The sequence below is a fragment of the Hydrogenibacillus schlegelii genome (assembly GCF_001653195.1).
Classification (GTDB): Bacteria; Bacillota; Bacilli; order Thermicanales; family DSM-22653; genus Hydrogenibacillus; species Hydrogenibacillus schlegelii.
Genome location: NZ_JXBB01000012.1, coordinates 55138 through 112590, shown reverse-complemented (window position 1 = coordinate 112590; position 57453 = coordinate 55138). Strand labels below are relative to the sequence as shown.

The window sequence follows — 57453 nt, the reverse complement described above, 5'->3', positions numbered from 1 at the left end:
CCGTCGCCCAGCTCGAGCGGCATCCGGGAGAGCTTTCGACCGACGAAGGCCGCCGCCTGATCGACGCCCTCGTCGACCTCGGCCGGCCGAGGGTCATCCTCACCGGCGGCGATCCGCTGATGCGCCCGGATTTTTTTGACCTGGTCGACTACGCCGTCCGGCAAGGGCTTTCCGTCTCCGTGACGCCGAGCGTCACGCCCAAAGTGACCGAAGACGTCATCCGAAAGGCGAAGGCCGCCGGCATCGCCCGCTGGGCGGTGAGCTTGGACGGCGCCACCGCCGACGTCCACGACGGGTTTCGCGGCGTCCCGGGGACGTTCGACCGGGCCCTTCGCCTCCTCGGGTGGCTCAAGGCCTACGGCCTGCCGGCGCAGGTGAACACGACCGTCACCCGGCGAAACGTCCACCAGCTGGAGGCGATCGCCGAGCGCATCGCCGACTACGACATCGTCCTGTGGAGCGTCTTCTTCCTCGTGCCGACCGGCCGGGCCCGGATGGAGGAGATGCTCGACGCCCGGGAGACGGAGGCGGTTTTTGCCCGCCTGTACGCCCTCGATCAGACGATGCCGTACGCCATCAAGACGACGGAAGCGCACCATTACCGGCGGTACGTCCTGCAGCAAAAGGCTCGGGAGCTCGGCCGGCCGGCGTCGACGCTTTCGTTCCAGGCGTTCGCGCAGAGGAAGCGGGCCGGCCAGGGCGCCGTCGACGACGGGATCGGCCGGGCGCCGGACGGCCTGAGGGACGGCGCCGGCGTCGTCTTCATCTCCCACATCGGTGACGTTTTCCCGAGCGGCTTTCTCCCGGTCAAGGCCGGAAACGTCCGGGAGGCGCCGCTCGGGGAGATCTACCGCCGGTCGCCGGTGTTCCGGGCGCTCCGGAATCCGGACGGCTTCGGCGGCAAATGCGGCGTGTGTGACTTCCGCCACATCTGCGGCGGAAGCCGCGCCCGGGCCTACGCCGTAAGCGGCGACATGCTCGCCGCCGAGCCGACGTGCGCGTACATCCCGCCGGCGTGGACCCGACGGATCGCCGAGCAAAAAGCCGGCGGCGCCCGGTAGGCATCCGAAGGTCCGGTCCACTCGCCGTCGCCTTCGGCGCCCTCCCCGCCCGGGCGACGGATCGGGACGGCAAGCCGGCCCCCGCGCGCTCGCTTCGGATTTCTCGCCGAGCTGGCGTTAAGCGCCTCCCGAGAGGCCGACCGCTTCACCCGCTACGGCGCCTTCGGCCATACGCCGTGCGACTATCCGCTCCGCCTGTCCCTGTACGGGTTCATCTTTCAAACCGTTCGAATTCACCCGGCGCCGCCAAAACACACCCCCGCCCGAATCGGGCGGGGGTGTTACCGTTCGGAGACGACGACGCTCACGCGGTCGACGGGAATAAGCGGCGACGGCGCGCCGACCGCGTAGAGCACCGCCGCATGTTTGGCCCGCATGAGGAGGGTGTAGAGGAGTTTCCGATCTTCCGGCTCGCCGTAGCGCCGGCTTGAGACGTCGAAAAGAAGCACGGCATCGAATTCGATCCCCTTCGCCAGCGCCGCCGGCATGAGGAGCACCTTGCCGCGGAGCTCTCGCGTCCCGGCGTAGACCCGCTGGTACGGCACCCGGCGGTCGAGGTACGCCTCCGCCGTCTCGCACTCCCGCTCCGTGCGGCAGAGGACGGCGATCATGCCGTGGCCGGCCTGAAGGAGCCGGGCGATGTCCTCCGCGAGCGCCCGGGCGAGGGCGGCGTGATCGGGGACGACGACGAGCCGCGGCGGCGGGCCGTGGCGAAGCTCCGCCCCTTCCGGCACCGGCACGCCCAGCACGGCGGCGGCGAGCGCCTGAATTTCCGCCGTCGAGCGGTAACTCGCCGGGAGCGTCTTCATGTCCAGCGGCCCCCGGCCGGCGTAGGCGGCGCCGAGCCAGTCGACCGAGGCCGGATCGAACACCGTCGGCCGGGGAAGGAGCGCCTGCGCCCGATCGCCGAGGAACATCCAGCGGGCCTTCGGAAACAGGGTCAAAAGCCAGAGGACCTCCGGCGGGGCGTAGTCCTGCGCTTCGTCGACGACGACGAACCGGACGGCCGAATCTTCGCCGGCGCCGGTGAGGGCCGTCTTGACGTAGGCGGCGGCCACGGCATCTTCGAAGGCGAGGGGGCGCCGGGTGAGCCGATCGGCGACGTGGGCCTGAAGGCTTTGGAGAAACGCCCCGTCGAGACCGGTTTCCGCCTGAAAGGCCCGCCACAGCTCGGCGTACCGCTCCGGCTCGGCGAACAGCCGGCGGTACGTCGCGACGGCGTCGACGAACCCGAACGCCCGGATCGCCTCCCGATGGGCCTCGGCCCGGCGCCGGACGATCCAGCGCCGGAGCGCCCGCTCGTACGTCTGATCGAAATCCGACGGCAGTTCGTCCGCCCGCCGGAGGAGCCGCTCGTGAATCCGCCGGGCGACGGCCGCCGGAACGGCGTCGAGGGCGAAGTCGACCCACGTCGCCATGAGCATCGCCTCCGCCCGCCGGGCGAGGGCCCGCTCAAGGAGTGCCCCGAGCCGGCGAACCCACGCCGGGTCGCCTGAGCCGTACACCCGCCGGGCCAAGCGGCGGATCATCTCCCCCGAAAACCAGGTCGCCTCCTCATCGCCGATCGGCCGGAAGACGAGATCGTCCGGCCCGAGCGACCGGACGAAGGCGGAAAGCAGGCGGGCATAGGCCGGCGACGAGAGTTCGGCGTCGATCCGGCGCCGGAGCGCCCGGCGGGGGTCGTCCGTCCCCCCCTCGAGGAGGTACTCCAGCTTCTCAAACGGCGCCTCGATCGCCTCGCCGCCGAGCACCGCCTCGATCCGCTCAAAAAGCGTCGTCCGGCGGACGTTCGTCTCGCCGAGCTCCGGCAGGACGAGGCCGATGTATTCGGTAAACAGGGCGTTCGGCGAGAGGATGAGGATGTGCTCGCTGGAGAGGGTCGACCGGAAATGGTGCAAAAGATAGGCGACGTGCATCAGCGCCACCGACGTCTTGCCGCTCCCGGCCGCCCCTTCCACGAGGAGGACGCCGTAGTCGTCCCGGCGAATGACGGCGCTCTGCTCCTTCTGGATCGTCTCCACGACCGCCCGGAGGTGCGGCGCTGCCGGCCGGGCGAGGATGTCGGCCAAAAGCTCGTCGCCGGCGGCGACGCCGGTGAGGTCGACCATCGCCTTCAGGGCCCGCTGGCGGATGATGAACTGCCGTTTGAGCCCGAGGTGCCCCCGCACCGGCCCGTCCGGGGCCCGGTAGGCGGCCGGGCCGACGGCCGCCTCATAATAGAGGCTCGCGATCGGCGCCCGCCAGTCGACGACGAGGTCCGCCTCGAGCTCCTCATCGTAAAACGCCCGCAGGCCGAGGTAGACGGTCACCGGTTCGCCGCCGTCCGGCGCGAAGTCGATGCGGGCGAAGTATGGCTTTTGCATCATTTGGACGAGGCGCTCAAGATCTGCCGCCGAGGCGCCGAGGCGGGCCCGAAGCTCTTCGACGATGGCCGCCTGCTGGGCGATGTCGGCGTAGCTTTCCAGGAGGTCGTCCGGCGTCGAGACGTCGAGGGAGATGTCCTCCCAGAAGTCTTCCGCCACCCGCTCGTGAGCGCTCTTGATGCCGCCGGAGGCGGCCGACAGGCGCTCGATGTGCCGCTGAATCCGCCCGACGACGAAGGCGAGGTGCTTCGTCTCTTCTTCCCAGGCCGGATGGCCGGTGCCGGCCGCCCCGCCGTCGCCCGCCGTCGCCGCGAAGGCCGCCGGAAACCGGTCCTTCGGGGCGTCTTCCTGCCGGCTCATGCCGCTCCCTCCGGAGGCGAAAGCAGCGCCCGCACGTACGCCTCGGCCTCAAACGGCTGCAGGTCGTCGATCCCCTCGCCGAGACCGACGAGCTTGACCGGCAGGCCGAGCTGTTCCCGGACGGCGACGGCGACGCCGCCTTTGGCCGTCCCGTCCAGCTTGGTCAGCACGATGCCGCTCGCCCCGGCGACCTCCCGGAACGCCTTGGCCTGAAGGAGGGCGTTCTGTCCCGTCGTCGCATCGAGGACGAGGAGCACCTCGTGCGGCGCTCCCGGCACTTCCCGGCCGGCGACCCGGACGATCTTGTTCAGCTCGTTCATCAGGTTCACCTTGTTCTGCAGGCGGCCGGCGGTGTCGCACAGGACGAACTCGAACCCTTCCGCCTTCGCCTTCTGGATCGCTTCGTAGACGACGGCGGCCGGATCCGACCCGGGCGCCTTGGCGACGACCGGCACGCCGGAGCGCTCGCCCCAGATCTGAAGCTGCTCGATCGCCCCCGCCCGAAACGTGTCACCGGCGGCCAGAAGCACCCGGTGCCCGGCCTGCGCGAGCCGGTGGGCGAGCTTGCCGATCGTCGTCGTCTTGCCGACGCCGTTGACGCCGACGAAGACGTACACCGTCGGCGGCGCCTCGGCCGTGGCGAGGTCGACCGCGCCGCCGGCGAAGCGCTTTAAAAGGAGCGCCTCCAAAAGCGGCCACGCCGCCGGCGGATCGGCGATCTTCTCCCGCCGCACCGCCTCCCGAAGCTCGTCGACGAGCGCCATCGCCGTCTCGACGCCGACGTCGGCGGCGATGAGGGCTTCTTCCAGCTCTTCGTAAAACGCGTCGTCCAGTTTGCCGCCCCGGCGAAACAGCCCCGCCAGGCGCCCGCCGAGCGCCTGACGGGTCTTGGCCAGGCCGTCGTGAAACGATCGGCCGATCGTCTCGAGCGACGCCTTGAGACGACGAAACAGGCCCATCGTCTCCCTCCTTTCCGTTTCTTCCCGCCGTTTCTTCCCGCGGACCGAGGCGCGGCCTGCGTTTCCATGCGCGTCCGCGGTCAACCCGAACGCCGGCCGGCGCCGGCGGCCCGCTCCGCATCCTCCAGCGCCACGGCGATGAGCCGGCTCGCACCGCTTTTATCCATCGTGACGCCAAAGAGGGCGTCGGCGACGGCCATCGTCCCCTTGCGGTGGGTGACGACGATCCACTGGGTCGTGTCCTTTAGCGTTTGCAAATACCGGGCAAAGCGCTCCACGTTGGCCTCGTCGAGGGCGGCGTCCACCTCATCGAGGAGGCAAAACGGCACCGGCCGGACCGAAAGGGCGGCAAACAGAAGGGCGATCGCCGTCAGCGCCCGCTCGCCGCCGGAAAGGAGGCTCAGGCGCTTGGTCCGCTTTCCCGGCGGCCGGGCTTCGATCTCGATCCCGGCGACGAGGGGATCGCCGTCCTCCAGCCGGAGGTCCGCTTCCCCGCCGCCGAAAAGCGCCCGGAACGTCGCCCGAAACGCCGTCCGGATCGCCTCCACCGCCTCAAGAAAGCGCGCTCGCATCGCCGCGTCGATCTCGGCGATGAGGGTTTTGAGCTTCGCCTCGCCCGCCCGCAGATCCTCGATCTGGGCCCGGTAGAACGACAGGCGTTCCTCCAGCTTTCGCGCCTCTTCGATCGCGGCGACGTTGACCGGCCCGAACGCCTCCAGCGCCGCCGTCCGCTCCGCGAGCGCCGCCCGGGCGGCGGCGGCTTCTTCCGGATCGAGCGGCGGATGAAGCGCCCGGGCCGCCTCGAACGTCAGCCGGTGCCGCTCGCCGAGGAGACGGAGGTTCCGGTCGAGGGCCTCGCCCGCCCGCGCGAGGCGGGCCTCGGCGTCCGCCCGGGCCGTCCGGGCCTCGAGCACCGCCGCCTGCGCCGCCGACCGGGCGAACGACGCCGCCTCGAGCCGGGCGCGGAGCGCCTCCTTTTCAGCGTACCGCGCCGCCTTCGCTTCCGCAAGGGCAGCCTCCCGGGCCCGGGCCGCCTCCAGCGCCGCCGCGAGCGCCCGGGCGCGCCCGTCCATCTCCGCCGCCTCCCGCCCGAGCGCATCCAGCGACGCCCGGGTCCGGCGGACGTCGGCGTCGAGGGCCGCCGCCCGGGCCTCGGCCGCCGAGCGGGCCTCGGCGAGGGTCTGAAGGCGCGCTTCGGCCCGGGCGATCGCCACCTCGAGCGCCTGGCGGCGGTCCCGCCGCGCTTCCGCTTCGGCCCGGAGCGCCTCCGCCGCCGCCTCTTGGTCCCGGAGCATCTTCAGCGCTTCCTCCGCCGCCGACCGAAGCGCCGCCGCCCGCCGGGCGGTCTCCTCGGCGGCCGCGCGCAGCTCCGCCGCCTCCGCCCGAGCCACCTCGACCTCGGCCGCCGCCCGGGCGACCGCCTCCCGGCCGGCGGCAAGGCGCCGGGCCGCCCGGTCCCGGTCGGCCTCCGCTTCCCGGAGCGTCGCCTCGGCCGTCTCCAGGGCCGCCGCCGCTTCTTCCGCCGCCGCCCGAGCCGCGTCGAGAGCCCCCCGCCGGTCCGCGAGGGCGGCGTCGGCCGCCGTCAGCGCCCGTTCCGCCTCGGCGCGCTCGGCCTGAAGCCGCCGGAACGCCTCCCCGCGGACGGAAAACGGCCCGCCGCGCCGCCGCCGGTCGACGCCGCCGGTGACCGAGCCGCCCGGCGCGATGAGCTCCCCGCCGACGGTGACGATCCGGTAGCGGTAGTCCAGGGTTCGGGCCGCCGCCTGGGCGACGTCGAGGGTGCGGACGACGAGGACGTTCCAGAGAAGATAGCGCCGGACGACGTCGTAGCGGCCGTCGGCCTCGAGGAGCTCCGCCGCCGGGCCGATGACGCCGTCCAGCGCGCCGGCGAGCGCGCGGAGCGCCTCCGGCACCGGCCGCGCCCGGAGGACGGAAAGGGGCAGAAACGTCGCCCGCCCGAGGCGCCCTTCCTTCAGGTAGCGGATCGCCGCGTGGGCCGCCGCCTCATCGTCGACGACGATGTCAAAGGCGCCGGCGCCGAGCGCCACGTCAAAGGCCGTCTCGAGGCCGTCCGGGACGCGAAACAGGAGCGCCACCGGACCGTGGATGCCCGAAAGGCGCCCGCTCCGGGCGGCGGCCATCACCGCCCGGGCCCCTTCGGCCAGGCCGAAATCCGCCTGCGCCGCCTCAAACGCCCTAAGGGCCGCTTCCCGCTCGGCGAGGCGCGCCGCCGCCGCCGCCCGGGCCTCTTCCGCCTGCCGGGCCGCCCGCCGGGCTTCGGCGAGGGCCGCCCGGGAAGACGTCGCCGCCCGCTTTTTTGCTTCCACCGCCGCCGCCGCTTCCCGGACCGCCGCCTCCGCCGCCTCGAAGGCCTGAAGCGCTTCCGCTTCCTCTGCCCGGGCGCGGGCCGCCTCCTGTTCGATCCGCCCGAGGGCCGCCGCCGCCCGGGAGGCGGCCGCCCGAAGGCGCCGCGCTTCCGCCTCCGCCTCCGTCGCCGCCGCCAGCCGATCGAAGTACGCCGAGCGGAGCGCCTCCAGCGCTTCGGCCGGATCGTCCGGGGCGGCCGCCGAAAGCTCGGCCGCCGCCGCCCTCAAGCGATCAAGCTCGGCTTCGGCGGCCGCTGCCTCCCGGGCGGCGGCGGCGGCCGACGCGGTCGCCGCCGCCTGCTCCTCCCGGAGCGCCGCAAGGCGCCGCTCGAGCGACGCCCGCTCCCGCCCGAGGGCCTCCGCCCGCGCCGTCGCGACGGCCTGATCCCGCGCCAGCGCCTCGGCGGAGCGGACCGCCTCGAGGTGATCGGCGTCCAGGGCGGAAAGCTCCGCCTCCAGCGCCTCGAACGCCGCCGCCAGGCGCCCGGCCTCCGCCTCCGCCTCCGCGAGGCGCTCTTCCGCGGCCCGTTCCGCCGCTCGCGCCCGCTCGGCGGCTTCCCGGGCGCCGTCCCGCGCCGCGAGGTCCGCCTCGATCGCGGTGACGAGAAGCGCCCGCTCGAGGGCTTCCGCCTCCGCCTTGAGGGCGAGGTACGCCTCCGCCCGTTTGGCCTCCGCCTGAAGCGGCGGAAGGCCTTCCGCCAGCGCCTCGTAGACGTCCTCGACCCGCGCGAGGTTGTGGGCCGTCTCCTCGAGCTTTCGCTCCGCCTCCTTGCGGCGGGCCTTGTACTTCGCGATGCCGGCCACCGTCTCGAACAGGGCCCGGCGCTCTTCCGGCCGCTGGGACAAGACGGCGTCGATCTCCCCCTGGCCGATGATGAACGCCGCCTCCCGGCCGAGGCCGACGTCGACGAGGAGCGCCTCGATGTCCTTGAGCCGGACCGGCGTCCCGTTCAGCAGGTACTCGCTTTCTCCGGTGCGAAAAAGACGCCGGGTGACGGCCACCTCGGCGTAATCGACGGCGAGCTCGCCGCCGGCGTTGTCGAGGACGAGGCTCACCTCGGCGACGTTCACCGGCCGGCGGCCCTCGCTTCCGGAGAAGATGACATCGTCCATCTTGCCGCCCCGAAGGCGCTGGGCACTCTGCTCGCCGAGCACCCAGCGGACGGCGTCGACGAGGTTCGACTTGCCGCTTCCGTTCGGCCCGACGACGGCGACGATCCCCGGCCGAAACTCGATCGTCGTCCGCTCGGCAAACGATTTGAAACCGTAGAGCTCGACCCGTTTTAAATGCACCGCATCCCCTCCCCGCCTCCGGTCCCGGGCGCCGAGGCGAAAGGCGGCGCCGGCGCGCCGAAGGTTGAGCGGCGCCTTGGGCCGGCGGTTCAGGCGGCGCGGCCCAGGGCGCCCCGGTCGGGGCGGTGCCGAAGCTTTGATGCCGGCGCTACACCAGCACGCCGAGCCGCCGGAGGGCCTCCAGGGCGGCCTTCTGCTCCGCTTCTTTCTTCGACCGTCCGACGCCCTCGCCGAACGCCTCGCCCTCGATGACGACCCGGGAGACGAACTCCCGGTCGTGGGCGGGCCCCCGTTCGGCGACGACCTCGTACTGGATGTGCACCGCCCCTTTTTGCTGCAACCACTCCTGGAGCGTGCTCTTGTAGTCGAGGTGGGCTTCGATCGCGCCGTTTTCGATGCGCGGCACGAGGTGATGCTCGAAAAAGCGGACGACGCCGTCCAGCCCCTGATCGAGGTAGAGGGCGCCGACGAACGCCTCGAACACGTCGGCGAGGAGGCTCGGCCGGTCCCGGCCGCCGGAGAGGTCCTCCCCCCGCCCGAGACGGATGAGGGGCGGAAAGCCGAGGGCCCGGGCAAACGTCGCGAGGGACGCCTCGCAGACGATCATCGCCCGGCGCTTCGTCATCTCCCCCTCCGTAAGCGGCGGCACCTTCCGGTACAGGTAATCCGACACGACGAGTTCCAGCACCGCGTCGCCCAGAAACTCGAGCCGCTCGTTGTCCTCCTCGGCTTTGGCTCCGGCGTCGTGGACGTACGAGGCGTGGGTAAAGGCGACCACAAAAAGCTCCGGCCGGCGCACCGAAAGACCCAGCGCGGCGAGATGCCGCGCCAGGGCCTCCGGTCCCTCCCACCGCCGCTCGCTCACGGCGCCACCCCTTCTTTCGCCGTTTCGACCGTCGGGCCCGGGTCGTAGCGCTTCAGGACGAGGACGGCGTTGTGGCCGCCGAAGCCGAAGGAGTTCGACAGCGCCACCCGGACGTCGGCCCTGACGGCGACGTTCGGCACGTAGTCGAGGTCGAGCTCCGGATCGGGGTCCGTCAGGTTGATCGTCGGCGGGATGATCCCCCGGGCGATGGTGAGGGCGGTCGCCACCGCCTCGACGCCGCCGGCGGCGCCGAGGAGGTGCCCGATCATCGACTTGTTGGAGCTCACCTTGAGCCGGTAAGCGTGCTCGCCGAAGACCGCCTTGATCGCCTGCGTCTCGGCGAGGTCGTTGTATTCCGTCGACGTGCCGTGGGCGTTGATGTAATCGACGTCTTCCGGCCGGAGGCCGGCGTCCTGAAGCGCCAGCCGCATCGCCCGGGCGGCGCCCTCCCCTTCCGGCGCCGGCGCCGTCAGGTGGTAGGCGTCGGCCGAAAGGCCGTAGCCGGCCACCTCGGCGATGATCCGGGCGCCGCGGCGCTCGGCAAACTCCAGCGCCTCGAGGACGACGACGCCGGCGCCCTCGCCCATGACGAAGCCGTCCCGACCGCGGTCGAACGGCCGGCTCGCCGCCTCCGGCGCGTCGTTCCGCGTCGAAAGCGCCTTCATGCTGGTAAAACCGGCCAGCCCGAGCGGCCGGATCGCCGCCTCGCTCCCGCCGGCGATCATCACGTCGGCGATCCCGCGGCGGATCATCTCCGTCGCCTCGCCGATGGCGTGGGTCCCGGAGGCGCAGGCGGTGACGACCGTCGTGTTCGGCCCTTTGGCGCCGAAGAGGATCGAGACGTAGCCGGAGCCCATGTTGGCGATCATCATCGGCACGAGAAACGGGCTCACCCGGCGGGGCCCCCGCTCCAGGAGCGCCCGGGTGTTTTCCTCCAGCGTCGCCAGCCCTCCGATGCCGGAACCGATGATCACCCCGACCCGCTCGGCGATGTCCGGCGTGATCTTAAGGCCCGCGCCTTCGAGGGCCATTCGGGTCGCCGCCACGGCAAACTGGATGAAGCGGTCGACCCGACGGGCCTCTTTTTTGTCCATATAGGCTTCCGGATCGAACCCCTTGACCTCCGCGGCAATGCGGGTGGGGAAGTCCGACGCATCAAACGCGGTGATCGGGCCGACGCCGGAGCGGCCGGCGACGAGGTTGTTCCAGAACGTCTCGACGTCGTTCCCGATCGGGGTGACGACGCCGAGCCCGGTGATGACCACGCGGCGCCGCACACAATCCCTCCTTCGCGCGGGCCCAAAAAGAAAGGCCCGGTTGGCCGGCTTGCGGGAGCGGGACGCCGGCCAGCGAGCGCTCTGTCCCCAAAAGGCGAGCGCCTTTGCCGTCAAACGGCGGACGATCTCGCCCGGCAACGGGCGTGCATCTCGCCCGGCAACGGGCGTACATCTCGCCCGGCGACGGGCGCGCCACCCGCCGAAAAAAAGGGCGAGGCCGCCGGCGTCGATCGCCGCCCTCGCCCTCCGATGCCGGCCCCCGCGGACCGCGCCGGGCGGCGGTTACGCTTGGCGGGCCCGGATGTAGTCCAGAACGTCCTGAACCGTGTTGATCTTCTCGGCGTCCTCGTCGGAGATCTCCATGTCGAACTCCTCTTCGAAGCGCATGACGAGCTCGACGAGATCGAGGGAGTCGGCGCCGAGGTCGTCCTTAAAGGACGCCTCCGGCGTCACCTGGGCTTCGTCGACGCCGAGCTGTTCGGCGATGACGGTCCGAATCTTTTGCATGAGTTCGTCGCTCACCGGCGACACCTCCCGAATCGCATTATAGCACGAACCGACGGCCGGCATGAACGCCGCCGGCCCAGCCCCGGCCGGCGTGCACGCAAGCGGCCCAAGCGCCTTCCGGCGGCAAGCGGCCCTACGACGGCATGTTCATCCCGCCGTCGACGCCGAGGACCTGCCCGGTGATGTACCGGGCCCCTTCGGAGACGAGGAAGCGGACGGCGTGGGCGACGTCTTCCGGCGCCCCGAAGACGCCGAGGGGAATGCGCCGGATGAGCTCCGCCTTGACCGCCTCCGGCAGCGCCTCGGTCATGTCCGTCGTGATGAAGCCCGGCGCCACCGCGTTCACCGTGATCCCCCGGGAAGCGAGCTCCAGCGCCGCCGCCTTCGTGAGCCCGATGAGGCCGGCCTTGGCGGCGACGTAGTTCGCCTGGCCGACGTTGCCGAGCCGGGCGACGACCGAGGCGATGTTGACGATCCGGCCGTAGCGGGCCCGCATCATCGGTCGGGCGGCGGCCTTCGTGAGGTAAAAAGCGCCGGTGAGGTTCGTCCGGAGCACCTCGTCCCAGTCGTCCGCCTTCATTCGGACGAGGAGCTGGTCTCGGGTGATGCCGGCATTGTTGACGAGGACGTCGAGCCGGCCGAACGCCTCGAGGGCCGCCTCGACCGCCGCCTCCGCCGCCTTAGGATCCCGGACGTCCAGGGCGATCGGCACGGCCCGGACGCCCCGGGCCTCCGCCTCCCGGGCGACGGCTTCGGCAAGGTCGGCGTTTTTGGCATAGCCGAGGACAAGATCGAAGCCGTCCTCGGCCAGACCGAGCGCGACGGCCCGCCCGATGCCCCGGGAGGCGCCGCTCACCAGGGCGACCCGCCGGCCGCCGGCCTCCCGCGGCCCATCCGCGCGGTTCACCGCATCACCCCCTTTCCGGCGCCCGTTCGGCCAAAAGCCGCTCCAGCCCCTTGAGGTCTCCGGCGGAATCGACCCGAACCTCCGGCGCGATGCGGCGGATGAGCCCGGCAAGGACGCCGCCGGGACCGAATTCGACGAACCGCCGGACGCCCCGGGCCACCATGAAGCGGACCGAATCCGTCCAGCGGACCGGCCGCATGATCTGTTCCGCGAGCCGCTCGGCGATCGCCGCCGCATCGAGGACGTCCGCCGTGACGTTGTCGACGACCGGCACGGCCGGCGCCCGAAAGGCGACGGTCGCGAGGACCGACCGATACGCCGCCGCCGCCTCCGCCATGAGCGACGAGTGGAACGGCCCGCTCACCTTGAGGCGGACAAACCGCCGGACGCCCCGCTCCCGGAGGGCCGCCTCCGCCCAGCGCAGGCCCGCCTCGGTGCCGGAGAGGACGAGCTGCCCCGGGGCGTTGTCGTTGGCGAGCTCGACCCGCTCGCCGGCCGCTTGAAGCGCGGGGGGGAACTCGGCGAGCACCGCCTCGATGAGCGCCGCGTCGGCGCCGAGGACGGCCGCCATGCCGCCCGTCCCGCCGGATGCCGCCATCAGCTCCCCCCGGCGCCGGACGAGGCGGACGCCTTCCTCATAGGCGAGGGCGCCGGCGGCATAGAGGGCGGCGTACTGGCCGAGGCTGTGGCCGGCGACAAACATCGGCGCCTCTTCGATCCCCCGGGCGGCGAGGGCCTCCCGGTAGAGCGTCCAGAGGACCGCCCCGGCGACGAAGAGGGCCGGCTGGGCGTTTTCCGTCGCCCGAAGGACCTCCTCCGGCCCGTCGAACATGAGCCGGGAGAGGGAAAATCCGAGGGCGCGGTCGGCGGCGTCAAGCATCTCCCGGGCGCGCTCAGAGGCGGCGTAGACGTCTTTGAGCATCCCGACCGTCTGGGACCCTTGCCCGGGAAAGACGTACGCCACGGTCATCGGATCCCGGCCTCCGCCGGCGCCTCCCGTCCCGCCGCCCCTTCCCGCCCGGGCTTCACCGCCGCCGTCCATTCGACGATCGCCGCTCCCCACGTGAGGCCGGCCCCGAAGCCGACCATGAGCACCTTGTCGCCGGGCCGGATTCGCCCGCTCCGGACGGCTTCGTCGAGGGCGACCGGAATCGACGCCGTCGACATGTTGCCGTACCGGTCGAGGTTGACGATCACCTTCTCCGGGGGAAGCCCGAGCCGCTCCCGAGCCGATTCGATGATGCGGAGGTTCGCCTGGTGGGGAACGAGAAAGTCGAGCGCCTCCTTCCGGAGCCCCGCCTTGACGAGAACCGCCTCCGACGCTTCGTCCATGATCCGGACGGCAAACTTGAACACTTCCCGGCCGTTCATCTTGAGAAAGTGGAGCCTCTGGTCGACCGTCTCGTGGCTCGCCGGCCGCCGGGAGCCGCCGGCCGGAAGCTCGAGGAGGCAGCCGCCGCTCCCGTCGGAGCCGAGGGTGAAGGCCTGAAGGCCGCCGGAGACCACCGGGCCCATGACGACGGCGCCGGCGCCGTCGCCAAAGAGGACGGCCGTCGAGCGGTCCTCCCAGTCGACGATGCGGGACAGCGTCTCGGCGCCGACGACGAGGACGAACCGGTAGGCGCCGCTTTCGATGAACTGGGCCGCCGTCGCCACGGCATAGATGAAGCCGGAGCACGCCGCCGCGAGGTCGAAGGCCGCCGCCCGCCGGGCGCCCAGGCGATCCTGCAGGAGGTTGGCCGTCGAGGGAAACGCGGTATCGGGCGTGATCGTCGCGACGATGATGAGGTCCAGCTCCTCCGGCGCCACGCCGGCCGCCTCCAGCGCCCGAAGGGCGGCCGGATAGGCAAGATCCGACGTCGCCTGTTCCGGCGCGGCGATCCGCCGCTCCCGGATGCCGGTCCGGACGCGGATCCACTCGTCGCTCGTGTCGACCATTTTTTCCAGATCCAAATTCGTCAGCACCTTTTCCGGCACGTAGCTGCCGGTGCCGAGGATGCCGGCTTTCGGCATCGTCATCGCTCCCTTCGTCCCCATCCGGCGCCCTGCCCGTAGGGGCGCCCCCGGCCGGACCCCACTTCCCTCCTAAGGTCCACTCCCGTCCCCGGGCTCCCCTTCGGCGTCGCCCGCCCCCGTTTCTTCCTCCGCCGCCCGACCTTCTCCGGCGTCCGCCCCGTCCTCTTCCCGCCCGAGGGCCGCCGCGAAGGCGATGCCGGCGGCGCTTTTGGCGACGGCGATCGCCTGGGCGATCGCCTCGGGGCCGCTCGCGCCGTGGGCCTTGATGAGGGGCCGTCGGAGGCCGAGAAGCGGCGTCCCGCCGTAGGCGGCGTAATCGAGCCGGTCCTTTAAGGCCCGAAGCTCCGGGAGGAGAAACATCGCCCCGAGCTTCGCCCGAAGACCGGAGCGAAAGGCGTCTTTCAAAAGCGCCAGGACGAACGCCGCGGCGCCTTCCGTCGCCTTGAGGAAGACGTTCCCCGTAAAGCCGTCGGTGACGACGATGTCCGCCGCCCCGAACAGGACGTCCCGCGCCTCGACGTTGCCGACGAAGCGGATCGGCGCCGCCTCGAGGAGCGCGTAGGCCGCCTTGGCGAGAGCGTTTCCCTTCGTCTTTTCCGCCCCGACGTTCAAAAGCCCGACCGACGGACGCTCCCAACCGAGCACCGCCTCGGCGTACCGGACGGCCAACAGGGCGTGCTGCCTGAGGTGTTCCGGCCGGGCATCGGCGGAGGCGCCGACGTCGACGACCATCACCCCCCGTCCGCCCGCGGTCGGAAGCACCGGGGCGAGGGCCGGCCGAAGCACTCCCGGAAGGCGACCGAGGGCAAACAGGCCGGCCGCGAGGAGCGCCCCCGTGCTCCCGGCGGAGACGGCGGCATCGGCGGCGCCGTCCCGGACGAGGCGGACCGCCTGAACCAGGGTGCTCTCCGGCTTCGCCCGGACCGCCTTGACCGGCTCCTCCTCCGGATCGATCCGCTCCCGGGCCGGGTGTAGGACGAGCCGGCCGGCCGCCTCCAGGGCCGGGGCGCTTTCCCCGAGGTGCGGCCGGATCGCCGCCGGCGGTCCGACGAGGACGACCGAAAGGGCTTCGTCCTCTGCAAGCGCCCGAAGCGCTCCGGCGACGACCGCCCCCGGCGCCCGGTCACCGCCGAGGGCGTCAACGGCGATGCGCACGACCCATCCCCTCCGCTTCTCCGGTGAACTCCTCCGCCCGGAGGAGCGCCACCCGAAAGACGCCGGTAAAGACGGGTTTTCCGCCCACCGCCCCTTCCACCCGGACGACGCGACGGTTCGGCTTCGGCCGCTCGACGACGGTGGCGACCGCTTCGACCGTGTCGCCGAGGGTGACCGGCGCGAGGTAGTCGATCTCCGCCCGGCGGGTCAGCGCCGCCGGCGCCGGGGCGACGGCGATCGCCAGGGCGTTCGCCTGAGCGAAAAGGACGTGGCCCCGGGCGATGCGAGAGCGGCGAAACGTGTGCACCGGCGTGATGGTGAGCGTCGACGCCGCCCGCCGGTCGAGCTCGAGGGCGACGAGGGTGCCGATGAATTCCTCCTCGGCCAGCGACGTGACGTTTTGAAACAGCCGCTCCGCCACCGCCCGCACCCGATCCCGCATCTCCGGGATGCCGAGGGCCGCCCGGTCGAGGCGGATCGTCTGGACGCTCACGCCGAAATGCTCCGCCAGCGCTTCGTCGGTGACAAACGGGTTTTCCCGGAGGTAGGCCTGAAGGGCCGCCCGTCGGGCCTCTTTCGACAGGCGCATGGGGCCCCCTTTCCGCGGCCGCCGGCCCGGAGCCGGCGGCGCCGCTTATGACCTGGTGCTAAATTCGCCGCTGAAAAAAGGCGCCGCCGCGCCTTCGGCCCGTTCGGCCCGCCCGAAAGGCGGACGAGGCCGGCGGGCTTACTTGTCGAGGACCTGGCGCCCCTTGTAGTACCCGCAGTGCGGGCAGACGCGGTGGGAAAGCTTCCATTCGCCGCACTGCTCGCAGCGGACCATGTTCGGAAGTTCGAGTTTGTAGTGCGTCCGGCGCAGACGCTTCCTCCGCTTCGACGTCCGCCTGAACGGAACCGCCACCGGTGCCGCCTCCTTTCTGTTCGCCCCGCCCGGGCTACTTCCGCCCGTCCCAGAGGGTCCGAAGCGCCAGCCAGCGGGGGTCGATCGCCTCCGGCTCGCAGCCGCACGGACCCTCGTTCAAATCTTTGCCGCACGTCGGGCAGAGGCCGGCGCAGTCGGGCCGGCAGATCGGCGCCCACGGCAGGTGGACAATCGCGAGGTCCCGAAGCACCCGCTCGACGTCGATCTCCGCTTTCGCGACGACCTCCACCCCGGGATCGGCGTCCACCGCCTGCGTCGCTTCGGCCTCGCCGCCGGCCCTGGACCGCTGCTCCTTCCGGGAGCTGCCCCGCCGTCGCCCGATCGTCGGCGGGTCGTAGGCGAGGGCCGCCTCCGCCGGTCGAAAGCGCTCCTCGACGTCGACGTGGAACTCCGCCGTAAAGGGGTTCAAACAGCGGACGCAGGTGAGACGCGCCCGATACGAGAGCGCGCCGGTGAGGCGGACCTCCCCGTCCGCCCAGCGGGCCTCGCCGTCGAAGTGAAGCGGCGAAAGCTCCAAGACTTCCCGGATCGCCACCGGCCGCGGCGCCGGGACCGTCCCGGCGAGGCGGACGGGGCGGCCGGCCGCCTGCCGCGCCTCGGAAAAAGAAAGCCGCATGCGCCTCACCCCGACAATACGCGCTTATTATAGCGCCCCCCGCCCCGGGTGTCAAACGGGCCGATCCCGCGGTCCAGGGCGGCGCCGGCCCCGGCGGCAAGGCCGGTCGCCGGCCTCCGACCCACCCGGCGCGTCGAAGCGACGGCCACGCCGACGGCCTCGTTCCCGGGAGAGCGCGGCGAGATCCGTCGGAGCGCCGAAGCGACGGCCCGGCCGGCGGCCTCGGCCCCGGGCGACCGCGAAAGGGCGCCGGGCGGTCGCCGTCATCGGGCCGGGCCGGCCTGAGCGGGGGCGAACGCCGTCCGGAGGTACTGGAGCGCGTCGTCGACCGTCCGCACCGGCACGATCGTCAGCCCCAGGCGAAAGCGTTCGTTCGTCCGCCGGGCCTCCTCAACGTTGGAAGTCCGTCCCGCCTCCGGCGGATCGTCCGGGACGAAAAAGACGTCGGCCCCGGCCGCCGCGGCGGCGAGAACCTTGAGCGAAACGCCTCCGACCCGGCCGACCCGGCCGTCCAGGTCGATCGTCCCGGTGCCGGCGATCCGGTGGCCGTGGGTGAGATCTCCCGGGACGAGGCGGTTGATCAGGGCGAGGGTGAGCATCAGCCCCGCCGACGGCCCGCCGATCGGCTCGAGGTCGATCGTCACCGCGAGAGACGGCCGAACCTCCCGGGCGGTAAGGGGTTGGATGAGGCCGAGGCCCGGACGGCCGCGGCTCCCGGGAAACGGCGCGAGACGAACCGTTCGCTCCAAGGGCCGGCCCTCCCGCAAAATCCGCAGGCGGACGGGCGTCCCGGCGTCGCGGGAGGCCAGCCGCCCGAGCAGATCCTCGGCCGTCGGCGTCGGCACCCCGTCCACGGCGGTGATGACGTCCCCCGCGTTCAGAACGCCGTCGGCCGGCGAGCCCGGCACGACGCCGGTGACGAGGGCACCCCGGTTCTCGACGGCGATCGGCACGCCGGCCTTGCGAAAGGCGACGATGAGCGCCTCTTTTTCCGCCGCTTCCATGACCGCCTGCTGGCGGCTGAAATAATGGTCCACATCTTCGTGCGGAAAGAGGAGATCGTCCATCCGGACGATCTCCCGCGCCGGGCGGAACGCGGCCGCGGCCAGCCGGATCAGCGTCGCCCGGTCGGCCCGGACGGTCGTGAGATAAAACGTCCCGACCTCATCGTGGTAAGCGTCCTCGACGTGCACCGCCTCGTCGAGGGGGATCGCCGAACCGGGGAGCAGGATGAAGTACGGGAGCGGCCAGAGGGCCGCCGCCCCGCCGACGGCGAGCGCCAAGATCAGCCTGAGGACCGGCCGCACGTCCGGCCGGCGCGCCCGCCCGAGGGAGAGCATCATCCGACCCTCCCGAGGCGCTCGAGGATGGTCCCGATCGCCGCCCGGGCCGCCCGCTCGCCTTCGGCGATGATCGCCGAAACGTTTTGGAAGCTCAAGGGGCTGTGCTGCCCGACGGCCGGCGTGATGAGGATGTCATCCGGGTGAATCCGACCCTGGAAGATCTGGCTTTCCATGATGTCGATCGTCTGGAGGATGACCTCGTAGATCGACCGGATGCGCTCCGGCGGCGCCGGTTTGCGGGAGACGTCGACGCCGATGACGACGTCGGCGCCCATCGCCCGGAGGGCGGCCATCGGCACCCGGTCGACGACGCCGCCGTCGACGAGGAGCCGTCCCTGCCACTCGACCGGCTCGAAAATCCCCGGAATGGCCACGCTCGCGCGAACCGCGTCGGCGATCGGCCCCTCCCGAAGGACGACCGCCTCGCCGGTCAAAAGGTCGGTGGCGACGACGGCGGTCGGGATCGGAAGTTCCTCGAGCCGCCGGTTTTTGGTCAGAAGCGCCACGAGCTCCCGAACCCGCTCCCCTTTCAGGAGGCCCAGCCTCGGCACCGTGTAGTCGACGAGAAGGCTCCGGCGCAGGTGTTCGGCGAGCTTGATCAGGTAACGAAGCTCGATGCCGGAGGCGTACGTCACCGCGACGACGCTCCCCATGCTCGAACCGGCGAGAAAATCGATCGGAATGCCGTACTCTTCCAGAACCTTGAGGACGCCGAGATGGGCAAACCCGCGCACCCCGCCGCTCCCGAGGGCGAGACCGACTTTGGGCGCCATCGCCCGCCTCCTCCGAAAGTCGCTTTTTCCGCCCTTTTGCCTTTCTTGCCTCATTGTAGCACAACCGCCGCCTCCATCCCGGTCTAACCCGAGCGGACGGGCGGTATACATGGGGGTGAAACGGAGGCCAGGGGATGCGCGCACGTTCGATCCGAAACGCCGCCGTCGTCGCCGCCGTCGCCGGCGCCATCGCCGCCTTCCTGGCACACCCCGGCGTCGTCTTTCACGCCGCCCGCCGCGGAGCGGAAATCTGGGGCACGGTCGTCTTCCCGGCGACGCTGCCGTTTTTGATCCTCGCCGAGCTCAGCCTCGGCCTCGGGATTCCCCACTTTTTCGGCGTGATGCTGCAGCCGATCATGCGCCCCCTCTTCCGCCTGCCGGGATCGGCAAGCTTTGCCCTCACCGTCGGCCTCGCCTCCGGCTATCCGATGACGGCCCGCCTCGCCGTCCGCATGCGGGAGTCCGGCGCGCTCACCCGAACCGAGGGAGAGCGGCTCGTCGCCTTTGCCACGACCGCCGACCCGGTCTTCCTCACCGCCGCCGTCGCCGTCGGCTTTTTCCACGCCCCGGCCTACGCCGCCGTCCTCGCCTCGGTCCACTACGGGACGGCGATCGCCCTCGGGATTTTGTTTCGCTTCTACGGCGATTGGGGGGACGAGCGCGTCCCGTCGGCTGCGCCGCGAACGCCGGGCGAGCTCCTCGCCCGGGCCTTTCAGGCGATGGACGCCGCCCGCCGGGCCGACGGCCGTCCCTTCGGCCGGCTCCTTTCCGACGGCGTCGAAGGGGCGCTGGCGACGACGTTCCTCATCGGCGGGCTCCTCATCTTTTTTTCCGTTTTGATGGCGCTTCTGGAAGCGGCCGGGGGGATGGCCGCCCTCGTCGGCGTCGCCGCCTTCGCCGGAAGCCTTCTCGGCCTGCCGGAAGCCGTCGCCCCGGCCCTCGTTCGAGGGCTTTTTGAGGTCACCCTCGGCGCCGAAGCCGCGGCGGCGGCCCCGGTTCCGCCGGAGGTAAGCCTTCAGGCGGTTTCGGCGATCCTCGCCTGGGCGGGAGGATCGGTGCAGGCGCAGGTCGGCGCCCTCATCGCCCGCTCGGACCTCCGCTTCCGGCCCTTTTTCTTCGCCCGGATCCTGCACGCCGTGCTGGCGGCCGCCGTCTTCCGCCTCGTCTGGCGCTTCTGGGCCCACCTGAACCCGGAACTCGCCGCGCCTGCGCCGGCCGTTTTTGCCGTGGCGCCGCCCCTGCCGCCCCCGGCGGTCGCCCTTGCCGCCGGAGAACGCCTCGCCGTCGCCGGGGCGCTCCTCATCCTCGCGAGCGGCCTCGTCCTCGCCGTCACCGCCCTGACGGCCGCCGCGGGGCGGTGGCGCCGAAGCCGGCCGGAGGCTTGACGGCCGCCGGCGCCTCGCCGCGGTCGGCCGGCGGGGGCGCCGCCTTCCGGCGGTAGGCCGGCACGATCTCCCGCCAGGCCAGCGCCGCGTCGGCCAAAAGCACCGCCCCGGAAAAGACGAACACCGCCCGCATGCCGAAAAGGCCCGAGACGGCGCCGCCGACGATCGGGCCGACCATGTTGCCGAAAAACGTCGCGCTGTTCGCCAGCCCGTACGTCCGGCTCTCCATCCCCGCCGGCGCCTTTTCCCGGATGAGGGCGTTGATCGACGGCATGAGGCCGCCGGCGGCCAGGCCGAAAAGGAAGCGGGCGACCATGAGGCCGCCGACGCTTTCCACCAGGGCGTGCAAAAACATAAAAGCGCTCCCGGCGACGAGGCTGCCGACGAGCACCCGCTCGCCGCCGAACCGGTCCGAAAAGCGTCCGAGCACGGGCGAGGCGAGCATGTTCGCCACGCCGGTCATGCCCATGACGACGCCGGCCCAGAACGCCGCCCCCTCCTCTTTCCCGAGGAGGGTTTCCGTATACAGCGCGAGGACCGGCATCAGGGCGACGAGGGCGAACTGGACGAAGAGGCTTGAAGCAAAGAGCGCCGGAAGCGGCCGGGTCGCGAGGATGCGGGCGGCGTCCCGGCGAAATCCGCCCCCCGCCGGCCTGGCCGCCGGCGACGGGCGGTTCGTCTCCCGGACAAAAAAGAGGACGATCAGCGTCGCGAACAATAGCGCCCCGCCCGTCACCCAAAAGAGCGCCCGAAAGCCGATCCGGTCCGCCAAAAGCCCGCCCAGGGCCGGCCCGAGAATCGTGCCGGCGACGCCGCCGGACTGGAGCACGCCGAGGGCGGTGCCGACCCGCTCCCGGGGGGTGTTCGTCGAAACGAGGGCGATCGACGCCGGGATAAAGCCGGAGATCATGCCGTTCAAAAACCGGAGCAAAAGGAGCTGCTCCGGCGTCTGGACAAACCCCATGAGGCCGTTGGCGATCGCCATGCCGAACCCGGAGCGAAGGATCATGAGTTTCCGCCCGTAGCGGTCGGCGAGGTTTCCCCAAAGCGGCGCCACGAGAAGCGCCGGCAGGAAGTTGACGCCAAAAATAAGGCCGGTCCAAACGTGCACGTCCCGCGCATCGCTCAGACCGAGCTCTCGGGTGAGAAGAAACGGCAAAAAGGGCATGATCTGGTTCATGGCCGCCAAGACGAGAAACTGGGCCAGCCAGAGCACCGCGAGATTCCGCTTCCAGACGTCCATCGGCGTTCATCCCTTTCTGGAAGCATTATATTTCGCTTCGCGAAATTTTTCAAGGGATGGACGCCCGTTTCAGATCGTCCGGTCGGCGGCGCGCTCACGCGCAACGGACCGGCCGCCCCGAAAGCCCGATCGGGGCGGCCGGCGGCGTCACGCCTCATCGGCTGCGGGATCTCTGGCCTCCCCGTTCAGGTTGACGATCGCCTCCACCGCCTCCCGGTACGGCGACGGCTCCACCCGGACGACGAACCGGCTCGCCCGAAGGGCCCGGATCACCGCCGGCGCCCGACGGCGCTCGACGTAGAGGACGGCGTACCGGAACCGTTCCGAGACATAATGAACGAGGCCGTAGCGGCGAAGGTGGCGGGCCGAACGGGGGTGATCCAGCCAGACGGCCAGGGCCACCTGCTCCTCCATCGCGATCGTCCTTTCCATCCCCTCTCGGCTTCAGGCCGCCCCGCGGAACGAACGCGCCCGACGGACCGAACCCGCCGCCGGCGACGCGAGGACGCTAGCGGCACGAGCAGGCGCCTCCCCCGCCGCAGCCGCCGCCCGCTCCGGCGAGGGCCTCGCCGGCGGTGAAGAAAAACCGCTCCCGGCCGGGCGCTTTGACCGCCGGCGAGACGCTTTCGGCGATCAGCCGGGCGATTTCGTGCAAGAGATCGTCCAGCGCCTCCTCGGCGGCGCGAAAACGGGCGACCGTCGGATGAAGCTCCATGCGAACCTTTTTGGCATAGACGTCCCGCCGGAGACGGCCGTAATCGGGATGATAGCGTCCGTAACGGGCCGCCGTTTCGTATTGTTCTTTTGCCGCGACAAAATCCTCGATCAACCGCCGCGCCTCGGCGTCCGCCCTGAGCAGCGCCTTGGCCCGACGGTATTCTTCAGCGAGGACGCTTTCTTCCAGCGCCTTCAGGAGGTCGTCCAGGAGGCCGGTCAGCGCGCCGTAGTCCATGGACCGCCCTCCTTTGCATTTTCTTTTGATTATACGCCGCCTTGGGCGGCGGGATCAAGAAACGAGCCGTACCAAAGTCCGACAGGCAAAGCCCTTCGGAAGGCTCGATCGGTCAAGACCCAGTAAAAACCGGTTCGGGCAATGGCTTTATCGTTTCAATCTGGGTCCCATGCGGCCGCATTTCACCCGAAGACCAGGAAAGAGCGGCTTCCGTTCCGGACCGCATGACCGGGGTCAAAACGGGAAACGTTGTCGCAGGCGCGGCACCATTGAGTAAAATCATACGCCAAGGAGTGGATCCGCGAGTCATGCGCCCCTCATGATGGACAAACGCCGAGACTATGTTGTATCCTTCTGTCAAAGGAGAAAGGCTTGTGAAACGAACAAAATCTGGCTTCCTCAAATTCAAAGCGGCTTCGGAACGGATCAAAGGCGAAAAAACGCTCGTCGAGCGCTCCCGTGAATCCGGCGTTCATCCGTGTCCCCTCTTGAAGGGAAAGCTTCCCCTCCTCGAAAAAGGCGCCGAGCGCTCCCTCCCCCGAACAAAAAGAGGATCCCAGAAGCGCATCGGTGATTGGGTTGAGCGCCTCGGCAAAAAGGAGGTCGAAATCGCGCGCCTCACAAACTTCCTCGGGCAGGGGAGCGAGATCAACTTCCGCTTCAGGAGCGCATCCGTCTGGCGCAAGAGGCGCTGGCCAAGCGGCCGGCTCCCCGGCCGGTTCTCCTCAAGACGCTTCGCATTCCCCGAGCGACGGGGAATGACCGGAAAAAGCGCCGGGAAGCCGAGAAGAAACGAAGGAAGTCCGAACGGGCACCGGCCGCCTTTGAGGGTCTCACCACCAAGTATGAGCGCCCGAAAGCCACCCTCCATCCCGATCCGGGCCGCGCCTTCTTGAGTCACGCGTGGGTCGGTCATCTCCTGCTCGAAGAAGGGCAGCGACGGTCGTACCGCCTTCGGAGACCGAAGGTAAATCCCATCGTCGAATCCTTCTTCTCGCGTTTCAAAGAGGGCATCAAGAGCTTCTCTTGAAGCAAAGCGCGTCGAAGCCCTCGACGCGCTTTTGGCCGAACGGATCCGGACCTACAATGAGCATCGGCTGCATTCAAGCCTGCGGTCCAAAACGCCCCAAGAAACGCTCAAAGAAGCCCTGAGCACAAGCGAGGTCTGCATCCCATAGGAAGACCGAACAAAATGTCTAAATCAAGGGGCGCGGCCCTAGGAGATAGCCCAAACCTCACACGATTCATCTATACTCTCCCCCCTTCCTTTCGAAGAGGCGGACCCCAATTCCCATAAAGAGAGCGGCCATGAGGAGGAGGACGACGGTCGGCAGCCAGACCACATTCCATCCCTGCTGATGGAGAAGGATCTCCTTGATGGCGCTCATGGGGTAGTAAAGGGGAATGCCTTTCGCGACGGTGATGAGCCACGGGGAGGTAACCACCTCCAGCGGCCAAAAGGCGCCTCCCAACATGGCAAAACTGACGGCAAAGATGGGGACGACGGCATTAAGCTGCTGCGTGTTCTTCACGAAACCGGAAAGGAGCATCCCAAAGGCTGCGATGGTTACGGTATAGATGGCGAGGAGAAAGAGAATCGGCCCCCATCCCTCGCCCCAGTCGACTCCGAAGAGAAGCCGACTCGCGCCCAGGAGGATGAGAAGCTGCCCATACCCCACCATAAAACTGTAGAGGAAATTGCCCAGGTAGATCTCTCCTTTTCGAAGGGGTGAGATGAGGAGGCGATCCCAGATCCCCTGCCGCCGGTCATTCAGCATCTCCGAAAGGGAAAAGATGATGGAGTAGATGACGAAGAAGAGCATAAAGCCCAACGAGGATTGAAGCTTCGGATCATAGCGGAAGGCTTTGCTCCCTTCTGCCGTCTTTCCTGCGGTGGCAACGGGTAAAGTCTCCTTCCAGCGTTCGGCCAGAAGTTCTTCCACCCGGGGGGTCACCTGGGGCCGATTCACATCGAGCCCAAGCTGAGTCAGGGAATGAAGGATCGCCTTTACCCCGGTCTGTTCGGTATGCATCTTAATGAGGCTTAATTGGATCATCCCTTGCAGGGAGGGAATAATGGTGGAATCCTTGCTCTTCACCATTTGGATCTCCACCTTGCCCGATGCCATTCCCTCCGAAAAGCCCTTTGGAATGATGATACCCGCTTCCGCTCTCCCCTCGGCCACCTCCACCTTTAACTTCTCGAGGGAAACGGGCACGAATTGATAAGAGGAAGAACGGTTGAGATAAGAAACCGCCTTTTGCGACAGCGGGCTACCCTCTTCATCATGGAGGGGGATGGAGATTTTGCTTGCCGTCCCCATGTTGCTGAAGGCAAAGGTAAAAAGAAGGGGGAGAAGAAGCATGAGGAGAAACATCCTGCTGTTGCGGAGAAGACCAACTCCCCGCTGCCAAAGTATGATTCCCATCCTTACACCTCCTTTAGGCGGCTGATGGCGAGCGCCGCGGCCATAAACAGAAGCGTCATGATCGAGAGAGAGAGGAAAACAGGCGTGATCTCCCGAAGGGAATATCCCTGCATCACCTTTACAAATCCTTGCAGGGAGGCACCGTTGATGGTGTAATCCCCCAAAAGGCGCACCTCATCCGGTAAGTAAGCGGCTGGAATGAAGCTCCCCCCCGCCAGGGCCATGATCTGGGTGATAAAACCGCTGAAGATCTCCGAGCCTTTCTCATTTCCCGCCACATGATTGATGGCGGATAAAAGAAGGCTTAATCCGCCGACGCCCAGGGAGACGAGGAGCAGGAGGGGAAGGAGGGAAAGGGGATCTCCCCAGTTTACCCCGAAGAGAAAACGGGAGAAGAGGAGAAGAAGAATCATCTGCAATAGAGAAAAAAGGGAGGTGGAGAGAAATCGGCCTGCGAAGAGAACTCCCCTCCCCCTGCCGGATAAGAGGATCCGCTCATAGGTATGAAGCCGGCTTTCCTGGATGAAATATTCGGCGCCAAAGGCTGCGGTAAAAAGGATAAACATGGCGCTCATGGCGGCGGCATAATACTGAAATCCCGAGATGCTCTTCTTCCCTTCCACGGCGATGGAGCGAAAATGAACTTCAAGCCCTTTTTCCTCCCCTTTTCCCACGGAGGTGAGCAAGGTTTCTATCTGGGAATGGGCCTGATCCCCCCGGTTCATCTCCACAGCCACTTCCTGAAATACGTTTTTCGCCAGAATCCCTGCCGAGAGGGTGTCCGTGTAGGCTCTCACGATGCCTTCAACGATTTCGGCCCGGATCTCCTGATCGGGATCCTGCCACACTTCGACGGTGGAGGGACTTATCCCAGGGAGCAGGGAACTCAGCCAATAACGGTAAGCAAAACCTTCCGGGATCAGGATCACCGCCGTTATCTTTCCTTCTTTCAACCGGCGAAACGCCTCCGCTTTTCCCATCGTTTCAACCGTTATCAAGGATGAGATTTTTTCGTCTTTTAAGATTCTCTCCGTCAGCACCTCGGCCGGATGAAAGGAACCCAGTCTCCCGAGAATCTCTCCCATCTCCCTTTCACCGATCCCCCGGGCGAAGGGAGTGGCGGTGAGAACGCGCTTCAACTTTTCCAGATCCCGGTTGAGGTCATCTTCATGGACCACCGCCACGTGTGCCGGGCTTAACGTGATCTCCCCTTGCATGAAAGAACCGACGGAAAAGCCGAGGATGGCGATGAGCACGATCGGCATGAGGAGGGTGATGAGGAGCGCCTTTTTGTCCCGGATCATCCGTTTTACATCTTTTATCGTCATCTGCCAAATCATGTTTCCCCCCCTTACTCCCTCAGCCCGCGTCCGGTGAGATGGAGGAAGAGATCTTCCAAGGTCGGTTTTTTCACTTCGACGGAGAGGAGGGAGGTTTTGGAGTTTTCGGCAAGGTGAACGATCTTTCCCAGTGATACCATCCCTTTCTCCACGACGATCTCAATTTTCGCTCCTCGCTGGTGAACCGCGTGAACGCCCGGAAGTCCTTCGAGGGCAGGGAGGAACTCCTTTCCATTCCGTTCAAAGTCAAGTTCGATCGTCTCTTCGTTCGAGATTCTCGCGATCAATTCCTCTTTCGTCCCGTCGGCGATGATCTTCCCGTGATCCATGATGTAGATGCGGTCGCACAGGAAATCGACCTCCTCCATGTAGTGACTGGTGTAGAGGATGGTAAGCCCTTCCCGGTTTAAGTCTTTAATGGTATCCAGAATTAAGCGGCGGGACTGGGGATCAATCCCCACCGTCGGTTCATCCATGAAGAGGATTTCCGGCCGGTGGAGGAGGGCGGCGCCGATGTTGATCCGCCGCTTCATCCCCCCCGAATAGCGGCCGACCCTCTCCCTCGCCCTGTCCGTAAGGTTGATGATCTCCAGAACTTCCTCCACCCTCCGGCGTAATGCCTTTCCCTTTAACCCGTACACCCGGCCAAAGAAGAGCAGGTTCTCTTCTCCGGTAAGGTCGGGGTAAAGGGCGATCTCCTGGGGGACCACCCCTAATCTATTCCTTATAATATTAGGATTCTTCAGTACATCTATCCCGTCCAGCAGGATCTCTCCTTCGCTGGGGGGAATTAGGGTGGACAGCATGCCGATCAAGGTGGACTTCCCGGCACCGTTCGGGCCGAGAAGACCCAGGATCTCCCCCTTTCGCAGCCGGAAGTGAACCCCGTCGACGGCTACCGTGTTCGGGTACCGCTTCACCAAACCTCTTCCTTCCAGTACCTCCATCATGGATCCTCCCTTTGTAAAAGGGTCAAGTCCGAAATCGTGTGTAAAATTGCCCTTTTCGGCGAATGGAGCGGTGAGCACTTAGGCCGCTTTGGCACAAGCCTGAGCGGATTCTCTCGAGGCCTGCTGCGCCTTCTTCGAAGACCAGGGCATCGACGGGCAGAAACTCTTTTTACCCATGATATCGGACACCACTTTCCGAAGGACGGGGGATCAAAGGAAATCGATCCGCGAAAGCGTTCGCCCTGCGCGCAGGGCCGCCAACGATTGCGCCCCAACGCCGAGGAACAAAAACGTCAGCGCTGACAACCACGGATGTCCCGACCCGTAGACGACTGCTTTGATGAGCGTAGCCAGAGCACCGAAGTCCCCGACCGGCCTCCCGGTGAAGAAAAGGGACTCCACCGCCTTATCGAGGAGGACGAAGACGATCAAGAACAAAAAAATAGTTAGAAAGAGATGACGATTATAATTCTTTTTCATTGCCGTGAGATCATAGTACATCGTGTAACTCCCGGTCAGAAGCGACAGCCCGACCCAGGCGATCACAAACGGCAAATACGGAAGCGGAGACCACCGCGCTCCGAGAAAAAACACCGAAGCAAGCGGCCCGGCGAAATAGGCGGCCGAAAGCCACCCCCACCAGGTGAAGGCGAACATCAGGCGGGCCAGGCTCATCTCCCGCGCCGTCACCGGATACAGCCCGTATTGCATCAGCCGCGAGGGGTTGGCGATGAAAAGAAGCGCATAATTCCAGATGAACCACGTGATCATGAGAACAAGCGAAATGATGATCATCCCCCCTGTTCGGAGCGCCTCCGCCAGCGAATCTCCCTGATAAGCGGCTTCCGCGGACACCAGCGCGTAGGAATAACCGAGCATCATCCAACCGAACAGCAAGGGGGTGACGACCAACCCCAGCGCCGTGATGCTGCCAAGCCCGATCGAACGAAGCCGGGCCTGCCACGCCTTCAGCGGCCTTGACGGCCGGTGCTCCGTCCGCAGGCCCAACCGACCGGTCCAGTAGGCGATCGTCCACGCTTTGGCCAATGCCCGGACGACCGCCCAGCGGACGCGCTCCGGCCTTCCTCGGCGAGCGTCCGAACGCTCAGGAACCGTCACACCGGCGTTGACCTCGCTCACCCTAGATCCCTCCCGTTCGTCGAGATCGAAGAAGCCGCCTCGAAAGCGGCGCCTTCCGATTCCATGAGATATCGGACGATATCCGTAAGCGGAAGGCGTGCGGAACGCGCGCCGTGGCCGAGCGCCCGAAGCGCCGCCTCCGTCGTTTCCCGGTCGCGGCTGATGATCGAACGGGCCGGGGACGACGTCACGGCGACGACGCCGGGAAGCCGGCGCAGCGTTTCCTCCGCGATCGGCGCCCCGGCGGGCGTCCCCTCGATCGGCGCCCCCGCAGGCGTCCTCCCGGTCAACGCCCCTTCACCGACCTCCGGCGCGATCAACGCCCATCGGTCGAGGAGCTCGTCTTTGACGTACGGCCCCAGAAGACGGCCGGCGTGCATCACGACGATGACGTCGGCAAAGCGCTCGACCGCCGCCATATCGTGCGAGGAGAGAAAGAGCGCCGCTCCGGCCTCAAGCCGTTCCCGCCAGGCGTCGTACAGCAACGCTCGGACGTACGGATCCAGGCCGCTCGTCGGCTCATCGAGCACGTAAAGCGGCACGGTGCGCGACAGCACCAGCGCAAGAAGAAGCCGTTCCCGCTGTCCCTTCGAAAGCGTCTCAAACGGCAAATCCAGATTCGGCAGCTCGAATCGCTTGGCCAACTCTCGAAAACGACCGTCGTCCCAGTCCGGCGCAAGCATCTTTGCCTGCCGGACGAGCGCACTGCCGGTCGCCCCGTAGAACAGCTCCGGCAGATCGGGCATGTACGCCAGGCGACTTTTGATCGCCACCTCCCCCTCCGGATACGTCCAACCGAAGAGCCGGATTTTTCCTTCTGTCGGTTTGATCCAATTCACGAGCATGTTCAAGAGGAGCGACTTCCCGCTTCCATTTCTTCCGACGAGCGTCGTGACCGTCCCCGGCGCCAGTTCCAGCGCCGCATCCAGGGGGCCCAGCGAAAAATGCGGATAGCGTTTGCAGACGTTTTCCAACACCAGGACCGGTTCCGGCCCCCGCCTCACCTCGCTCACCTCCGCGCGCCTCAAACCCTCGGTAAACGTTCCGACCTCTGCCGACCCGCAAGGCCAAGCCGCCGGCTTCGCTGATCGTTTCGCCGCACGCTTCCCGGGCAAACGCCGAGCGGTCGACCGGCCATCTTTCTCATCATGCGCGGCAACAAACGTTCCGCGGCCTTGCTCCGAGCGGATCCTTCCCTCGGGCTCCAAACCCCGATAAACCCGCCGCGTGGCGATCGCGCTCACCCGGAGCGACTCGGACGGCGGGCGGATCGACCAAAGAACCGTCTCCGTCGAAAGCGCGCCGCTTACGATCAATTCTTTCACAAAGGAAGCCATCATGTGTGTATAACTACATAATCACAATATCTAAAAACCGCTTCGCCGTCAAGCGACCGGCAAGGCGCTGAACGGGTCAAGATTCGGCAGGCGGAGATCCGACCGAGGAAATCCGGAACCGGATTCGGCAAAACCCGCGCCCGCTCAAGAAAGCCGCGCTTTGCCAGCAGTTTCCCGGCTGAGGGGCCTTCCCGCCCCGGAAAACCCGGAGCGCCCCGCGTTTCATGACTCGAAAGCCCTTGGGATGCCGCAACAGGAGCGGCGGTTGGATGCGGTCCAACGGGTTGACCCCGTGAAACCGCGCCGCGTTCCGGAGCTCGGCGGATCGTAAACGGCGCTTTTGCCCGACGCTCGGTGAGGTCTGCTTCGTTTTTGCGAAGCGGCCGGCGGGAAGACGATGGCCGATGCGTCTTTCCACCCGCCGGGCCTCATCCACCCGGCGGCCCACCTCCTGAAGCCCGTGAAACAAATCGGCCACCCCGCGCGTCCGGAAGGACCCGCTGAATCCGAATTTTCCCGCTTTCCCTGAGGTCGATCGTCACGCCCGGATCGTTTGCGGAAACGAACACCCCAAAGCAAAAGGCGTCGAATCGTTCCGGGGCTTTGCTGGCCTCTTCGGTGAACGTAAGCGGCGGATGGCCCGGCCAATGGGGACGGCGCGCTTCCTTTTTCGGCCGCCCGGCAACCCCATCGACGCTCTCTCATTTTGCTCCAGGCGATCGATGATCCGGCCTTGAAGACCGAAAGTGTGTCCATAGACGGTTTCATAGGCGGTCGGAGCCTTCCTGGGATGGGGTGTAGGGACGATCCCATGCGCGCTCTGACCGCCTGTTTCCGGCTTAGACAACCCCGCTTTTTAGCTGAGAGCCGAACATTTACAAGCACTGGCAAGAGAAGCGAACACGGTTTTACCTCCTCCCGAGACGGTTCCCCCCGGTCCTGGGCTGGTTCCGCTGGTTCCCCCCTCAAGAAGCCGGCGGCGCGTTCAGCCAACGGTCCCAAAGGCCGACGAGCGCCTGCCAGAGGCTTTTTAAGAAACTGCCGACCTTCGCGAGGAGCGACTGGGTCGCCGGCTCGTCGAGCCAGGCGCGGGTCGCCTCGGTGACCGCCCGAAGTTCGGCCTTCAGCCGCTCCCAGTCGATGTTCACCGCCCGGAGGCGCTCGACGAGATCCCGCACGGCGGCCAGATCGGACTCCGTGAGCTCCAGGCCGAGCCGGGCCGCCTCCTGCTTCACCGCCGCCTCGATCTCCGCCGGCGTGCGGAGCCCCCCGACGGCAAGCGCTTCCTTCAGGGCGCCGAGGAGCGCCGCCACCTGCTTGGGATCGTGATGTTCTCCGAGGCGCTCCGCGACGGCAAATTCGTCCAGGGCGGCCGCCTTCCGCTCCGGCGAGAGCCCGGCGCCTTCGGCCGCTTCGTACGCCTTGAACAGCCCGACGAGGGCCGCCGTGCCGGAGACGGGGTACGGGGCGACGATGCGGACGGAAGCGTCCCGGACGCCGGCCGTAAGAAGCGCCTGCCGGTAGATCTCCGGTGCCACGCCGGTGATGTTGATGAGCTCGAGGGAAAGCCCCGCCCCCGCTTCCCGCGGAACCACCCGGACGGACGAGATGGCCCGGGTGCCGATGACGGACGGCGGAAAGCGCCCGGCAAGAAGCGCCCGCTCCTCCGCATTCGTCACGGTGAGCCTTCGATCGTCCGGCCCGGCGCCCAGGCGCTCGAGCACCGCCTGCCGATCCGCCGGCGCAAGATCCGCCCCGAGGACGACGACCGGCCGCTCCCGGCCTCCGTCCGACGGACGGCCCTCCTCGGCCCGGGCGGATCCGGCACCGAAGTCCAAAGCCCCCGGCCCAAGGGCCCATCCCCAGACGAAGACGAAGACAAAGAAGAAGAGGAGCAAAGCCGCCATCCGACGAACGGGCGCCCGGGCGCCCGGCACGGGGTGACGACGAAATCGGCGATCCACCCGCTCATCCCTCCCGAAAAACGGCATCGCCCGGCGGCCCGTCGCCGCCAGACGGTCATGTCGATCCGGTGAAACATCCTCCGTCGGAAGGTCGACCTCTGCCGTCGAAGGGTCACCCTCGGACCCTCCGAAGGATCGGCGCCGTTTGACGGGCACCGTCCGGCGTGTGAACATTGGCGCATGATGATTAAGGTATAAACGCCCGCCGCTTCGGCCAAGCTAAAGGTCGATCGCCTGTTCCAGAGGGTGCCAAAACCCGGAGGATCGTCGGAGCGGGCCCGGAAGGTCCCCGGCGAGGGCCGAGGGCTGGCCGGCGGGGACCCCGACGATCGCCGCAGAAAGGAGGCCTGCGATGGAGCGGATGGCCCAGGACCCCCGCTCCGCCCCGCCCTCGGCGGTCGGAGCCTCCGCACCGCGCTCGGATGCGCCGCTTCAGGCCGCCGGGGCGAGGGCGAATCCCGTCTCGGATCCGACCGTTTCAGATCCTCCCGCGGCGGGGACGAACCGGTCGGACGCCGCGCCGGATCGGCCCGCCCAAAAAGAGGCGCAAGAAAGAGAGCCGGACTTCCGGGACACGTTTCGTCTCTCCCTGTTCTTCGGCGGGCTGATCCTCGCGATGTGGATGACGATCTTCATCGTTTTTCTCCTCCGGCTCTAAACGCCACCCGCCCCGGCGTCGATCGGTCTTTTTCCGCTTTTACTTTAGCGCATTTCGTCCGGAGGGGGAAGGCCCCGGTGTTTCGCCTGGACTGGCCCAAGCTCGAAGCGCTCTGGATGAAGGTGAGCCTCGGCACGATGGCGACGTTTCTCGTCACCATCGGCGTCATGGCGTTCGGCATGGACGTGCACACGGCCGACGGCCGGCAGACGATCGACCCGACGCGGGTCGACGAGACGCCGCCGTTCGATCGACCGGGGCTCTATCGGATCGGGCCCGACGCCTACCGGGCGGTCGTCGTGGCCCGGGTCTTTACGTTCAACCCCGATCACCTCGTCCTCCCGGCAGGGGCGCGGATCGAGTTCGTCATGACGAGCGCCGACGTCATCCACGGGGTTTCCATCCCCGGAACCAACGTCAACCTCATGCTCATCCCGGGCCAGGTGACCACGTATACCACCACCTTTAAGCGGCCCGGTGAGTATCTCCTTCTTTGTAACGAATATTGCGGCATCGGTCATCACCTGATGATGGGTCGATGGACCGTCGTGGCCGAAGGAGGCGAATCGGCATGGTCCGCGTCGAGCACGGCCCCGGCGGGTCAGTGATCCGAACCGCCGGCCACGTCTTTCCCGCCGAAGAGCGGCGGCTTTTCCTCGCCCACTTCATCGTCGCCCACCTCGCCTTTTTCCTCGGCATCATCGCCGGGCTTCTGCAGGGGCTTTCCCGGACGGGCTTTCTCGTTCTTCCGTCGACGATCGGCTACTACCAGCTCCTCACCTTACACGGCGTCGCCCTCGCCTACGTCTTTACGACCTTCACCATCGCCGGTTTTCTCCTGCTCGGCACGGCGAAAACGACCGGCGGCTCCTTCACCCCGCCGGAACGCCGCTTCGCCTGGGCCGGTTTCGTCCTCATGCTCGCCGGAACGGTCCTCGGCGTCTTCGCCATCCTGTCCAACCGGGCGACGGTGCTTTACACGTTTTACCCGCCGATGCACGCGCACCCGACGTTTTACTTCGGCATCCTGTTCGTCCTCTTCGGCAGCTGGCTGCCCGGGGTGAGCCTCTTTTCCGCGTACCGGCGCTGGAAAAACGCCCATCCGGGTGAGCCTTCGCCGCTTTTCGCCTACATGGCCGTGGCGACGTACATCATGTGGCTCATCGCCACCCTCGGCGTCCTCGTCGAGCTCGTGGTCCAGCTCATCCCGTGGTCGCTCGGCTGGGTCCCCAGGATCCACGTCGGCGCCGCCCGAACGTTTTTCTGGTTTTTCGGACACCCGGTCGTCTATTTCTGGCTCCTTCCGGCGTACATCTACTGGTACGTCAACCTTCCCCGCATGATCGGCGGGGAGATTTTCAGCCATCTCCTCCCGCGGCTGACGTTCCTCCTCTTCCTCCTCTACTCGATCCCCGTCGGGCTGCACCACCAGTTCGGCGACCCCGGCATCGCGCCGATCTGGAAATTTGTCCAGACGACCCTGACCTTCTTCGTCGTCATTCCGACGCTTCTCACCGTCTTTACCGTTCTGGCGACGTTTGAGGCGGCGGGCCGCGGCCTGGGCGCGACGCGGCCGTTCGCCTGGATCCGAAAGCTTCCCTGGCAGGACGCCCGCTTCCTCGCGCCGGTCGCCGGCATGCTGTTCTTTATCCCCGGCGGCGCCGGCGGCATCATCAACGCCAGTTACCAGCTGAACACGGTCGTCCACAACACCCTCTGGCTCCCCGGCCACTTTCACCTGACCCTCGCCACGACGGTCGTCCTGACGTATTTTGCCATCACCTTCTGGGCCGTCCCCGCCCTCACGGGTCGGGCGTACACCTCCGGGGCCAACCGGGCCGGCATCGCCGCCGTCCTCCTCTGGAGCACGGGCATGCTCCTCATGTCGACGGCGATGCACGTCCTCGGCGTCCTCGGCGAGCCGCGGCGGACGGCCTTTGCCACATACGCCGGAGCCGCCATCGTCGAGCGGTGGGCCCCCTGGCGGGCGCTCCTCGCCGGCGGCGCCGTCCTCCTCTTCCTCGGCGCCCTCGTCTACCTGGCGGCCGTCGCCTACCTCTTCCTCTTCGCCCCCCGCGCCGAAGCGATCGTCGACTTTCCGATCGGAGACGTCCGAAAAAGGGCGCCCCCACCGCCGCCGATCCTCGAGCGGTGGGGCCTCTGGGTGGCCCTCGCCGTCGCCCTCATCCTGATCGCCTACACCGGACCGTTCATCGAACTCCTGACGCAGACGAAAAACGGCGCTCCACCGCTTCGCACGTGGTGAAGCGCCGTTTCTTTGCGGCCGCGGCTTCCCCCTCCACCAGGAGGGCAGGCCCGGCCGGCCGATCGCCCCGCCCGGCCGCGGTCCCTTACGGCACCGCGACCGTCCACTCCCGGACGACACCGTACGGCGACCCGTCTCGGTGCACGAGTTCCGCCCGGAACGCGTGCGCTCCCGGTTTGAGCCCCTCGACGACGAACACCCGCCGGTCGAGCCGGGCCACCTCCCGCCCGTCGACGGTGAGAACGATATGGCCTTCGCCGTAGCGCTTCGGCGCCGTCGGGTCCGGAGCGGCGAGGCGGAAATGTCGGCAGCGAAATTCGAGGTACACCTTGCCGTGCCGCACCTCGCTGTTTACGTCGAGCTCCGGCGTCGGCGCCGCCCGGGCGCCGCCGGCCGGAAGGGCGGTCAGGACGACCCCGAGGCCGAACGTCACCGAAAAGAGCGCCGCCAGAGCCGAAGCGAGAAGCCGGCGCCACGATCGCCGCATGCGTCTCCCCCTTTGCCAAAAATCGGGGTGGCCGTCTTAGCGTGCGCCGAGGCGCCGGTCGCTATGCGTCGCGGAAGATGCAAAACCGCGAACAAAGCGCCGGATCCAGGGCGGAAAAAAGCGTCGCCGTCAGGGCCGCCGCTGCACGAGGACGAAAAACGCCTGGCCGAAGCCGTCGGGAAGGATGAGCGCCCGGACGGCCCGGTTTCGGCGGGCGATCGGGTGAAACGGATCCCGCTCCGCCGGCGTCCCCACCGCAGGCTGCAAAAAGTCGAGAATCCCCCGGGCGACGAGGTACTCCCCCTGCGGGAGGAGGGCTTCCGTCGCCAGGCCGCCCGCCTCCCCCTCGCTCCGATACGCCTCGACCGGCACCTGCGCCGTGAGGTCCATCTCACCGGGCCGCTCAAACCAGTCGTCCCGGAGCCTGTGCCGCCAAAAGCCCACCACCGTCCCTTCCCGCCGGTGCGGCGCCGCCAGCTCGGCAAACGGAAGGCCGTAATCGACGGTGATGAACGTCGCCCCGGGAAAGGCCTCCGCAAGCCGCCGGTACAGCCGCAGGCCCTCAAGGGGCGCTTCAAACACGTGCTCCGGCGAAAACGCGCCGCCAAACCGCTCGGCGTACGCCCGGGCCTCCGCCGGCACGTCGTCCGCCCAGGCGAGGACCGGCCGGCCGGCTTCCTCCCGCACGACCTGCCAGAAGAGCCGGCCGTCCGGCGCCTTCTTCAGCCGCTCGACGGGAAAGGCGTCGTAAAATTCATTGGCGAAGACGATCACCGGCCCGGCGCCGGCGAGGACATCGCCCGAAAGAAGCGCCTCCGGCGTCGGGACGAGCTGAAGAAGCGGCCGGTGGGGTTTCGTCCGCAAAAAAAGGCCCTCCCGGTGCCACGGAGACGCTTCGACCGCGACGTAGCGGAGCCGGCCGTACACCTCCGGCCGCTCGGCGGCCAGCCGGTCCAGGACCTGAGCGGCAAACCGGCCGTCGCCGGCGCCGAGCTCGACGATCGCCAAAAACCCTTCACCGCCCGCCCCGGCCTCGCGCCAGGCTTCAAACCGGCGGGCAAAATCCCGGGCCCAGAATGCGCCGTAGGCGTCGCCGACGGCGCTCGCCGTATAAAAATCCCCCGCCCGTCCGATCTTCACCCCGGGCCGAAAGTAGTAACCGCAGACCGGGTCGTAGAGGGCAAAGGCCATCCACGCTCCGAAGCCGATTCGCCCGCCTTCGTTCCGAAGGTGCCGGAGGAGGCGTTCCGCACACGCCGCCCGATCCGCCGGCGCCGCCCGACCGGTCATCGTCCCGTTCCCTCCTTTTTGATCTTCATACCGATCGGGGTCGCCGCCCCGCCCGAGGCCGACCCGCTCCTCCCCTTTCCGCCCGGCGCCACGGGCCGGCATAGGGGCCGCCGGCGCCGGACAGACTAACCGCACGGACCGGATATTTTCGGTCGGAAGTCCCGCGCCGCGGGCCCGGGCCTTCCGGCCAGGCGAAAGGGGAGACGTCATGGGTCGCGCCACCGCCCGTCTGATCGTCGGCATCGCCCTGGCGCTCGGCCTCGGCGGCTGCGCCCTGCCGTGGACCGCCTCCGGAGGGGCGGCCGGCGAGGCGCCGGCCCCCCCGTCAACGACCGGTCGCCCGCCCCACGAAAAGGTGCCCAACACGATCCGCTATGAACCGCCGCCCGAAGCCCCGAAAAACCGGGCCGAAGCCGAGAAAATCGCCGACCGGCTGGTCGAGCTCGCTCTCGCCGACCCGTACGTCCGACGCGCCACCGCCGTCGTCCTCGGCCCGTACGCCGTCGTCGCCATCGGCGTCGACGAACATCTTTCCCACGCCCAGGTGACGACGACCAAATACGCCGTCGCCGAAGCCCTGAAACACGACCCGTACGGCGCCCGGGCGATCGTGACCGCCGATCCGGACCTTTTTGCCCGCCTGCAGGCGATGCGGGACAAAATCGCCCGGGGCGAACCCCTCGTCGCCGTCTTCGACGAGCTCGCCGACATCGTCGGTCGCCTGGCCCCGGAGCTTCCCCGCGGGCCGAAAATCCGCGAACCGGCAGACGGCGCGGCGCCGATCGCGCCGGTCCGAACGCCGCCGGACGGGACGGTCCCGAGCCGACCCGTCCCGGGCGAGAAGCCGGCCGGCCCGAAAGCCCCGACCGCACCGGCGACGCCGGCGCCGTCTCCCCAGGCGCCGGTCGCCCCGGGGAGGCCCGCTTTGCCGACGTCCCCGGATTCGCCCGCGCCATCGCCCGCCGCACCGCCTCCCGCCTCCGCACCGTAATCCTTTTCGTTCGCCGGCGCCCGGCTTCGGTCGGCCGGCGATTTCTTTTGCACCGGACCGGAGCGTCGGCCGGCGCCGGTTTTGTTTTTTCGCCGGCGGCGGTATGATGTTTCCGAAGCAAAAAGTCCCGATCGAACCCAGGGAGGGATGCGCCACGGACCGACCGACCCGGCCGCCGTCCGATCGCCGCCCCGACGACCGATCCCCGGGCGGCCCCCGCCCGGACGGCCCTTCCCGAACCGACCGCTCCGCCCGAAACGGCCTCGGACGGCGATCCCCGGCCGACTTCGAGCCGGCCTTATCGTCCGAAGCGCTCACGGCCCTCCTCGAGCGGTTGGAAACCCTCGAGACGTCCCTCCGGCCGATCGACCGCCTCGCCCGGGCGCTCGCCCGGGGGGAATTTTACGACCTCCTGACCCACTACACCTCGCCCCGACGGGTGATCGCGCTGAACCTCCTCGCCGGCATCACCCGGGGGCTCGGCATCACCCTCGGGGCGACGCTCGTCTTCGCCCTCCTCCTCCTCGTGCTCCGGCACTTCGTCTCGCTCCCGCTCATCGGCGCCTACATCGCCAACCTGCTCGATCTCATCGACCAGCACCGGGGGCTCGTCCGCTGACGGAGCCGGCGGGCCGGACGCGGCCGAAAGGCCGCCCGGCGGATCGGCCGCACCTCGTTCGTCCGCTTCCGGGCCGCCTCCCTCCTCCGGTGAACCGGCCTTCGGTCCGATCGCCTCCGCCTCCTCCGGTTCCGGATAGACGATGCCGTACTTCGGATCGCCCTCGACGGCCCGAAGGAGCGCTTCGACGCGGTAGCGGTCGAAGGCGGCCCGCTTCGGCTCCCCGGCCTGCCGGTAGACGACGACGTACGCCGCGTCCTCGATCGCCTCTTCGATCGCATCGACCTCGATGCGATGGTCTTCCAGCAAAATGCGATAAAAGAGATCCGCCGTCTTCCGGGCCGCCGGATCGTGGGGCCGGCCGCGGGCGAGGATCTCCGCCTCCAGCCAGTGCTCAAGCGCCTTTTCCGCCCGCACGGGGACTGCCTGGTTCGTAAAACCTACCTGAACTTCATTTCAGGCAGGGACCCCTCCGAACCAGGCGTTCACCTCCTTTCGGAAATCGGGGTCTGGGCCCGGGCGTCCCACCCGGAGTGCTCACGGGAAGGTCTTCCTTCCCCGTCCCCCGGTCTCGTCTGCACGGCCGGACGGAGTGCGCTGCACCCGCAGAACGGAGTGGGCCGGGGGAGAGGCGGCGAAACCCGCCGCCGCAAGCACCGATCTGTCAGATTCGCCCTGCCGGGTTTGTCCGAACCCCCGGCGAAACGGGGTTACCGGAAGGCCAAAGCAAGCGTTTTGAGTTCGCGCCAGCAGGAGAAGAAACTTTCCTGCTGCCGGCGGGCAAGCCCGTTGTGCAGAAGAAGCTTCGTCTCCAGCGCCTGAAGCGCGGCTTCGACCTTCCGGGTCATCCCGGTTCCTTCCCTCGGTCGGAGATCACCCGTCGGTTTCCGCCGTTCTTTCACCCGAAGCACGAAGTCCCGAACCTCGCGCGTGATGCGCTCCCTAAAACCCATGGCCCGCCTGCCGATGACCAGGGCCGCCGCACCGTGAACGGGAACGCCGTATTTCTTTTCGTACTTGAGCCGGCCGATGGTGGAGGTGTGCTGGGGCGGGACTTGTTTGTACCCCACGTTCTCTTTGACCGCCCGCCGCATCAACGCCTGAAGGACCATCGCATAGGGAAACTGGGCGGCCATCCGGTTGAACGTTTTTCCCCGGTCCAGCCTCCCCTGATCGAAACTCAGCGTTTCCATCGCCAGAGGCTTCCCCAACGCTTTGGCGACGTCCACGACCACCTTGGCCAGGACGCCGATGAGATACCGGCGCCGAAATCCCGAAGCGTAGGCGAGTTCGGGGACCCGGATGGTCAGAAAACCCGATGGATACGGGATGACTTGAAACTCCCCGTCGTATTTGCCCAGGTTCTTCGGATGGGGAATCCGGAATCCTTTCGGCCACGGTTCGGGAAGACCGCAGGAAGAGACGTTGGCGAGCCCCACGCCGTCGGGGTTGATATCGACGGCGAGGGCGCCGCGCGAAAAATCCGGCGCCGGTTGATCGTCCAGTTCCAGCGCGATGTGAACGCGAAAGCGTCCGTCCGGGCCCCGGATCAGTTCCGCGGTGTACGGCCGCTTTTCGGCAAGCCACCCGAGAAGGCGCGCCCGGTGCTTTGGGGGAATCCAGAGTCGCCCAAGGACGCGAGGCGCCCGGCGCATGATCGGTCGCCCCAGAGCGTCCACACCGGTCGGCTCCGACAGATGAGAAATCGTGACGGCCATGCGGAATGCATGCCCGTCGAAGGTGATCTTCAGGTTGGGGTTGCCGCCTTTGGTGCGGTCTCCGCGGGCGTAAAGCCGATTTTTTCGGGCCGCCCGCCATTCGTCCCGGGTGGCCTTTCCCTTGCAGACGTTCCGCCAGAGCTTTCTTCCTCCAAAGATCGCCGTGGGGACGGTTCCGTTTTCTTTGTGTTCTCTCAACTCCTTCAGCCGCTTTTCCAGTGCCGAGACGCGCGCCTGCCTTCCCGGGACGGTCCGATCGAGCGTCCGGAGTTCGTCTTTCGAGAGGCCGTTCTTCTCGGCCCGGCTCCGTTTCTCCATGGCCCAGCCGAGTTTCTTTCGCGCCCGCCGAAGCTTCGCTTCGGTCGTTTCGATCTCAAGCTCCAGAAGTTCTTTCTGCGCATCGATCATGCCCTGCGCCTTCAGGCGGGCATCGTCGACGTAGCGGGAGTTGAGGCCGAAAAGATCCTGCCCTTGCTTTTTGATTTCCGTGCGGGAAACTCCCTTCAAAATCCGCCTGTAAGACCACCGCAGGCAGGCGGAGAAAAGCCGCATCTCGGTGGTCAAGGGATCTTCTTCGCCCCGGGCCCACTTCCCGGACCGAAAGGCCGGGTAAACTTCGGGGAAGAATTCCCCGATGATCGTGAAGCTATTCTTCACGGACACGCCGCATCAGCTCCTGAAAGCCCCGGCGGATTTTCCTGCCCCCTCGGGCGCCGTCGATCCGGGCGGAAAAAGACGTGACGATGGCCAGAAGATCCTGAACCAGCTCCGCGTGCGCCTCTTCCGGTTCTTTCGGCGAGATCACTTCGATTTCTACGCCGCAGGACTTCAGATGCCGTTCGAGAACGTCGAAACCAAACCGCGCCAGGCGGTCGGGAGAGAGGTTTCCCGCTTCGGCCTCTTTTTTCGTCGAGATCCGGGCGTAGAGAGCGACCGCATCGGCTTCTGTTTCGTTCATCCCTCCTGCCTTCAGGATGCGGTCGATTTCTTCTGTCGGGTATCTTCGGTGGCCGCTCGGAAGCCGAATCGGGCGGATGAGCCCTTTTTTCTCCCACTCCCGGAGACGGTTGGGGTGCACGCCGAGCTTTTTCGCCGCTTCGCGGATGGATAGAAGTTCCATGTCTCTGTAGTATCAAAACAGGAAGTTTCAGTCGATAACAGGTTGGTTATTTGTAACTGCTACGAACCTCCTTTCGCCGCGTCGGCCCGCTCCCGCCGGCGCCGCCAACGATAGACGATGAGGACGATGAGGCTTGCGCCGAGCGCCTCGGCGATCGGCAAAACGTACGCCAGCACGACGAGCGGAAAGGCAAGGGCGACGAGGAGCCCGTAGACGAGCACCCGCTTCCCGGGCGGAAGCGGGCGCTCAAAGCCGAGGCGAAACACGAGGGCAAGAAGCAGCGTCACGACGGCATATTTCACCCCGAACCGGTCCCAGAGGGCGAACGCCGGGAGAGCGGCGCCGCCCGACAAGGCGAGGACGTCGCCCGCCAGGAAGCCGGCCTTAAGGACGCCGGGCCAGAGCTTACCGCCCGGCATCGGCCTTTTCGTCCTCTCCCGCCAGCCGGCGGACGAGCTCGACGAGGGTCCGGACCATGACGCCGCTCGCCCCTTTCGGGACGAGCGCCGTCCCTTTCTCCTCCCACGCCGTCCCGGCGATGTCGAGGTGGACCCACGGCACGTCGTCGACGAACGCTTTGAGGAACATCCCGGCGGTGATCGTGCCGGCGTTCCGGCCGCCGGAGTTTTTCAAATCGGCGATCGGGCTTTTGATCTGCTCCAGGTAGACGTCAAAGGAGGGAAGCAACCACACCCGCTCGCCGGCGGCCTCGGCGGCGGCCTCCACCTCCCGCCAGAACGCCGCGTCGTTCGTCATCGCGCCGGTCGTCTGGGTGCCGAGGGCGATGAGGACCGCCCCGGTGAGCGTCGCGAGGTCGACGATCTTCGCCGCGCCGAGCTTTCGGGCGTAGGTGAGGGCGTCGGCGAGGATGAGGCGCCCCTCGGCATCGGTCGAGATCACCTCGATCGTCTTCCCGCTCATCGACGTGAGAACGTCCCCCGGCCGGTAGGCGCGGCCGTCGGGCATGTTTTCCACGAGCGGCGTCACGGCGAGGACGTTCAGCTTCGGCCGGAGCCGGCCGATCGCCTCCATCGCGCCGATGACCGCCGCCGCCCCGCCCATGTCCATGATCATCGATTCCATGTTTTGCGCCGGTTTCAAGGAAATGCCGCCGGTGTCAAACGTGATCCCCTTGCCGACGAGGGCAAGGGGCGCCTCCCACGTCGGAAGCCCCTGGTATTTCATCACCACGAGGCGGGGCGGGTTCGCGCTCCCCTGAGCGACGGCGAGAAGCGCCCCCATGCCGAGCCGCTCCATGTCCGCCCGGTCGAGGGCCCACGCCTCCATCCCGTAGCGGGTGGCGACGGCCAGAGCTTCCTTCGCCAGCACCTCCGGCGTGAGCTTATTGGCCGGCGTGTTCGTGAGCGTCCGGGCGAGGTTCGTCCCTTCGGCCGTCGCCCGGCCGACGGCCCAGCCCGCTTCGACCGCGCCTCGGACTTCCGGCGGCATCGCCACCCGGAGCCGCTCGATGCGGACGTCCGGTTCCTCCTCCGCCGAACGGTACCCGGGAAAGCGGTACGTCGAAAGCAGCGCCCCTTCGGCGATCATCTGTCCCGCCCGTTCCGGGGTCACCCCCGGCGCGGCAAACGACCCGTAGCAGAGGAGAAGATCGGAAAGCCGGTGGCGCCGGGCCGCCTGCATCGCCTCGGCGACCGCCTCCCGGATGCCGTTCGCCTGAAGGGCGTCCCGGCGACCGACGCCGACGAACACGACGTACCGGACCGGAAGCCGCCCGAGGGTGTGAAGCACCAGCGTCCGATTCCGCTTGCCGCCGAGGCGCCCGGCGGCCCACTCTTCGGCGAGCGCCCCGCCGAGAACATCGTTGAGCCGCGGCAAAAGCCCCGCTTCGTCCACCCCGGCTTCCGAGACGGCGACGACGAGGCCGTCTGCCGGCGTCTCGAGGAGCCGGCCGTCCAACGCTTCGATGTGCACCGCTTCGACCTCCCGCGCTGGCGCAGGTTTGTTTCCTTATCATCATATCCCGAAACGCGAACGAAGCAAAGAAACGGAAACGGAGAAAGGAGCGACGCCGTTGCCTCCGAGCGACCCCCGCTTCTCCGAAAGCGTTCATCCGCCGCACGTCGATCTTGCCCTCTATCGCGCCCTCCGCAACCGCCCCGTCGACCGGCGACACACCGCCTCGATCAAGTGGGAGCGGCACCTTCTCCCGCCGGGGACCCCGCCGCCGGAAGGCTGGATCGCCCTCTCGGTCGCCGACATGGACTTTCCGGCGCCGGCGGCCGTCGTCGAAGCGCTCCGCCGGCGGGTCGAGGAAGGCCTGTTCGGCTATACGTACGTCGGCGACGGCGCCACCCGAGCGGTCGTCGACTGGCTCCTTCGCCGGCACGGCTGGGCGGTCGACGAGCAGGCGCTCCTTTTTGCCCCCGGCGTCATCCCGGCGATCGCCCTCGCCATCGAAGCGCTCACGCCCCCCGGCACGCCGGTCGTCGTCTTCCCGCCGGTCTACGGCCCCTTTTACCGGGCGATCGAAGCCGCCCGACGGAAAGCGGTCGACGTGCCCCTCCTCAAAGAAGGGCCGGCGGAGGCCCCCCGCTACCGGATCGACGTCGACGCCCTCCGGTCGGCCCTCGATGAGACCGGCGCCCGGGCGATCCTCCTCTGCCACCCCCACAACCCCGGCGGCCGGGTCTTCACCCGGGACGAGCTCGCCGTCGTCGCCGGCCTCGCCGAACGCGCCGGCGCCGTCCTTCTGAGCGACGAAATTCACGCCGATCTCACCCATCCGCCGGCGACCTTCACCTCGCTCGCCGCCCTGCCGGAAGCCGCCGGGCGGACCGTCGCCTTCTGGTCGCCGGGGAAAACGTTCAACCTCCCCGGGCTCCGCATCGCCTACGCCGTCGTTTTGAATCCGGAACTTCGCACGGCCCTGCGAACGGCCCTCGAACGGCTTCACCTGCACCTGCCGAACGCCCTCGGCATCACCGCCCTGGAAGCGGCCTACCGCCACGGCGAGGGGTGGCTGGAAGCGGTCCTCGCCGTCATCCGGGAAAACATCGCCTTCGTCCGGGATGCCTTCGCCCGGGCGCTCCCGGAAGTCCGCGTCATGCCGCCGGAAGGGACGACCCTGGTCTGGATGGACCTCTCCGCCCTCCCGTACGACGAAAAAGAGCTCCGGCGGCGCATCGTCGACCGGGCCCGGGTCGGGGTGAACTTCGGCGGCGAATTCGGTCCCGGCGGTGCCGGCCACATCCGCCTCAACTTCGCCACCGCTCGGCCGGTGCTGGAAGAAGGCGTCGGCCGCCTGATCGAGACCCTCCGGCCGTAGGCCGCCCCGAAAAGGCCCCGTTCGACCGTCACCCGGCCGACCCGGCCATGCCGTCGTCCAACACGAACGCCGCGCCGGACGTTCCTTCGCGCGAACGGCGATCGCGTCCTCGCCGGCGAAACGTCTTTTGAGACGCTCGAAAGCCGACGCCGCATCGGAACCGGGGCGCCGTCGGCTCCAAACGCCGGGGCGACCCGGGAATGCGCCGAGCCCTCGGCCCCGATCCGAAACGCCGGGCCGAAGCCGAAACGCAAAGCGGGGCTCGAAGGATCCCCCTTCGAGCCCCGCCGCTTTTTCACCGCCCCCGCCGCCCCAACCGGCCCCGGTCGCCGGCGCCGGCCCGGCCGACCTCCGGGGTCCGCGCTCCGGGCGATCGGCCCGGAAGGATCGGCACGGTCGGCAAGGATCGGCGCGCCTTCCGGCGACGCGCTTTTACGCCGCCCGGTCCCGAAGCGCCTACCGCGGCAGCGTCACGCTCGCCTCGTCGTCGTAGTAGAGGTCGCGGTCCAGCTCGACCCGTCCGGTGTACCGCGGCGCCGGCGGGGCGACAAGCACCAGGCGGAAGACGGTGCTCCGGTAAAACGGAACATCCGGCTCCCGAACGGCGACCGGCGCTGCCTGCGCGACCGGATAGCCGAGGGCGACGATGTCCTCGAGCTCGTAATCCTGATACGCCGGCAGCGCGTCGGTGATGGCATACCCCATCTCGAGGATGCCCCGCTGGATGTCCCGCCACTTCGACCACGACGCCTCGAGGTAGGAAAGTCCGAAATAGCCGGCGCCGCCTTCTCGAAGCGCTTCCGTCGCCCGGCTCAAAAAGAGGAGAATCCCCGGGAGCGTCTCCACCGGATCGGTGAAAAAGACGTCAAACGCCCCCCGAAGCGCCGCCGGCAGCGGCTCTCGAACGTCGTACACCTCGGCCGAGACGTGATCCCAGCCTTCCTCCCGGGCGACCTCCCGGATGAACGCGACGACCCGCGCATCGACGTCCAGGACGTGAACCCGCCGCGGAAAGCCCGAAAGGGCGGCGGCGAGGCTCATCAGGTCATCGTCGCCGAGGAGGAGAAGATCCCGCCCCGCCAGATCCCCCCGCCGGGCGAGGAGCGAAAGCCTGAGGACGGCCGTCTCCGGCGTGACGACGCCCTGATCGAACTCCGGCGCCGCTTTTGGCCGCCGCTTGAGCCGTTCGCGAAACGCCTGAAGCACCCCGTCAAACGGCGGCTTCAGGCGTATCCCCCGTCCGCCGCACGCCTCGCACCCGGGATCGACCAGCCGATCGAGGGCGAGGGCTGAAAGCCGCGCCCGACCGGCCTCGGTAAGCACGAACCGGTCCTCCTTCGTCGCCACTTCCCCGGCGTCCAGGAGCGCGCGAAGCGCTCCTACGACGGCATCCGCCTGCGCCTCGCCGTCCCGGAGGACGCCCCAGTACGAGCGCTCCCCGTGCTGGAGCGCCCAAAGCAGGCGTTCCTCGATCCGGCGGGCGGCAAGCCGTGCTTCGGAACGCTGCACCGGCACCGCTCCTTTCCGTACGATGCTGGGCGCCCGTCCGGCCGCCGGGTTTTGATTGTATCGATTTCGAAGAGGCCTGTCAAACGTTCGTTTCGGAAAAAGCCGGGAGCGGGCCCGCCGTCGGGCTTCAACCGGCGCAGCACGAAAGCCGGCGCACGTCGACGTCGAAGGCGAGGGCGGCGAGCTTGAGCCCTTCGGCCATCGTGAGATACGGAAAAAGCGTCTCGCGAAGGTCCCGGACCGTAAGCCCGGCCCGAACGGCCAGCGTCGCGGCGGCGATCACCTCTCCGGCGTCCTCGGCGACGACGGAGGCGCCGAGAAGACGGCCCGTCGGCGCGTCGACGACGAGTTTGAAGACGCCGTCCGTCTCGCGGCCGACGATCGCCCGCGGCACCTGCCCGAGGTCGAGCGTCGCCGTCCGCACGGCCCGCCCCATCCGGCGGGCCTCCGCCTCCGTGAGCCCCACCCGGGCCAGCGCCGGCGACGTAAAGAGCACCCGCGGCACCGCCTCGAGCGCCGCCGTTCGCTCGCCGCCGAGGGCGTTTTCCGCCGCCACCGCCCCGGCGTGGGCGGCGACGTAGACGAACGGCGGCAGTCCCGTCACGTCGCCGGCCGCATAAATGTGCGGCGCGCTCGTCCGGAGGCGGGCATCGACGACGATCTCCCCCCGGGATCCGACGGCGACGCCGGCCCGCTCGAGCGAAAGCGCCTCGGTGTTCGGCCGGCGGCCGGTGGCGACGAGGAGGGCGTCCCCCTCGACGGCGAAGGGCTTTCCGTCTTTTTCCCCGAGCACCCGCGTCCGGCCGGCGGCCTCCTCCACCCGCCCGATCCGGGCGCCGAGCAAAAAGGCGATGCCTTTTTGCTCAAGGGCGCGAAGGAGCGCCGCCGACGCCTCCGGCTCCTCGGTCGGAAGGAGCCGCGTCCCCCGGCCGAGGACCGTCACGCGGGACCCGAGCAGACGGACGGTGAGACCGAGCTCGAGGGCGATCATCCCGCTGCCGATGACGATGAGGTGCTCCGGCGGGTGCCGGAGCGAAAGGAGCGTCTCGCCGGTCAAAAAGTCGACGGCCGCAAGCCCCGGGATCTCCGGCACCGCCGGACGGCGGCCGGTGGCGACGACATAGGCCCGGCCCCGGACCGGCCGCCCGTCGACTTCGAGCGTCGCCGCGTCCCGAAACCGCCCTTCGCCCCGCAGGAGGGTAAAACCGTAGAGGTCAATGAGCCGCTCGTATTTGTCCCGGCGGAGTTCGGCGACGAGGGCGTCCTTCGCCGCGATGAGCCGCGGCAGGTCGACGGCCCCGGCAGACGTCCCCAGGCCGTCATAAGGCGGGTGCTGGGCCCGGTCCCGCACCGTCCCCGCCCGAAGGAGCAGCTTCGACGGGATGCAGCCGACGTTCACGCACGTCCCGCCGACGACGCCCCGCTCGACCATCGCCACCCGCGCTCCGCGGCGGACGGCCTCGATGCCGGCGGCAAACGCCGCGGCCCCGGAGCCGACGAGGACGAGGTCGAAGGCGTCCGGATCGCGTTTCGGCGGGCGGACCCGCCGGGACTCAGGCCGGAGGGCCGGAGGGCCGTCCACGTTTGCCGGAACCGAACCGTCGCCTTCGTTCGCCGGCCGAACCCCGCCGTCGACCTCCGGCGACGCCGGTCGTTCGCCGGCATCCGCCGTCCGGCGGGCCGCCTCCCCCGGCGTATATCCGGCCGCCCGGACGGCCGAACGAACCCCCGCCAGCGACCCGCCGTCCGGGAGCGCAAACCGCACCTCGCCGTGGCGAACGTCGACGGCGAGCTCCCGGGCCTCCGCCGCTTCAAGCGTCCGAGCGACGGCCCTTTCGCCCCCTTTGCGCGACATCCCCCGAACCGCGAGGCGAAACACCGCATCCCGCTCCATGATCGATCCCTTCTTTCATCCGGCTTCCGGCAGCCTTTCGGCACTCGGTCCGTCCAAAGCATAAACCCTGGACCTAGGTCCAGGGTCAAGGGGGGGGGGGAGGGCGGGCCAAACGCCGGGCCATTGGGTCGGGCGCCGAGAAGCCGGGGCGCCGAGAAGCCGCTGCCGCCTCTTTCATCGCCCCCCGGCGGCGGTGAAACACCCGTAAAGCGCCGCTTTGAGGTCGTCCGGATCTTCAAGCCCGACCGAGAAGCGCAAAAGCCCCGGCGTCACGCCGGCCCGGAGCCGCTCCTCTTCCGGCAGGCGGCTGTGGGTCGTCGTCCACGGGTGGACGACGATCGTCCGGGCGTCCCCCAGATTGGCGGCCATCTTGAGCGGGCAGCGCCGAAGCACCGCCCGGGCGCCTTCGAGCCCGCCCTCGACGTCCACCGTAAGCATCGTCCCAAACGTCCGCATGTACCGCCGCGCCCGCCCGTGGGCCGGGTCGTCCGGAAGCCCCGGGTAGCGGACGGCCCGGACGCCCGGAAGCGTCCGGAGGTAAACCGCAAGCTCGGCCGCGGTCCGGCTCGCCCGCTCGATCCGGAGCCAGAGCGTCTCGAGACCGTAGAAGAGCGTATGGGCGTGATACGGCGAAAGCGTCATCCCGAGAAGCGAAAGCCCGAGCTGCCGGACCCGGGCCGCATACGCCTCCTCGCCGGAGACGTCCCCCGATGCGCGGCCGCCCGCTCCGGCCTCCCGGAGCGCCGGCACGTCCCGCCAGAGGTCGGCGCGCCGGACGAGAACGGCGCCGCCGAGGACCGTCCCGTGACCGGAGGCCCATTTGGTGAGGCTTTCGACGACGACGTGGGCCCCGAGCTCGAGCGGCCGGACGACGGCGCCGACCGCCCCGAACGTGTTGTCGACGACGAGGGGCACGCGATGCGCTTCCGCGACCTCCGCGAGCCCCTCAAAGTCCGGGAGCTCGAGGGCCGGGTTGGCGAGCGTCTCGACGAAAATCGCCCGCGTCCGCGCGCTGAGCGCCGCCGCGACCGCCTCCCGCTCCGGCGGAACGAGATGCACCCGGATGCCGAGGGGCGCGAACACCTGATGGAAAAGGCCGAGCGTCTGGCCGAACAGGCCGCGCCCGGCGACGAGCTCGTCGCCGGCCCGGAGGAGGGCCAAAAGCGCCGCCGCCGTCGCCGCCTGGCCCGAGGCGAAGGCGATCGCCCGGTCGGCCCCCTCCAGCGCCCGAAGGCGTTCCTCAAGGGCGGCGACGGTCGGGTTGTGGATCCGGCTGTACGTATACCCCTGGCCCGTTCGAAACCGCTCCGCCCCTTCGTCGAGGGAGGCAAAGCCGAAGGCGGCCGTCGCATAGATCGGCACGCCGATGGCGCCGTGGGGGTCGTCCGGAAGGCCGGCGTGCACCGCCAGCGTGGCGTAGTGCCTGTTTTCCATGGGGCTCTCCCTCCCCGCTTGCCCCGTCCTGCGCCCGGAGCGCCGCGCCCGTTCAAAACCGCCGTGCCCGGCGCCCGGCGATCCCGTCATCCGCCGAGCCCGACATCTTTCGATCGCGGCGCCGACCGAACCGCATCCCGCTCGGACGAACGAAACCCTTTTCCGACCCGAGCGGGCGCGCCGCCGGCCCGGCGGCCGCCGGTCGGAGCCTACGGAACCTCACCGCTCGCCGAGCTCCGCCCGAAGCCCCCGGGCCGCCGCCACCATGTTTTTGAGCGAGGCGATCGTCTCCGGAACGTCCCGCGTTTTGAGCCCGCAGTCGGGGTTGATCCAGAAGTTTTCCTTCGGAAGCACCCGGAGCGCCCGCCGGGCGAGGGCTTTCATTTCCTCGACGTCCGGCACCCGCGGCGAGTGGATGTCGTAGACGCCGAGGCCGATCTCTTTGTCGTACGTGTTTTCCTCGAACGCCTGGATGAGCTCGCCGTGGCTCCGGGACGTCTCGATCGAGATGACGTCGGCGTCGAGCGCCTTGATCGCGTCGATGATGTCGCCGAACTCGCTGTAGCACATGTGGGTGTGCACCTGCGTCTCCGGTCGGGCGCCGGCCGTCGCCAGGCGAAACGCCCGCACCGCCCAGTCGAGATACCGGTCCCGGTGCCGCCGCTTAAGCGGCAGCCCCTCCCGAAACGCCGGTTCGTCGACCTGTACCATGCGGATGCCCGCCGCCTCGAGCGCCTCGACTTCTTTCCGGAGCGCCCGGGCGATGGAATAGGCGATCGCCTCCGGCGGCACATCCTCCCGCGGATACGACCACTTGAGGATCGTCACCGGGCCGGTGAGCATGCCCTTGACCGGCTTTTCGGTGAGCGACTGGGCGTACGCCGTCTCCTCGACGGTGAGCGGCTCCCGGTAGACGATCTCGCCGTAGATGATCGGCGGCCGGACCGCCCGGGACCCGTACGACTGGACCCAGCCGTGCTCGGTGAAGGCGAAGCCGCCGAGCTTTTCCGCGAAATACTCGACCATGTCCGTCCGCTCGAATTCGCCGTGGACGAGGACGTCGAGGCCGAGCTCCTCCTGGATGCGGATCCACTCGGCGATCTTCGCCCGGATGAACGCTTTGTAGCCCTCGGCGTCGAGTTCGCCCTTCCGGAAGCGGGCCCGGGCCTCCCGGACGTCTTTCGTCTGCGGAAAGCTCCCGATCGTCGTCGTCGGAAAAAGCGGCAGGGAAAACCGCTCGGCGTGGATCTTTTTTCGAGCTTCAAAAGGAATCGCCCGCGTCGTCTCCTCCGCGGTGACCGCCTCCGGCGCCGGAAACGGATGGGCGGCAAAAAACCGCCGCCGGGCTTCCGCCGACGCCCGGTACGCCGCCTCCGCCTCGGCGTCCGGCGCATCGGCCCGGGCGAGGAGCCGGAGTTCCGCGAGCTTTTCGTCGGCAAAGGCGAGGACGTCCCGAAGCGCCGGGTCGAGCTTCGTCTCCCGCTCGAGGCTGATCGGGACGAAGAGGAGGCTCGTCGACGGCGAGAGGATCATCCGCTCGAACGGCACGACGGCGGCGAGTTCCCGGAGAAAGGCCGCCTGTGCTTCGAGGTCCGCCCGCCAGACGTTTCGCCCCGGGATCAGGCCGACGCCGAGGACCTTGTCCTCCGGAAAGCCGTGCCGGAGGACGCTTGCGCGGTTGTCCGCGAGGCCGTCGACGAAGTCGAGGCCGATCCCCGCCACCGGCAGCCGGACGACATCGGAATAATGCTCGACGGCCTCAAAATACGTCTGGAGCATGAGCTTCGCCGGTGCCGCCGCCTCGACGAGCGCCCCGTAGACCTCATGGAGGAGGGCGATGTCGCCGGCCGGCACGTCAAGGACGAGCGCCGGTTCGTCGATCTGGATCCACGCCGCCCCGGCCTCCGCCAGCGACCGGAGGAGCGCCCGGTACGCCGGGACGAACGCCCGGACGACCTCGGCGAACGCCGCTTCCGGATATCCTTTGCTCAGCCGGACGAACGTGTACGGCCCGACGACGACCGGCCGCGCCCGCTCCCCGACGACTTCCCGCGCCTCCCGGTACGCCTGAAGCGGCCGGTTGTCGGCGATCTCCGGCGCCCGGCCGGCGGCGACGGCGTCGAGCTCCGGGACGATGTAGTGGTAGTTCGTGTTGAACCACTTCGTCATCTCCGCCGCCGGCACCCGGTCGCTCCCCCGGGCGATGGCAAAATAAAGCTCCAGGGAGACCGGCCCGCCGGCGTAGCCGTACGCTTCCCGGAAGCGGGCCGGCACGAGGCCGAAGGTGACGGCGAGATCGAGCATCGGGTCGTAGTAGGTCAGGTCGCCCGCCGGCACCCACGTGAGGTCGAAGGCCGCCTGCCGCCGGAGGGCGTCGCGGTACACCGTCCGGATGGCGTCGTGAAGCTCCGTTTCGGTCAACTTCCCCTGCCAGTAGCGCTCGAGGGCCCGCTTCCACTCCCGGCGCGGGCCGAGGCGGGGGTAGCCGAGGTTCGCGGTCTGGATCATGGACGGAAGGTCACTCCTTTGCTGGCGGCGCGCCGACGCCTTCGGCACGCCCGATCGAGGTCAAACGCTTGGGGAAGGGCGCCGGGCGGCCATGCTCCGGCCGCCGGAAACGGGGCGGCCGCCGGCGAGGCGCCGGAGACCGGTCGGGCGCGGTGAAGCGCGGGAACGTCGGCGTTTGGCTACGGCCCGAGCTCCGGGGCAGCCTCGACGCCCACCGAAGCGCCGGGCCGCGTCGACGTCCCGCCCCCCGTCGAAACGTCGTCCGCCGGCGAGGCGCCGGTGGCCGGCCGCCGCGCCAAGACGAACCGGGCGAGGCGGGCGGTCGTCGACGCCCGGAGGTACGGGGTGATCAGGTAAAACCGCGTCCACCCGAGCTCGAACGCCCGCTCGATGAGCGCCTCGGCCTGCGCGAGGCCGGCTTCGATGGCCGCCTCGCCGGTATACGGCTCGAGGGCCCGGACGACGTCCGACGGGACGTTCATCCCCGGCACCCCGGCGAGGAAGCGGGCGCTGGCGGCGGAGATGAGCGGCATGATGCCGATGTAGAGCGTCCCGCGCCCGCCGAGGAGCGCCCGCGCCTCGAGGAGCCGCTCGAGGTCGGCCGGATCGAAGATCGGCTGTGTGAAGAAAAACCGGGCACCGCGGTCCGCCTTGGCGGCGAGCCGCCGGAGGTGCGGGCCGAGGGTGCGGCCGAGGTTGAGCGCCCCGCCGTAGCAAACGTCCAGCGGGCCCTCCAGCGGCCGGCCGAAAAAGTCGACGCCGGCCTGAAGCCCGCGGAACCGCTCCATGAGCCCGAGACTGTCCGTCTCGTAGACGGCCTTCCCGTCCGGATGATCGCCCAGCGCCAGCGCATCGCCGCTGATGAGGAGAAAATGCCGCACCCCGGCGGCGAACAGGCCGAGGACGGTCGACTGCTGGGCGAGGAGGTTCCGGTCCCGGCTGTTCAGATGGACGATCGGTGAAAGACCGAACGCCTGCCGGAGGAGCACCGCGGCGACGACGTTGGACAGCCGGGCGTGGGCGAGGGAGTTGTCGGCGATCGTGATGTGGGTCACCCCGGCCGCCTGAAGCCGCCGGGCCGCCTGCAAGTAGCGATCGAACGCCGGCGCCCGGGGCGGGTCGAGCTCCACGACCACCTCCGGCATGGCGCAGGAAGGATTGCGGTCGGACATCGCACACCGGTCCGGCCGACCCTGAAACCGGCGGCCGGATCGTCGGTCCACCTCCTTTCCCGAGCAAAGCCATAAAAAAACCCCTCTTCGATAAGAAGAGGGCAAAAAGAACGCACCCCCTTCTTATCTTTCGGCCGCCGGTGCGGCCGCAGGAGTTGGCACCTTTCCCGGGGCACACCGTGCGCCCGCAGGCGAGGAGGCCTCTCGGCTCCCCGCGCCGGGAAGGTTGCCGGGCTTCATCGGGCCAGTCCCTCCGCCGCTCTCGATAAGAAGGTGCCGCCGAACAAACGGGCGGCGCATCGATTCGGTTGTGCCCAGAGCTTCTGGCTCCGCGAATCTTGCGCCTATTGTACGGCTTCCGGGTGCCGCTGTCAAGCGGTACCGGCAGGGGTTTTCCCCCGTTCGACGGCACCGCTCGGGGGTCCCGGCGGCCCCGGCGCCGGCCGCTCACGCGCTTCGACCGTCGGCTTCGGATTCGCCGCTTTCACGGCCGGCGCAAAGAGCCTCCGCCCCGTCGGCGCCCGCCCCGTCGGCTTTCGTCCGGTCGCCGGCCCGCTCCCCCCGCACCACGGAAACGCCGGCCGTCCGCTCGAGGGGACGGATGAGGGCGGCGACGTCCTCGCCGCCGTGTCCTTCCGCCATCGCCCGAACGAGGTGCGCCTGCGCCTGGGCGCCGAGGGCGAGGGGCACGTCCATCGCCTCGGCAAACTGGAGCGCCAGACGGACGTCCTTGTGCAGGAGCGCGATGCTGAACCGAGGGGCAAAATCCCGATCCTGGATGAGATCGATCGTCCGGTCGATCATGAAGCTGTGGCCGGTGCTCGCCTTGAGGACGGCGTGAAGGACCGCCGGATCCACGCCTGCCTTTGCGCCGAGGACGAACGCCTCCGACAGGGCGACGGTGTGCACGGCGACGAGGAGGTTGTTGATGAGCTTGACGGCGCTACCCTTGCCGGGGCCGCCGAGATGGACGATCATCCGGCCGAACGCCGCGAGGACCGGCCGAACCCGCTCGAAGGCTTCGGCGTCGCCGCCGACCATGATCGTAAGCGTCCCCGCCTCGGCGCCCATCGGCCCGCCGGAGACCGGCGCATCGAGAAAAAAGACGCCGAGCTCCTTCGCCCGCCCGTAAAACGCTTCGGCGTGGGCCGGCGCGATCGTGCTGAGGTCGACCCAGATCTGCCCCGGCCGGGCCCCTTCGCGGACGCCGCCCGGCCCAAAGTAGACCGTCTCGACCGTCTCCGGGTACGGAAGCGACGTCATGACGACATCGGCGGCCCCGCCGACCGCCGCCGGGGAGTCCGCCGCCACCGCCCCCTGAGAGACGGCCCATTCGACGGCTCCCCGGGACCGGTTGTGAACGACGACAGCGTACCCCGCCCTGAGCAGGCGGGCGACGATCGGCCGGCCCATCGTGCCGAGCCCGATGAACCCGATCCGCATGCTCCCACCTCGGCGCCTTTTTTCGCGGACACGGAACTTTTTTGCGAACACAACAAACGAACCCAAAGAGACCCGAACGGGACAAAAAACGCGCGCCCGCTTCCGCCGCCCTCTTTTTGTACGCGGCGGCTCTCCGTTCGGCGCGCGGTCAGACCTCGTAGAGGAGCATCTCCCGCCGGAGCTTCTTGAGCCGTTCCTTGCTCGCCCGGATGCCCGCCGCATCGCCGGCGGCAAGGGCTTCCCGTAGGCGGTCGAGCTCGGCGTCGATCGCTTCCCGGAGCTTCGGGATCCGGTTTTCGATCTCGCTCAGCAGGAACATCTGCATGACCTTTTCCATCGTGACCGTCTCTTTCTTGTCCAGAAGCACCTTCCGCTGATTGCCGGACACTTCGGTGATGCGGACGACCTCGCCGTACTGGACGTGATGGATGTAGAGGGTGTCGGACCGATACAGCTTGATCGTCGCGTGGCCTTTATATCGAACGACAAAGTCACGAAAGATTTCGGCAATCACAGGGTCATGAAACGTCAACCGCCGATTGAGGAGCTTGTACCCGTCTTCCCGGAGGCGGAATTCGAGGGTGATGTTTTCCGCTCCGCCCAGGCGGATGATCTGCGACGTCTCGCTCCGTTCCGCGGTATAGGCGACGCCGCGCGCGCTCAGATCCCGGAGGAGTTCCTCCATCTGCTCCTCCGTGCAAAAAAGGTCCACGTCGGAGACTTCGAGCATGTACGCCAGCACCCCGTTCGCCCCCCTTCTCCCGTCTTGGATGCCGGCAACCGCCGGCCGGACCGGACCGGCGGGCCCGCCGAATCACCGCTTCCAGCGGCGGAGCGGAAGGATTCCCAATTTCTGGAAATCCGTTCAGGGAATTCTTACGATTGGAGTACATCTATCTTACTATGCTCGGCGCGGGATTGCAAGGGGAATTTGCGGCAGCCCGGCCGTTGTGATACGGTGTCGATACGGCGAACCGTTCGCCCGCCGGACGGCGCCGGCCGACCCGCCGGCCGGCAGGAAGGCACCTGGCGATCCGCCGGCCGGTCGGTCGAAGGAAACAGAAAGGACCCGCCCTGCTCGATCGTTCGAAGGCACCGGGCGCCCCGCGCCGAACGGCGCCCGGACCGGCAGAGGGGGCGGTCGCAGGCGAATGTTTCTGCGAAAGGAGGACCAACATGTCGGAGCACCCCGCGGGCGTCCGCCCCGCCCTCGACGCCAAGGCCTTCGATGCCCTCCTGGTTCCGGGCCTTGAAGCCCGCATGGCGGCCATCGAACGGGACATCCGGCCGATCTTTCGCGCCTTCGCGGAAGCGGTGGCGCCGATGCTCGCCGCCGGCGCCGGCGAGCCGATGCACGTCCACATCGCCAAGCACGCCCGCCGGACGGTCAACCCGCCGAACGACACGTGGGTCGCCTTCTCTTCCGACCCCCGGGGGTACAAAAAGCTTCTTCACTTTCAGTTCGGCCTCTGGCCGACCCACGCGTTTTTCTGGCTCGCCGCCATCTATGAAAGCCCTTTCAAACCGGCATGGGCCAGGCGCTGGCTGGAGGCGCTGGACGATGTCGTCCGCCTCGTGCCGGGGGATTTCGTCTGGTCTTTCGACCACACGGCGCCGGACGTCGTCCGCCACGACGCCCTCGGAGCGGAAGAGCTCGAACAGGCCTTCCGGCGGGCCATGACGGTGAAAAAAGCCGAGCTCCTCGTCGGCCGCATCCTTCCCCGGGAAAAGGCGGAGGGGGCGGACCTCGTCGCCTTTGCGGAGGCGACGGCCAGACCGCTTTTTCGCCTCTACCGGATCGCCCTGAGCATCGACGCCCCCCGCTCCGGGTAAGCCCCCGTTCCGGCGGACGGAGGAGGCATCGCGGCGGGGGAGCGCCCTCGCGGCACGGCGCCCGGATGGACGGCGGCCCGGCCGGAGGGCGTTCCGGCGGCCCGATACGGCGGACGGCGGCCCGGCCGGAGGGCGTTCCGGCGGCCCGATACGGCGGACGGCGGCCCGGCCGGAGGGCGTTCCGGCGGCCCGATACGGCGGACGGCGTCCCGGCCGCGACGCGCCCCGGCGGACCGCTTCGGCCGCCGGGCGCACGGCTCCGCTACGGCTTCGGCCGCCGGACGTCGGCGCCGCCGGCGCCTTTTGAGAGCGCTTTCGTCGTTTGGGCGCAATATTCGAGGATCTCTTTCCGGCGGACGATCCCGATGAAGACGCCCCGTTCGTCGACGACGGGGACGAAGTTTTGTTCGATCGCCAGGCTGATGAGGTCGTCCATCGTCGCGTCGATCCGGACCGGCTGGTGCCGCTTCACCTGCGGGATGTCCTCGATGCGAACCGTGTGGGCGTTGTCAAACGAAAGCCCCGGCGTCCGCTTCAGCATGAAGAGGAGGTCGCCCTCGGTGATCGTCCCGACGTAGCGGCCGTCGGCGTCGACGATCGGGAGCGCGTTGTACCGGTGGTGCTCCATCCGCTCCAGAGCTTGTCGCATCGTCGTCCGGGGGGTGACGTACACGACTTCTTCCTTCGGCAAAAGGAAGAACGCGATGTTCATCGATCGCCATCCTTTCTCGGAGCGTTCCCCGTCCACCGTGCGGCAAGCGGCGAGCCGATTCCATTATATCACCTTTTTCGGCGGGTCAAGCTTTGCTATACTGAGGGTCGTTTGATGCCGCAGAGGAAGAGGGGGTGCCCATGGGCACAGAGGATCGGCAGCGGCTCGCGCCGCTTTTCGACGGCCTCGTCGCCCACGTCGAACGGGGCCGCTATCCGTTTCACATTCCGGGACACAAAGGCGGCCGGGGCGCCGATCCGGCGTTTCGGGCGTGGATCGGCGAGCGGGCGTTTTGGCTCGACCTCATCAACATCGCCCCCCTCGACGACCTGCACGCGCCGCGGGGGATCATCCGGGACGCCGAGCGCCTCGCGGCGGAGGCGTTTGGGGCGGAACACGCCTTTTTCTCCGTTCAGGGGACGTCGACGGCGATCATGGCCATGGTGCTTGCCGCCGTCGGCCCCGGGGAGAAAATCATCGTCCCCCGCAACGTCCACAAGTCGGTCCTCTCGGCGATCATCCTCGCCGGCGCCGTGCCGATCTTCATCTACCCGGAGATGGATCAGGCGTTCGGCATCGCCCACGGCATCAGCCCCGACGCCGTCGAACGGGCCCTCGAGGCGCACCCGGACGCCCGGGCGGTGTTCGTCGTCCACCCGACGTACTACGGCGTCGCCCTCGATCTCCCGGCGATCGTCGCCACCTGCCACCGCCGCGGCGTGCCGGTCCTCGTCGACGAAGCCCACGGGGCGCACTTTTCCTTCCACCCGAAGCTTCCGCCGTCGGCGATGGAAAGCGGCGCCGACGCCGCAGCGACGAGCGTGCACAAGCTCGGCGGGTCGCTCACGCAAAGCTCGCTGCTCCTTCACCAGGGGCGTCGGATTGCGCCGGAGCGGCTCCGGGTGACGCTGTCGCTCCTGATGACGACGTCGACGTCGTACCTCCTCCTCGCCTCCCTGGACACCGCCCGGCGGCAACTCGCCGTCGCCG

At 68.5% G+C, this 57453-nt stretch carries 50 protein-coding genes and 1 riboswitch (2 of these 51 cut by a window edge); of the genes, 12 read left to right on the top strand and 38 right to left on the bottom strand.

The window, feature by feature from the left end:
- Positions 1-1061, top strand: the 3' portion of a protein-coding gene (locus SA87_RS04810; RefSeq protein ID WP_066199946.1) for a TIGR04053 family radical SAM/SPASM domain-containing protein. It extends 79 nt beyond the left edge of the window; 1061 of the gene's 1140 nt are visible here — the last part of the coding sequence; the start codon falls outside the window, past its left edge; its stop codon occupies positions 1059-1061.
- Between the two features lie 281 nt (positions 1062-1342).
- On the opposite strand, the gene helD is transcribed toward SA87_RS04810, so the two are convergent.
- The 15 genes from helD to SA87_RS04725 form a co-directional block, all read right to left on the bottom strand.
- Complete coding sequence (helD, locus tag SA87_RS04805; RefSeq protein WP_066199943.1) at positions 1343-3784, bottom strand: RNA polymerase recycling motor HelD; 2442 nt, start codon at positions 3782-3784, stop codon at positions 1343-1345.
- Entirely contained in the window at positions 3781-4743 is a 963-nt protein-coding gene (gene ftsY, locus SA87_RS04800; RefSeq protein ID WP_066199939.1) for a signal recognition particle-docking protein FtsY, read from the bottom strand. Before ftsY ends, helD begins: the two co-directional genes overlap by 4 nt.
- A gap of 80 nt (positions 4744-4823) precedes the next feature.
- Positions 4824-8402, bottom strand: coding sequence for a chromosome segregation protein SMC (gene smc / locus SA87_RS04795; RefSeq protein WP_066199934.1), 3579 nt, complete (start codon positions 8400-8402; stop codon positions 4824-4826).
- A 148-nt stretch (positions 8403-8550) separates the two neighbouring features.
- Entirely contained in the window at positions 8551-9267 is a 717-nt protein-coding gene (gene rnc, locus SA87_RS04790; protein WP_409359811.1) for a ribonuclease III, read from the bottom strand.
- Positions 9264-10544 (bottom strand): beta-ketoacyl-ACP synthase II, encoded by a 1281-nt coding sequence (gene fabF / locus SA87_RS04785; protein ID WP_066199932.1) that lies wholly within the window; start codon positions 10542-10544, stop codon positions 9264-9266. The genes rnc and fabF overlap by 4 nt, the downstream gene beginning before the upstream one ends.
- A gap of 282 nt (positions 10545-10826) precedes the next feature.
- Positions 10827-11051: an acyl carrier protein gene (gene acpP, locus SA87_RS04775; protein WP_245637654.1), complete on the bottom strand. Its 225-nt coding sequence runs from the start codon at positions 11049-11051 to the stop codon at positions 10827-10829.
- A gap of 133 nt (positions 11052-11184) precedes the next feature.
- The gene (gene fabG, locus SA87_RS04770; protein ID WP_066199921.1) at positions 11185-11958 is read right to left on the bottom strand and encodes a 3-oxoacyl-[acyl-carrier-protein] reductase; all 774 of its coding nucleotides are present in this window, start codon (positions 11956-11958) and stop codon (positions 11185-11187) included.
- Positions 11959-11962: 4 nt separating this feature from the next.
- Positions 11963-12928 carry an ACP S-malonyltransferase gene (gene fabD, locus SA87_RS04765; RefSeq protein WP_066200274.1) on the bottom strand — a complete coding sequence of 322 codons (966 nt, stop codon included), beginning with the start codon at positions 12926-12928 and terminating at the stop codon, positions 11963-11965.
- Entirely contained in the window at positions 12925-13971 is a 1047-nt protein-coding gene (locus SA87_RS04760; protein WP_245637649.1) for a beta-ketoacyl-ACP synthase III, read from the bottom strand. Before SA87_RS04760 ends, fabD begins: the two co-directional genes overlap by 4 nt.
- A 72-nt stretch (positions 13972-14043) precedes the next feature.
- A complete protein-coding gene (gene plsX / locus SA87_RS04755; RefSeq protein ID WP_066199916.1) occupies positions 14044-15129 on the bottom strand; it encodes a phosphate acyltransferase PlsX in 1086 nt (361 codons plus the stop codon).
- Positions 15113-15718: a transcription factor FapR gene (gene fapR, locus SA87_RS04750; protein WP_066199913.1), complete on the bottom strand. Its 606-nt coding sequence runs from the start codon at positions 15716-15718 to the stop codon at positions 15113-15115. Before fapR ends, plsX begins: the two co-directional genes overlap by 17 nt.
- A gap of 138 nt (positions 15719-15856) precedes the next feature.
- The gene (gene rpmF, locus SA87_RS04745; protein ID WP_066199911.1) at positions 15857-16030 is read right to left on the bottom strand and encodes a 50S ribosomal protein L32; all 174 of its coding nucleotides are present in this window, start codon (positions 16028-16030) and stop codon (positions 15857-15859) included.
- Positions 16031-16064: 34 nt separating this feature from the next.
- On the bottom strand, positions 16065-16667 hold the full coding sequence (locus SA87_RS04740) for a YceD family protein (protein WP_066199908.1): 603 nt from the start codon (positions 16665-16667) through the stop codon (positions 16065-16067).
- Between the two features lie 263 nt (positions 16668-16930).
- Positions 16931-18007 carry a YlbL family protein gene (locus SA87_RS04730; protein ID WP_066441080.1) on the bottom strand — a complete coding sequence of 359 codons (1077 nt, stop codon included), beginning with the start codon at positions 18005-18007 and terminating at the stop codon, positions 16931-16933.
- The gene (locus tag SA87_RS04725) at positions 18007-18783 is read right to left on the bottom strand and encodes a patatin-like phospholipase family protein (RefSeq protein ID WP_066199902.1); all 777 of its coding nucleotides are present in this window, start codon (positions 18781-18783) and stop codon (positions 18007-18009) included. Before SA87_RS04725 ends, SA87_RS04730 begins: the two co-directional genes overlap by 1 nt.
- Before the next feature lie 134 nt (positions 18784-18917).
- Here SA87_RS04725 and SA87_RS04720 point away from each other — a divergent pair, with 134 nt between their 5' ends.
- A complete protein-coding gene (locus SA87_RS04720; RefSeq protein WP_066199899.1) occupies positions 18918-20168 on the top strand; it encodes a nucleoside recognition domain-containing protein in 1251 nt (416 codons plus the stop codon).
- Here SA87_RS04720 and SA87_RS04715 read toward each other — a convergent pair.
- The 3 genes from SA87_RS04715 to SA87_RS04705 form a co-directional block, all read right to left on the bottom strand.
- A complete protein-coding gene (locus SA87_RS04715) occupies positions 20113-21411 on the bottom strand; it encodes an MFS transporter (protein WP_066199896.1) in 1299 nt (432 codons plus the stop codon). The two genes, SA87_RS04720 and SA87_RS04715, sit on opposite strands and share 56 nt — an antisense overlap.
- Positions 21412-21558: 147 nt before the next feature.
- Positions 21559-21843, bottom strand: coding sequence for a DUF2129 domain-containing protein (locus SA87_RS04710; protein ID WP_066441775.1), 285 nt, complete (start codon positions 21841-21843; stop codon positions 21559-21561).
- Positions 21844-21919: 76 nt separating this feature from the next.
- Complete coding sequence (locus SA87_RS04705; RefSeq protein WP_066199887.1) at positions 21920-22363, bottom strand: YlbF/YmcA family competence regulator; 444 nt, start codon at positions 22361-22363, stop codon at positions 21920-21922.
- Between the two features lie 344 nt (positions 22364-22707).
- Between SA87_RS04705 and SA87_RS13105 the strand changes: the two genes are divergently transcribed.
- Together SA87_RS13105 and SA87_RS14350 are read left to right on the top strand one after the other, a co-directional pair.
- Entirely contained in the window at positions 22708-23259 is a 552-nt protein-coding gene (locus SA87_RS13105) for a hypothetical protein (protein ID WP_156516495.1), read from the top strand.
- 75 nt (positions 23260-23334) lie between these two features.
- On the top strand, positions 23335-23541 hold the full coding sequence (locus SA87_RS14350; protein WP_156423569.1) for an integrase core domain-containing protein: 207 nt from the start codon (positions 23335-23337) through the stop codon (positions 23539-23541).
- A gap of 66 nt (positions 23542-23607) precedes the next feature.
- Here the strand turns inward: SA87_RS14350 and SA87_RS04700 are convergent, their stop codons facing one another.
- From SA87_RS04700 to SA87_RS04670, 6 genes are all read right to left on the bottom strand, one after another.
- Complete coding sequence (locus SA87_RS04700) at positions 23608-24792, bottom strand: ABC transporter permease (protein WP_066199884.1); 1185 nt, start codon at positions 24790-24792, stop codon at positions 23608-23610.
- A 2-nt stretch (positions 24793-24794) separates the two neighbouring features.
- Positions 24795-26096 carry an ABC transporter permease gene (locus SA87_RS04695; protein WP_066199880.1) on the bottom strand — a complete coding sequence of 434 codons (1302 nt, stop codon included), beginning with the start codon at positions 26094-26096 and terminating at the stop codon, positions 24795-24797.
- A gap of 47 nt (positions 26097-26143) precedes the next feature.
- Positions 26144-27082 carry an ABC transporter ATP-binding protein gene (locus SA87_RS04690; protein WP_066199877.1) on the bottom strand — a complete coding sequence of 313 codons (939 nt, stop codon included), beginning with the start codon at positions 27080-27082 and terminating at the stop codon, positions 26144-26146.
- A 210-nt stretch (positions 27083-27292) separates the two neighbouring features.
- Positions 27293-28222, bottom strand: coding sequence for a hypothetical protein (locus SA87_RS04685; RefSeq protein WP_066199872.1), 930 nt, complete (start codon positions 28220-28222; stop codon positions 27293-27295).
- Positions 28219-29235 carry an ATP-binding cassette domain-containing protein gene (locus SA87_RS04680; protein ID WP_169816910.1) on the bottom strand — a complete coding sequence of 339 codons (1017 nt, stop codon included), beginning with the start codon at positions 29233-29235 and terminating at the stop codon, positions 28219-28221. The genes SA87_RS04685 and SA87_RS04680 overlap by 4 nt, the downstream gene beginning before the upstream one ends.
- A gap of 1289 nt (positions 29236-30524) precedes the next feature.
- The gene (locus SA87_RS04670) at positions 30525-31523 is read right to left on the bottom strand and encodes a DUF1002 domain-containing protein (RefSeq protein ID WP_169793308.1); all 999 of its coding nucleotides are present in this window, start codon (positions 31521-31523) and stop codon (positions 30525-30527) included.
- 352 nt (positions 31524-31875) lie between these two features.
- Between SA87_RS04670 and SA87_RS04665 the strand changes: the two genes are divergently transcribed.
- The 3 genes from SA87_RS04665 (at position 31876) to SA87_RS04655 (ending at position 34447) form a co-directional block, all read left to right on the top strand.
- A complete protein-coding gene (locus SA87_RS04665) occupies positions 31876-32181 on the top strand; it encodes a hypothetical protein (RefSeq protein ID WP_066199859.1) in 306 nt (101 codons plus the stop codon).
- 77 nt (positions 32182-32258) lie between these two features.
- Positions 32259-32789 (top strand): cytochrome c oxidase subunit II, encoded by a 531-nt coding sequence (locus SA87_RS04660; RefSeq protein WP_245637648.1) that lies wholly within the window; start codon positions 32259-32261, stop codon positions 32787-32789.
- Positions 32753-34447: a cbb3-type cytochrome c oxidase subunit I gene (locus SA87_RS04655; protein WP_082718335.1), complete on the top strand. Its 1695-nt coding sequence runs from the start codon at positions 32753-32755 to the stop codon at positions 34445-34447. The genes SA87_RS04660 and SA87_RS04655 overlap by 37 nt, the downstream gene beginning before the upstream one ends.
- Before the next feature lie 85 nt (positions 34448-34532).
- Here SA87_RS04655 and SA87_RS04650 read toward each other — a convergent pair whose 3' ends face one another.
- On the bottom strand, positions 34533-34934 hold the full coding sequence (locus SA87_RS04650; RefSeq protein ID WP_066199856.1) for a hypothetical protein: 402 nt from the start codon (positions 34932-34934) through the stop codon (positions 34533-34535).
- A gap of 129 nt (positions 34935-35063) precedes the next feature.
- Positions 35064-36326 (bottom strand): SAM-dependent methyltransferase, encoded by a 1263-nt coding sequence (locus tag SA87_RS04645; RefSeq protein ID WP_169816909.1) that lies wholly within the window; start codon positions 36324-36326, stop codon positions 35064-35066.
- A gap of 106 nt (positions 36327-36432) precedes the next feature.
- On the opposite strand from SA87_RS04645, the gene SA87_RS04640 reads away from it, so the two are divergent.
- Together SA87_RS04640 and SA87_RS14345 are read left to right on the top strand one after the other, a co-directional pair.
- Positions 36433-37215: a YhcN/YlaJ family sporulation lipoprotein gene (locus SA87_RS04640; protein ID WP_066199851.1), complete on the top strand. Its 783-nt coding sequence runs from the start codon at positions 36433-36435 to the stop codon at positions 37213-37215.
- A gap of 103 nt (positions 37216-37318) precedes the next feature.
- A complete protein-coding gene (locus SA87_RS14345; protein ID WP_368015075.1) occupies positions 37319-37834 on the top strand; it encodes a DUF5665 domain-containing protein in 516 nt (171 codons plus the stop codon).
- 710 nt (positions 37835-38544) lie between these two features.
- Here the strand turns inward: SA87_RS14345 and SA87_RS04630 are convergent.
- Genes SA87_RS04630 through SA87_RS04615 form a run of 4 tightly spaced genes read right to left on the bottom strand, consistent with a single transcriptional unit; the run spans position 38545 to position 42604 of the window.
- Positions 38545-40215, bottom strand: coding sequence for a transposase (locus SA87_RS04630; protein ID WP_066199845.1), 1671 nt, complete (start codon positions 40213-40215; stop codon positions 38545-38547).
- Positions 40199-40672: a MerR family DNA-binding transcriptional regulator gene (locus SA87_RS04625; protein WP_066200260.1), complete on the bottom strand. Its 474-nt coding sequence runs from the start codon at positions 40670-40672 to the stop codon at positions 40199-40201. The genes SA87_RS04630 and SA87_RS04625 overlap by 17 nt, the downstream gene beginning before the upstream one ends.
- A 59-nt stretch (positions 40673-40731) precedes the next feature.
- The gene (locus SA87_RS04620) at positions 40732-41091 is read right to left on the bottom strand and encodes a YlaH-like family protein (RefSeq protein ID WP_066199842.1); all 360 of its coding nucleotides are present in this window, start codon (positions 41089-41091) and stop codon (positions 40732-40734) included.
- Positions 41078-42604, bottom strand: a complete 1527-nt coding sequence (locus SA87_RS04615) for a leucyl aminopeptidase (protein WP_066441791.1) — start codon at positions 42602-42604, stop codon at positions 41078-41080. Before SA87_RS04615 ends, SA87_RS04620 begins: the two co-directional genes overlap by 14 nt.
- Positions 42605-42704: 100 nt before the next feature.
- Here SA87_RS04615 and SA87_RS04610 point away from each other — a divergent pair, with 100 nt between their 5' ends.
- Positions 42705-43958: a MalY/PatB family protein gene (locus SA87_RS04610; protein WP_169816908.1), complete on the top strand. Its 1254-nt coding sequence runs from the start codon at positions 42705-42707 to the stop codon at positions 43956-43958.
- A 456-nt stretch (positions 43959-44414) separates the two neighbouring features.
- Here SA87_RS04610 and SA87_RS04605 read toward each other — a convergent pair whose 3' ends face one another.
- The 7 genes from SA87_RS04605 to SA87_RS04575 all read right to left on the bottom strand — a co-directional run bounded on the left by SA87_RS04605 (position 44415) and on the right by SA87_RS04575 (position 54660).
- Positions 44415-45467 carry a bis-aminopropyl spermidine synthase family protein gene (locus SA87_RS04605; protein WP_066199839.1) on the bottom strand — a complete coding sequence of 351 codons (1053 nt, stop codon included), beginning with the start codon at positions 45465-45467 and terminating at the stop codon, positions 44415-44417.
- 127 nt (positions 45468-45594) lie between these two features.
- Positions 45595-47361 carry a mercury(II) reductase gene (gene merA / locus SA87_RS04600; RefSeq protein ID WP_066199836.1) on the bottom strand — a complete coding sequence of 589 codons (1767 nt, stop codon included), beginning with the start codon at positions 47359-47361 and terminating at the stop codon, positions 45595-45597.
- Positions 47362-47535: 174 nt separating this feature from the next.
- Positions 47536-48795 (bottom strand): aminotransferase class I/II-fold pyridoxal phosphate-dependent enzyme, encoded by a 1260-nt coding sequence (locus SA87_RS04595; RefSeq protein ID WP_066199833.1) that lies wholly within the window; start codon positions 48793-48795, stop codon positions 47536-47538.
- A 219-nt stretch (positions 48796-49014) separates the two neighbouring features.
- Complete coding sequence (metE, locus tag SA87_RS04590) at positions 49015-51303, bottom strand: 5-methyltetrahydropteroyltriglutamate--homocysteine S-methyltransferase (protein ID WP_066199827.1); 2289 nt, start codon at positions 51301-51303, stop codon at positions 49015-49017.
- A gap of 179 nt (positions 51304-51482) precedes the next feature.
- Positions 51483-52448, bottom strand: coding sequence for a methylenetetrahydrofolate reductase (locus SA87_RS04585; protein ID WP_169816907.1), 966 nt, complete (start codon positions 52446-52448; stop codon positions 51483-51485).
- A 147-nt stretch (positions 52449-52595) separates the two neighbouring features.
- Positions 52596-52747: riboswitch (SAM riboswitch) on the bottom strand.
- 175 nt (positions 52748-52922) lie between these two features.
- Complete coding sequence (locus tag SA87_RS04580) at positions 52923-53918, bottom strand: NAD(P)-dependent oxidoreductase (protein ID WP_066199821.1); 996 nt, start codon at positions 53916-53918, stop codon at positions 52923-52925.
- A gap of 148 nt (positions 53919-54066) precedes the next feature.
- A complete protein-coding gene (locus tag SA87_RS04575; protein WP_066199816.1) occupies positions 54067-54660 on the bottom strand; it encodes a hypothetical protein in 594 nt (197 codons plus the stop codon).
- Positions 54661-55094: 434 nt separating this feature from the next.
- Here SA87_RS04575 and SA87_RS04570 point away from each other — a divergent pair, with 434 nt between their 5' ends.
- Complete coding sequence (locus tag SA87_RS04570) at positions 55095-55751, top strand: DUF1054 domain-containing protein (RefSeq protein WP_066199814.1); 657 nt, start codon at positions 55095-55097, stop codon at positions 55749-55751.
- A 262-nt stretch (positions 55752-56013) separates the two neighbouring features.
- Here SA87_RS04570 and SA87_RS04565 read toward each other — a convergent pair whose 3' ends face one another.
- Positions 56014-56463 carry a CBS domain-containing protein gene (locus SA87_RS04565; RefSeq protein WP_066199812.1) on the bottom strand — a complete coding sequence of 150 codons (450 nt, stop codon included), beginning with the start codon at positions 56461-56463 and terminating at the stop codon, positions 56014-56016.
- Positions 56464-56603: 140 nt separating this feature from the next.
- Between SA87_RS04565 and SA87_RS04560 the strand changes: the two genes are divergently transcribed.
- Positions 56604-57453: the 5' portion of an aminotransferase class I/II-fold pyridoxal phosphate-dependent enzyme gene (locus tag SA87_RS04560; protein ID WP_066199808.1), read on the top strand. Its footprint extends 629 nt past the window's final position; 850 of the gene's 1479 nt are visible here — the first part of the coding sequence; its start codon is at positions 56604-56606; its stop codon lies off the right edge, out of view.

Excerpts from the sequence above, each read along its gene's own strand:
- helD (WP_066199943.1), bottom strand. The coding sequence starts at position 3,784 with ATGAGCCGGCAGGAAGACGCCCCGAAGGACCGGTTTCCGGCGGCCTTC.
- ftsY (WP_066199939.1), bottom strand. The coding sequence starts at position 4,743 with ATGGGCCTGTTTCGTCGTCTCAAGGCGTCGCTCGAGACGATCGGCCGA.
- acpP (WP_245637654.1), bottom strand. The coding sequence starts at position 11,051 with ATGCAAAAGATTCGGACCGTCATCGCCGAACAGCTCGGCGTCGACGAA.
- fabD (WP_066200274.1), bottom strand. The coding sequence starts at position 12,928 with ATGACCGTGGCGTACGTCTTTCCCGGGCAAGGGTCCCAGACGGTCGGG.
- SA87_RS04760 (WP_245637649.1), bottom strand. The coding sequence starts at position 13,971 with ATGCCGAAAGCCGGCATCCTCGGCACCGGCAGCTACGTGCCGGAAAAG.
- fapR (WP_066199913.1), bottom strand. The coding sequence starts at position 15,718 with ATGCGCCTGTCGAAAGAGGCCCGACGGGCGGCCCTTCAGGCCTACCTC.
- SA87_RS04740 (WP_066199908.1), bottom strand. The coding sequence starts at position 16,667 with ATGCGGCTTTCTTTTTCCGAGGCGCGGCAGGCGGCCGGCCGCCCCGTC.
- SA87_RS04730 (WP_066441080.1), bottom strand. The coding sequence starts at position 18,007 with ATGCTCTCCCTCGGGCGGGCGCGCCGGCCGGACGTGCGGCCGGTCCTC.
- SA87_RS04725 (WP_066199902.1), bottom strand. The coding sequence starts at position 18,783 with ATGGCGCCCAAAGTCGGTCTCGCCCTCGGGAGCGGCGGGGTGCGCGGG.
- SA87_RS04720 (WP_066199899.1), top strand. The coding sequence starts at position 18,918 with ATGCGCGCACGTTCGATCCGAAACGCCGCCGTCGTCGCCGCCGTCGCC.
- SA87_RS04715 (WP_066199896.1), bottom strand. The coding sequence starts at position 21,411 with ATGGACGTCTGGAAGCGGAATCTCGCGGTGCTCTGGCTGGCCCAGTTT.
- SA87_RS04710 (WP_066441775.1), bottom strand. The coding sequence starts at position 21,843 with ATGGAAAGGACGATCGCGATGGAGGAGCAGGTGGCCCTGGCCGTCTGG.
- SA87_RS04705 (WP_066199887.1), bottom strand. The coding sequence starts at position 22,363 with ATGGACTACGGCGCGCTGACCGGCCTCCTGGACGACCTCCTGAAGGCG.
- SA87_RS04700 (WP_066199884.1), bottom strand. The coding sequence starts at position 24,792 with ATGGGAATCATACTTTGGCAGCGGGGAGTTGGTCTTCTCCGCAACAGC.
- SA87_RS04695 (WP_066199880.1), bottom strand. The coding sequence starts at position 26,096 with ATGATCCGGGACAAAAAGGCGCTCCTCATCACCCTCCTCATGCCGATC.
- SA87_RS04690 (WP_066199877.1), bottom strand. The coding sequence starts at position 27,082 with ATGATGGAGGTACTGGAAGGAAGAGGTTTGGTGAAGCGGTACCCGAAC.
- SA87_RS04665 (WP_066199859.1), top strand. The coding sequence starts at position 31,876 with ATGGAGCGGATGGCCCAGGACCCCCGCTCCGCCCCGCCCTCGGCGGTC.
- SA87_RS04655 (WP_082718335.1), top strand. The coding sequence starts at position 32,753 with ATGGTCCGCGTCGAGCACGGCCCCGGCGGGTCAGTGATCCGAACCGCC.
- SA87_RS04650 (WP_066199856.1), bottom strand. The coding sequence starts at position 34,934 with ATGCGGCGATCGTGGCGCCGGCTTCTCGCTTCGGCTCTGGCGGCGCTC.
- SA87_RS04645 (WP_169816909.1), bottom strand. The coding sequence starts at position 36,326 with ATGCCGGCCCGTGGCGCCGGGCGGAAAGGGGAGGAGCGGGTCGGCCTC.
- SA87_RS04640 (WP_066199851.1), top strand. The coding sequence starts at position 36,433 with ATGGGTCGCGCCACCGCCCGTCTGATCGTCGGCATCGCCCTGGCGCTC.
- SA87_RS14345 (WP_368015075.1), top strand. The coding sequence starts at position 37,319 with ATGATGTTTCCGAAGCAAAAAGTCCCGATCGAACCCAGGGAGGGATGC.
- SA87_RS04625 (WP_066200260.1), bottom strand. The coding sequence starts at position 40,672 with ATGGAACTTCTATCCATCCGCGAAGCGGCGAAAAAGCTCGGCGTGCAC.
- SA87_RS04620 (WP_066199842.1), bottom strand. The coding sequence starts at position 41,091 with ATGCCGGGCGGTAAGCTCTGGCCCGGCGTCCTTAAGGCCGGCTTCCTG.
- merA (WP_066199836.1), bottom strand. The coding sequence starts at position 47,361 with ATGGAGCGGGATGCGGTGTTTCGCCTCGCGGTTCGGGGGATGTCGCGC.
- SA87_RS04595 (WP_066199833.1), bottom strand. The coding sequence starts at position 48,795 with ATGGAAAACAGGCACTACGCCACGCTGGCGGTGCACGCCGGCCTTCCG.
- metE (WP_066199827.1), bottom strand. The coding sequence starts at position 51,303 with ATGATCCAGACCGCGAACCTCGGCTACCCCCGCCTCGGCCCGCGCCGG.
- SA87_RS04585 (WP_169816907.1), bottom strand. The coding sequence starts at position 52,448 with ATGCCGGAGGTGGTCGTGGAGCTCGACCCGCCCCGGGCGCCGGCGTTC.
- SA87_RS04580 (WP_066199821.1), bottom strand. The coding sequence starts at position 53,918 with ATGCGGATCGGGTTCATCGGGCTCGGCACGATGGGCCGGCCGATCGTC.
- SA87_RS04570 (WP_066199814.1), top strand. The coding sequence starts at position 55,095 with ATGTCGGAGCACCCCGCGGGCGTCCGCCCCGCCCTCGACGCCAAGGCC.
- SA87_RS04565 (WP_066199812.1), bottom strand. The coding sequence starts at position 56,463 with ATGAACATCGCGTTCTTCCTTTTGCCGAAGGAAGAAGTCGTGTACGTC.